This is a genomic window from Haloferula chungangensis (assembly GCF_042664875.1).
GTDB lineage: Bacteria > Verrucomicrobiota > Verrucomicrobiia > Verrucomicrobiales > Akkermansiaceae > Haloferula > Haloferula chungangensis.
The window spans coordinates 115,343-173,013 of sequence record NZ_JBHTBS010000005.1; the positions used below are offsets into that span (position 1 = coordinate 115,343).

The 57,671-nt window shown below is 58.5% G+C and carries 29 protein-coding genes (2 of these 29 running past the window's edge); 11 read left to right on the plus strand and 18 right to left on the minus strand.

Going from position 1 to position 57,671, the window contains the following annotated elements; all coding sequences use genetic code 11:
- Together ACFQY0_RS11400 and ACFQY0_RS11405 are read left to right on the plus strand one after the other, a co-directional pair.
- A protein-coding gene (locus ACFQY0_RS11400) for a sulfatase-like hydrolase/transferase (RefSeq protein WP_379712414.1) crosses the window boundary here: on the plus strand, positions 1 to 2,245 show its 3' portion. It extends 176 nt beyond the left edge of the window; 2,245 of the gene's 2,421 nt are visible here — the last part of the coding sequence; the start codon falls outside the window, past its left edge; its stop codon occupies positions 2,243 to 2,245.
- Between the two features lie 3 nt (positions 2,246 to 2,248).
- On the plus strand, positions 2,249 to 5,881 hold the full coding sequence (locus ACFQY0_RS11405; protein ID WP_379712416.1) for a hypothetical protein: 3,633 nt from the start codon (positions 2,249 to 2,251) through the stop codon (positions 5,879 to 5,881).
- 71 nt (positions 5,882 to 5,952) lie between these two features.
- Here ACFQY0_RS11405 and ACFQY0_RS11410 read toward each other — a convergent pair whose 3' ends face one another.
- The 4 genes from ACFQY0_RS11410 to ACFQY0_RS11425 all read right to left on the minus strand — a co-directional run bounded on the left by ACFQY0_RS11410 (position 5,953) and on the right by ACFQY0_RS11425 (position 15,187).
- Positions 5,953 to 8,628 carry a LamG-like jellyroll fold domain-containing protein gene (locus tag ACFQY0_RS11410; RefSeq protein WP_379712418.1) on the minus strand — a complete coding sequence of 892 codons (2,676 nt, stop codon included), beginning with the start codon at positions 8,626 to 8,628 and terminating at the stop codon, positions 5,953 to 5,955.
- Between the two features lie 613 nt (positions 8,629 to 9,241).
- Complete coding sequence (locus tag ACFQY0_RS11415; protein ID WP_379712420.1) at positions 9,242 to 10,801, minus strand: tetratricopeptide repeat protein; 1,560 nt, start codon at positions 10,799 to 10,801, stop codon at positions 9,242 to 9,244.
- 67 nt (positions 10,802 to 10,868) lie between these two features.
- Complete coding sequence (locus tag ACFQY0_RS11420; RefSeq protein ID WP_379712422.1) at positions 10,869 to 13,268, minus strand: right-handed parallel beta-helix repeat-containing protein; 2,400 nt, start codon at positions 13,266 to 13,268, stop codon at positions 10,869 to 10,871.
- Positions 13,269 to 13,330: 62 nt separating this feature from the next.
- A complete protein-coding gene (locus ACFQY0_RS11425) occupies positions 13,331 to 15,187 on the minus strand; it encodes a glycoside hydrolase family 97 protein (RefSeq protein WP_379712424.1) in 1,857 nt (618 codons plus the stop codon).
- 160 nt (positions 15,188 to 15,347) lie between these two features.
- Between ACFQY0_RS11425 and ACFQY0_RS11430 the strand changes: the two genes are divergently transcribed.
- Positions 15,348 to 19,082: a carbohydrate-binding protein gene (locus tag ACFQY0_RS11430; protein WP_379712426.1), complete on the plus strand. Its 3,735-nt coding sequence runs from the start codon at positions 15,348 to 15,350 to the stop codon at positions 19,080 to 19,082.
- Positions 19,083 to 19,247: 165 nt separating this feature from the next.
- Here ACFQY0_RS11430 and ACFQY0_RS11435 read toward each other — a convergent pair whose 3' ends face one another.
- Positions 19,248 to 21,122, minus strand: a complete 1,875-nt coding sequence (locus ACFQY0_RS11435; protein WP_379712428.1) for a glycoside hydrolase family 97 protein — start codon at positions 21,120 to 21,122, stop codon at positions 19,248 to 19,250.
- A gap of 415 nt (positions 21,123 to 21,537) precedes the next feature.
- On the opposite strand from ACFQY0_RS11435, the gene ACFQY0_RS11440 reads away from it, so the two are divergent.
- Positions 21,538 to 22,338 (plus strand): PEP-CTERM sorting domain-containing protein, encoded by an 801-nt coding sequence (locus ACFQY0_RS11440; protein ID WP_379712430.1) that lies wholly within the window; start codon positions 21,538 to 21,540, stop codon positions 22,336 to 22,338.
- A 278-nt stretch (positions 22,339 to 22,616) separates the two neighbouring features.
- On the opposite strand, the gene ACFQY0_RS11445 is transcribed toward ACFQY0_RS11440, so the two are convergent.
- On the minus strand, positions 22,617 to 24,371 hold the full coding sequence (locus tag ACFQY0_RS11445) for an alpha-L-fucosidase (protein ID WP_379712432.1): 1,755 nt from the start codon (positions 24,369 to 24,371) through the stop codon (positions 22,617 to 22,619).
- Positions 24,372 to 24,963: 592 nt separating this feature from the next.
- On the opposite strand from ACFQY0_RS11445, the gene ACFQY0_RS11450 reads away from it, so the two are divergent.
- Positions 24,964 to 27,144 carry a LamG domain-containing protein gene (locus ACFQY0_RS11450; RefSeq protein WP_379712434.1) on the plus strand — a complete coding sequence of 727 codons (2,181 nt, stop codon included), beginning with the start codon at positions 24,964 to 24,966 and terminating at the stop codon, positions 27,142 to 27,144.
- 198 nt (positions 27,145 to 27,342) lie between these two features.
- Entirely contained in the window at positions 27,343 to 32,850 is a 5,508-nt protein-coding gene (locus ACFQY0_RS11455) for a lamin tail domain-containing protein (protein ID WP_379712436.1), read from the plus strand.
- A 19-nt stretch (positions 32,851 to 32,869) separates the two neighbouring features.
- Here the strand turns inward: ACFQY0_RS11455 and ACFQY0_RS11460 are convergent, their stop codons facing one another.
- On the minus strand, positions 32,870 to 34,171 hold the full coding sequence (locus tag ACFQY0_RS11460; RefSeq protein ID WP_379712438.1) for a DUF6607 family protein: 1,302 nt from the start codon (positions 34,169 to 34,171) through the stop codon (positions 32,870 to 32,872).
- 197 nt (positions 34,172 to 34,368) lie between these two features.
- Between ACFQY0_RS11460 and ACFQY0_RS11465 the strand changes: the two genes are divergently transcribed.
- Together ACFQY0_RS11465 and ACFQY0_RS11470 are read left to right on the plus strand one after the other, a co-directional pair.
- Positions 34,369 to 35,160: a protein-disulfide reductase DsbD domain-containing protein gene (locus ACFQY0_RS11465; RefSeq protein ID WP_379712440.1), complete on the plus strand. Its 792-nt coding sequence runs from the start codon at positions 34,369 to 34,371 to the stop codon at positions 35,158 to 35,160.
- Positions 35,161 to 35,227: 67 nt separating this feature from the next.
- Positions 35,228 to 35,821, plus strand: coding sequence for a thioredoxin family protein (locus ACFQY0_RS11470; protein WP_379712442.1), 594 nt, complete (start codon positions 35,228 to 35,230; stop codon positions 35,819 to 35,821).
- Positions 35,822 to 35,946: 125 nt separating this feature from the next.
- Here the strand turns inward: ACFQY0_RS11470 and ACFQY0_RS11475 are convergent, their stop codons facing one another.
- The 4 genes from ACFQY0_RS11475 to ACFQY0_RS11490 form a co-directional block, all read right to left on the minus strand.
- A complete protein-coding gene (locus ACFQY0_RS11475) occupies positions 35,947 to 36,447 on the minus strand; it encodes a hypothetical protein (RefSeq protein WP_379712444.1) in 501 nt (166 codons plus the stop codon).
- Positions 36,448 to 36,594: 147 nt separating this feature from the next.
- Complete coding sequence (locus ACFQY0_RS11480; RefSeq protein WP_379712446.1) at positions 36,595 to 39,879, minus strand: sulfatase-like hydrolase/transferase; 3,285 nt, start codon at positions 39,877 to 39,879, stop codon at positions 36,595 to 36,597.
- A gap of 154 nt (positions 39,880 to 40,033) precedes the next feature.
- Positions 40,034 to 40,909: a DUF4437 domain-containing protein gene (locus ACFQY0_RS11485; RefSeq protein WP_379712448.1), complete on the minus strand. Its 876-nt coding sequence runs from the start codon at positions 40,907 to 40,909 to the stop codon at positions 40,034 to 40,036.
- A 19-nt stretch (positions 40,910 to 40,928) separates the two neighbouring features.
- Positions 40,929 to 41,915 (minus strand): zinc-dependent alcohol dehydrogenase family protein, encoded by a 987-nt coding sequence (locus tag ACFQY0_RS11490; RefSeq protein ID WP_379712450.1) that lies wholly within the window; start codon positions 41,913 to 41,915, stop codon positions 40,929 to 40,931.
- Between the two features lie 117 nt (positions 41,916 to 42,032).
- Here ACFQY0_RS11490 and ACFQY0_RS11495 point away from each other — a divergent pair, with 117 nt between their 5' ends.
- A complete protein-coding gene (locus tag ACFQY0_RS11495) occupies positions 42,033 to 42,986 on the plus strand; it encodes a LysR family transcriptional regulator (RefSeq protein WP_379712452.1) in 954 nt (317 codons plus the stop codon).
- 19 nt (positions 42,987 to 43,005) lie between these two features.
- On the opposite strand, the gene ACFQY0_RS11500 is transcribed toward ACFQY0_RS11495, so the two are convergent.
- Positions 43,006 to 44,376, minus strand: a complete 1,371-nt coding sequence (locus tag ACFQY0_RS11500) for an alkyl sulfatase dimerization domain-containing protein (RefSeq protein WP_379712454.1) — start codon at positions 44,374 to 44,376, stop codon at positions 43,006 to 43,008.
- A gap of 131 nt (positions 44,377 to 44,507) precedes the next feature.
- Between ACFQY0_RS11500 and ACFQY0_RS11505 the strand changes: the two genes are divergently transcribed.
- Positions 44,508 to 45,110, plus strand: coding sequence for a TetR/AcrR family transcriptional regulator (locus ACFQY0_RS11505; RefSeq protein WP_379712456.1), 603 nt, complete (start codon positions 44,508 to 44,510; stop codon positions 45,108 to 45,110).
- Between the two features lie 324 nt (positions 45,111 to 45,434).
- Positions 45,435 to 47,543, plus strand: a complete 2,109-nt coding sequence (locus tag ACFQY0_RS11510) for a glycoside hydrolase family 172 protein (RefSeq protein ID WP_417398464.1) — start codon at positions 45,435 to 45,437, stop codon at positions 47,541 to 47,543.
- 15 nt (positions 47,544 to 47,558) lie between these two features.
- Here the strand turns inward: ACFQY0_RS11510 and ACFQY0_RS11515 are convergent, their stop codons facing one another.
- The 6 genes from ACFQY0_RS11515 to ACFQY0_RS11540 form a co-directional block, all read right to left on the minus strand.
- Positions 47,559 to 48,212, minus strand: a complete 654-nt coding sequence (locus tag ACFQY0_RS11515) for a response regulator (RefSeq protein WP_379712458.1) — start codon at positions 48,210 to 48,212, stop codon at positions 47,559 to 47,561.
- Complete coding sequence (locus ACFQY0_RS11520; RefSeq protein ID WP_379712460.1) at positions 48,205 to 50,217, minus strand: sensor histidine kinase; 2,013 nt, start codon at positions 50,215 to 50,217, stop codon at positions 48,205 to 48,207. The genes ACFQY0_RS11515 and ACFQY0_RS11520 overlap by 8 nt, the downstream gene beginning before the upstream one ends.
- 124 nt (positions 50,218 to 50,341) lie before the next feature.
- The gene (locus ACFQY0_RS11525) at positions 50,342 to 51,673 is read right to left on the minus strand and encodes an NTP/NDP exchange transporter (RefSeq protein ID WP_379712462.1); all 1,332 of its coding nucleotides are present in this window, start codon (positions 51,671 to 51,673) and stop codon (positions 50,342 to 50,344) included.
- A gap of 30 nt (positions 51,674 to 51,703) precedes the next feature.
- Positions 51,704 to 52,462, minus strand: a complete 759-nt coding sequence (locus ACFQY0_RS11530; RefSeq protein ID WP_379712464.1) for an SDR family oxidoreductase — start codon at positions 52,460 to 52,462, stop codon at positions 51,704 to 51,706.
- 110 nt (positions 52,463 to 52,572) lie between these two features.
- Positions 52,573 to 57,183 carry a PQQ-dependent sugar dehydrogenase gene (locus tag ACFQY0_RS11535; RefSeq protein ID WP_379712466.1) on the minus strand — a complete coding sequence of 1,537 codons (4,611 nt, stop codon included), beginning with the start codon at positions 57,181 to 57,183 and terminating at the stop codon, positions 52,573 to 52,575.
- Between the two features lie 129 nt (positions 57,184 to 57,312).
- Positions 57,313 to 57,671 carry the 3' portion of a PEP-CTERM sorting domain-containing protein gene (locus ACFQY0_RS11540; protein ID WP_379712468.1) on the minus strand. 304 nt of this gene lie beyond the right edge of the window, so the window shows 359 of its 663 coding nt (coding positions 305-663); its start codon lies off the right edge, out of view; it ends in the stop codon at positions 57,313 to 57,315.

The following is a 57,671-nucleotide window of genomic DNA, read 5'->3' on the forward strand; positions in this document are numbered from 1 at the left end:
TGGGAGCAAGCTGCCAGCTGTGGTAATCATCCATGGCGGCGGATGGGTCAATGGTGACAAAGGGCGTGTGCGGGAGTATGTGACCGGCACAAGCTTGGCGAAGGCCGGCTACCTGTGCATCAGCATCAATTATGAACTGAAGGCGGGAAAGCGCTGGCCGAACAATCTGCATGATTGCAAGAATGCCGTGCGCTGGTTGCGGGTGAATGCAGACAAGCTGGGAGTGGACCCCGAACGAATTGGTGTGATCGGTGGATCGGCAGGTGGGCATCTGGCACTGATGGTGGCCTACACGGGTGATGATGAGCGCTTGTCTCCGAAGCAACCCTACCCGGGTGTCTCCGACAAGGTCGGCGCCTGCGTGGATATGTATGGCATCACGAATCTTCTGACCCGCAGGGAAACGGAGAAGGACGGAACGCCGAACGAGGTGCTCAAGGGTCACCGGCTGTTTCCAGAGTCCCGCGAAGAGATGCCCGAAAAGTGGCGGCTTGCTTCACCCGTCAATCACGTCGACAAGAATTCCCCGCCGACCCTGATCTATCACGGCACGGCGGATGAGGTGGTTGATCGCGATCAATCGAAGGAGCTTCATGACGTCCTGCAAGCGGCAGGAGTGGATAGCACACTGCGGATGATCAAGGGGGCCGGACACGCATGGCCTCTGAGGACGAAGGACTTCGATCTAACCGGAGAAGTCATTGAGTTCTTCAACAAGAGCCTGAACAAGCCGGTGAGGGAAGTGGGAAAGGTCAAAACGGATCGGCCGAACGTGTTGTTCATTTCAGTCGATGATTTGAATGATTGGGAGGGGGCGCTGGGTGGAAACTGCCAGGCGAAAACCCCGCATATGGATCGACTTTTTGCACAAGGGACGCTTTTCACCAATGCCCATTGTTCCCAGGCGGTTTGCAATGCCTCCCGCAACTCGCTGCTCAGTGGCATTCATCCGAGCTCGTCGGGCTGGTATGGATCCACAACGGCGATGAGGAAGAGTTATGACCGGGTGATGGGTGATCACAAGATGCTGCCGCAGCACTTCAAGGACGATGGCTACCGGACCATGGCGGTTGGCAAGGTGTTCCATCAGGGCGTGTCCGATTATGGCGACAAGACAGCTGATTTCTGGGATGAGACCGGTCCGAAGTACAAGGTGAAGGGTGAGCTTCTGAAGCGGGGTGGCGGTTATGGGGGAAAGCACTTCTATCCCTTTCCGAAAGAGGGGAGCCAGATCAGCAATCACTATGGAAAGTCACATTCGGACGGGAACTCACTCTGTGCGGGACCGCTCGATCGCGAGGACATGCCGGATGGAAAGATGTTCGATGAAATCATTTCCGAGTGGGCGATTGAGAAGCTGAATGAAGAGCATGAGAAGCCGTTTTTCCTCGCGGTGGGATTTGTCCGTCCCCATGTGCCCTTCACGGCACCCCGTGAGTTCTTCGATCTCTATGATCCCGCCAAGATTGAGGTTCCCAAGGTTCCCGAGAAGGAAATGTCGGACATTCCCTTGATGGGAAAATCCATCGCTTATGGAACGATCAAGGGCGGAGATCATTTTGCGGTGGTCAATTTGAGCGACCGCTACTGGAAGGAGTTGGTTCATGGCTATCTTGCCTGCGTTTCCTTCGTCGATGCCGAGATCGGGAAGGTGATCTCGGCATTGGAGAAAAGCCCTTACGCGGACAATACCATCGTCGTCCTCTGGTCGGACCATGGCCAGCATCTGGGAGAAAAGAATCACTGGAGAAAGCAGTCGCTCTGGGAAGAGGCGACGCGAGTGCCGCTGTTTTTCAAGGCACCGGGCTCACGGGCTGCGAAGTGTGATGAGGTTGTTAGCCTGCTCGATGTCTACCCGACCCTCGTTGACTTGTGCGACCTGCCAAAGGCACCGAAGCTGGAAGGTGAAAGTCTGCTTCCCTTGATCAAGGACCCCGCATCGAAGCGCAGTAGGCCTGTGCTGAATACGTGGTACTACGGGAATCACGCGATTCGTAGCAATGATTGGCGCTACATCAGGTATCGTGATGGTAGCGAGGAACTCTACGATCACCGCAATGATCCCGGTGAGCATGTCAATCTCGCGGCGAATCCCGAGTTCGCTTCAGTAATCGAGGAACACAAGAAGTGGCTTCCAAAGAAGGAAGTGCTTCCCGCCGGTACCAAGGAGTGGAAACCCGACAAACTGGATCGGAGAGTAGACGACTGGAAAGCCAGCGGCTCGATCCCTGGCTGGCTCAAATAGTCTATGAAAATCTCCATCATATCCGCGAGCGCGCTGCTTGCGGTGACTTTGCAGTGCGCTGCATTGGAAGTCGGCGACGTCGCTGTCGTGGGTTACAATTCGAGTGGCACGGATGCGGTGGCATTCGTTGCGTGGGTCGAGATTCCCGAGGGTGAGGAAATTACGGTCACCGACCGACGGTATGAACGAGGAGGCGACGGGAGTGGGGAAGGAAGTGGTGGTGGCACCTATGCTTCGAAGAATTCGTGGCTCATCTGGGAGAATGATACCGGGTCGCCGATTGCTGCTGGCACGGTCATTGTGGTCAGCACGGATGCCGCATCCCTCGGCTCGGCGTCGGGAAATCTCCAACTTACCAATGCGGGAGAGCACATTTTCCTCATCCAAGGCACCTTCAATGGGAATGACCACCTGATAGGCTCTGTGCTCTTTGGTCTCGATTACGATGCGTCGAGCGGCTCTGGATGGGATGGAGGAAGCGAGTCAGATCTGCCGGGTGCCATCAGTGGTCCGTTTGGCAACCTGTTCTTTGATGGGGATCTATCGAAGGAATTCACCGGCTCTAGATCTGGTAAGGCCATCCCGGCTTACCGCGAGGACGTGATGAACACCGGAAGTTGGGGGAGCCCTGCGGGCTCGTCGCTGAATGACGAAGCGTTTGTCGATGGAGCACAGGCTGTCTATGCGCCGGGTGACTTGATGATTCTCGGCTGGAATGCGAACGAACCAGATTCCGTGAGCTTTGTCTCGTGGGTTGATATTCCGAATGGTGAATCATTCCTGCTGCTTGATGCGGACTATGATGGTGCGGGTGACGGGACAGGGAGCGGAATCGAAGGGGGGCATTATGCCAACCTGGAAATGATGACCTGGACGAACAACGAAGGCATCGATCTGCCTGCGGGAACCGTGGTTGTCATCAGTGATATGGCCGATTCCAGTCCCCAAGCCAATGTAGGGAGTGTCAGTGGTGGCTTTGACCTCGATGACGAAGGGGAGCAGTTGTTCATCGCCTACGGTTCGGTCCTTGAGGATGGAGGGAACAACTACTTTGAAGGTGACTTGATCTTCGGTCTGGACTTCGAAGGTGGCCCGACGTGGGGGGAACCTGGGGAATCAAGCCTTCCCGGGAACCTCAATGGGATGGGTGGGAACCTTTCCTTCGGGAGTCAGATGGCACTCGAATATTCCGCCGCGCGGACGGGGTCACCTGTGGCGAACTTTTCGAAGTTGGTTCTCGATTCCGCAAATTGGAGTGCGGTTTCGTCTAACGCCGGACTCGATCCTCAAGCGTTTGCGGAAACGGGGGTTCCCCCGGTGGAGGTCCCCGACAAATTGGGTCAGGTCAACGGTGGTCTGCAATTCCATGCACGACGGATGAATCACAAGCTGCCGATCCTCGACGAGTCCTGGAGTTTGGCTCAGGGGGCTGGCTCGAGCAATTCGGACAATCTGAATGGAGCGTGCTGTGTCAGGCTGCCTTCGTGGCTGCCTTCAAGCCAGCGGGTCGATCCTGCGGCGGAATATTATCTCTACTTTGCCGACCATAGTGGAAATTACATCCGAATGGCCTGGGCTGCGGATCTGGAGGGCCCTTGGACCGGCTACCGGATGGATGAACGCTTGTATTCCTCGATCGGGAACCGGGGCGTCCTGAGCCTCGGGGCCGATGATGAAATCGATACGGGAAGAGGCCTGACCGTGGATGGCCACATCGCTTCTCCCCAGGTTTTCATTGAGGGCGACCATGTGGATAATCTGCGCTTCGTGATGTACTATCACGGCCGGGTCAATGGCAGTAGCGGTCCTCAACGAACGGTGGCCGCAACCTCTGCTGATGGGCTCAACTTCAACATGCCTTCCGGTGGGGACAGCCGCCCCGGGCAATCAGGTCATGGGACTTTGCCTGTGAACCTCGGAGAGAGCTATTTCCGGGTCTTCAAACAGGCGGATCGGTATTACGCATTCAGCAACACCGGTGATATCTATCAGGCGCCTGCCGGAGACCCTCTGGCGGGTTCCTGGGATCGAGGTCCCCAACCCTTTACGGACGAGAATGAAAGCCGGGGATTTGTGGATTGGGGTGATGGATACGGTCCGCTGCGTCCCCGCCACTTCGGCGTCCTGACGCGGGAAGGAAACACTTACGCTTTCTATACGAACAAGGCCGCTTCACCGGAGCGCATCCTTGTCTCGACCTTCGATTTCGATGAGCTCCCCGCAGACTATCAGTCGTGGAAGGGCGACTTCCCAAGTCAGGAGTTGATTCGGCCCGAAGAAGATTGGGAAGGTGGATCGCTGCCGCTCGATATTTCCGAACTGGGAGGCGAAACCACTCCGACCCATCAGTTGCGGGATCCCGGAGTTTTGGAGGATACGGATGGAAGGACTTACGTGTTCTACTCTGGCAGCGGCGAGAAGGCCATTGGACTTGCGCAAATCGTGAGTCTCCCGCTCGTCACAGGATCGACGCAGCTCACCACAGGCGAGAACGCCACTTTTACCATCCTAACGGACCATGACGTCAGCCCTGCGATGCTGAGAATTTCCAAAGCGATTCCCGCAGAAGTTCGATTCGGCGCGGAGGACGATGAAACTCAGGAGCTGGTCCATGCCGGCAATGACCTTGCCCACGAACAGACCTCGACGGTGAATGATGGGGTCAGCTCGTATCGGCTCGCTCATGACGCCAGAGAGCAAAGCGTCACGCTCACCTTGCCAGAGCGCTACTACGCTCGTCCAGGGGCAGACTTCGAGTTCAACAGCAAGATGGGGGTTTCGACGACCGGGCAGTTTGCGGAGTTGCAGATCTCGTTTGATGGATCGATCTGGCAAACCATGTGGATCCAGCAAGGAGGGACAGCGGAGGCCAATTTCAACAAGGTGAAGGTGAATATCGACGGTCTTGTCGGCAGAGTCTTTGAATTGCGTTTTCGCTATGCTCACGAAGCCCTGCGAAATGCCAACTACTCATCAGGCATCGAATCGGGAAAGGGTTGGTTCATTGATCAGGTCGTTGCGACGGGTCTCGAAGCCGTTACGGATATCTCCGATTCGGCATTCACGGCAGAAAGTTTTACGCTAAGTGACATTGCTCCGGTCATTGGTCCCCATCTCCGTGTGGGTGGTGATCTGGAAGACCGGTTCCTTCTGAGTGTCGATGGACTTCACTCGGGACCTGGGTTCAGTGAATTGACGGGGTATGGAAAGCCTTTCGTCATTCGCGTTCGCGATAGCTACGAGGACTTTCTCGACAAGTATTTCACGTCAGCCGAGCAGGACGATCCACTGGTGGTCGGAAAGGGAGTCGACTTCGATGGAGACGGCATGACCAATTTGTTAGAGCATGGCTTTGCTTCGGATCCGACCAAGCCCGACGCCGGGGGAGTGGTTTTCTCCAGTGGTTCGGGCGGGGCGCCTGATCCGGAGATCGCCTTCACATGGGATCCGCAGGCTGGCTATGCCTATGAACTTCAGATGAGCACAAGCCTGGATGCGGGGGGCTTCAAATCGATCCCCTACGTGGAGCTGAGGACACCGAACGGAAGTCTGCTGGACGTCGTGCTGAAACCGGATCCTTCGCTCTACCCTCTTGGACCTCGGGCCTTTTTCCGCCTGAAGGTTGCGGGCGATTGATAGGCTTGTGAAAAGGAAACCCCCAACCCGAGTGACCGGGTGGGGGCTGGATGAAAGCGGAGGCTGAAAGCTCAGTCAGCGACCGTCGGAGTTACCTTGAGGCGAACGAAGGGATCCTCAGGGTTTGCAGAGGTCATGTACTCAATGGCTGATCCATTGACTGTCGAATCCCGGTCCGTCCAAAATTCCAGATCATAGGAAGTTTGAACGGTGTAGGTTCCGATGAAGCTGGGATAGTACGGCCATGAGATCACGCCATCGATGATCTGGGGATTCGGCGTGAAGACCGGGTCATTGGTCTGACCCATGAAGTATTCCACCCCGTTCTGAACTCCGTCGCCGTCGAAGTCCTCGTCCGGGCCCTGACTTCCGGCATAGAGGGTGCTCCAATCCGTGAAAGGAACCGGAACGACAATCGTGTCAGCCCCGGCCGCGTAGTTGGATACCACTTCGGATGGAGTCATGATTCCGGAGTAGATGCGGAATTCGTCGAAGGATCCCTGCAGTCGGCTGTCGGCAGCATTGGAGCGGCCCAACCAGTTGTTCACGTCATCCACGGCCGCGATCGAGTTGTTTCCGTAGGCGATGGTATCGCTGCCGATGTTCTCTCCGTCCAGATAGAGGTTCCGGATTCCGGTCTGAGGATCGAGAGTCAGCACGAGATGGGCCAGAGCACCGGTGACCAAAGTGCTGCTGCCTTGAAGAGCCTGTGTCCCAAAGGAAGCCCGGCTTGTGGTAAACTCGGTGAAGACTTGCCCGGCGGCGCCACCCCGTCGTGGAATCAGGTCAATGGTGGAGGTCTGCTGCTTGCTGGCGTTGCCTTCTCCTGCGGTGTTGTTCCCGAAGTCGAAGGCACGCATCCATGCCGTGGTCGCATCGATCGTCATCCAGACTTCAAAGGTGATGCCTGTGGTATCAACGTCTTCAATCGTGGATACGATTCCATTGGGAAGATTGACGTAGGCACCGCCATTGGCGTCGGCTCCTCCAGGAAGTGCGAGCCTGCTGCCCGTCGCATCGTAAACGGCGCCAGTTCCCAGCACTTCTCCATCAGCACTTCCTACCGAGTCCGTGATGACGGTGGTTTCTGGTGCCGTCGCTGATCCGCTTCCATTGAAGCTGTAGCGGTGCAGCAGGGTGGTTGGCTTCGCCGGAATTTCACTGACATTGAACTCGAGCTCAACGGTATCGATGCCGGGAAACTCAACGTAGATGATGTTCGGTTCTGCGTAAATTCCAGGAGTGGCTACGCCGGTGATCGAGTCGATATCCATGACACTGAAGTCGTCAGAATCAAAGTAGACGCTCGGAAGGCCGTTCAGGGTGATCGGGGTGGTGATGTTCGCGCTTGTTGCCTGTGCCGTCACCGTGACCCCGGCTCCATTGACAAATAGGTTGGTGCTGGGGCTGGAAGCGGTCAGCGAATCCGGAACTTCGACGATGAGTTCGGTCGTGACGGTAAAGGCCTCCGAATCGGGAATCGCCAGGGCCGCAGTGATGATCGACGAGCCGGCATTCAATGGGGTGACAACTCCCGTGGAGGGATCGATATCCGCGACACTGGTGTCACTGCTGCTATAGGAAAATCCGGTATACCCCTCGATCGCAACATCGGTCAGGCTGCTGCTTGATGCGGTAATGTTGATGTCCTTGGTCGGTCCGTGATTGAGATAGTAATCCGGGTTGGGTGTCGAGAGCGTCAGGGAAGTCGGTGCTTCCACCTCGATGCTGATGGCATTGGTCGTTGCCTGAGTGCTGTTGTCTCCAAGCACTGTGGCAGTCACACTGGCGGTTCCCGGTTTGAGGGGAGTTACGAGGCCTGTTTCAGAAACCGTGGCAACATTGGTGTCTGACGATTGGTAGCTGATGACTGATGAGCCAAGCGCCGTGACGTTCTCAACGCCTGCCTCAGAGAAGGTAGCCGTCGCGGTGAGTTGGGTGCTTGGAGCGCCCACGAGGAAGGTGGTATCTCCCGGAGCGGTCAGAGTGGCCTCCGTGACCTCGCCGAAAACCGCAGGTGCTATCGAAAGCGAGAACCCGTTGAAAGCCCCGGTTCCCCCGTTGTCAGACTGCTGCCAGTCGAAGGAAATGGTATTGGTGCCGTCAGATACGAATACAAACTGCACCCATGGAATGGATCCAACCGAGCTGTTGCGTGCTTCACCGGCACCATTGTACAGAGTTTCGGCGGTTTGGTCCGGCATCGTGCTGTACTTGGCAGTGAATCGGGCATCCTGTGAGGTGTTGTCTCCGACTCCCCAGCATGTCAGCGTGATCAGGTCTCCGGCATCGGTGTTGAATTCGCTGATGGTAAGCGTATTGATGTCGGTCGCATTTCCTTCAAAGCAGTAGGTTTCGGAAATCGCCGCATTGTCATTCCAGGACGTGTTGCCCGCGGAATAGCCACTCACCGATCCGGATGTCTGGACGGTGAAGGAATTGCCCTCGGGGCCATAGACTTTGGCGGTGGCGAGATTGTTCCAAGTGGTTCCATTGTTCCCACTGTTCCCCGCGTTGATCGGGGCATCGCCGACATTGACGACGACGGTGGTCGATGTATCGAGTTTAGAGTCTGCGGTGGTGAATGCTGCGAGGACATCCTCAGTACTGGCTGGGCCGGTCGGATTCGCAGAGGCCCGACCTTCGCGAAAGTCGACGGCCAGAGAGTCAGCCTGACTGACGGTCGCCATGCTGGGGATGATCATTGATGCCAGCCACAAGCGGACTAACAGATCTGAGTTTTTCATGGAGTGTTGGTTTTTTGGGTTATTATCGTTGTTGGGTTCTATGTTTTTTCCTGGAGAGGCATGCTTGCTTCGAGTGCCCTGGGACGGGCATCCCAAAACTCGGTGATTGAAAGAGGATGAGGGGCGGCCGTCGGAGCGCCGGAGGTTTTGTCCCGAACCGGGTTGATCCAGCACTGGCAATGCAATTCGTGACCGCTTGAAGAGGCAGGCCGTGGGGAGCAAGACGGATGGCCATACGGGGTCTCAGCAATGGGAATCGGGTTTTTCATGAGTAGGAGGTGTGCTTGGATCACAGACATTCCCTCATCATTGGAATTCTCCGAAAATAAGTTTCCGGAACGAATTAATCCCTACCATGTCATGGAAGCCATGGGACCGCAAGGTGTCAGGTCGTAATAATTGCTCACCTTGTTAAAATAGGCCGTCTTCGACGCGCGTCGGTATCAAAGAAGCTTAGAGAAGTCGCATAATGAAGTATATCATGGCGCGATTCAAGAGTGCCTGGGGTCACGTCGACCACCTGGCGGTTTTAGGCTTTGATCTAACAGAGCGACGGTTTGGTCGTGCCTGTCGTTGGTGGCGCCCGTTCCGCTTCTCGGATGGGGATTCCGTTCTATTCGGACGAAGGCTGCTTTTTCTCCTCTGATAACTCGGCGAGGATCTTCCGGCCTGCGGCGAGTTGCTCGTCGGTGAGCATTGAGGTGAGTTCTCCGAGCTGAGCTTTGGCATTCTCGTCACCGCGTTTCACGGCCAGGGAAAACAGCGCCCAGGCACGGGATTGATCCTGCTTGGTTCCGAGCCCTGCGGCGTAGAGCCGCCCCAGCCTGGTAGACGCCTCGGCATGGCCGGCATTGGCTGCCTGAGTGTAGAGACGGCCTGCATGGTCGAAGTTCTTGGGGACGCCAAGGCCCTGTTCATAGAGGACGCCGAGGTTGTGAGCTCCCTGGGGGTAGCCGCCCGAAGCGGAGCGGCTGAACCACGAGGCTGCAGCCGTGGCGTCGCGGACACCCAGGCGACCCGAAAGATAGAAAAGGCCCACTTCGTTCTGAACGTCCACCAAGCCGGATTCGGCGGCGGCAACGAGGTGGGCGTAGCCTTCCACAATTTCAAGGCCTTCGCCTTTGAGAAGGATTTCGGCTGACTTGAAATGGCCGACTGAGCTTCCTGCGCGGGCGGCCTTCCTGAGCCACTCAAGCGCCTCCTTGGGATCCTTTTTCTGGCCGCCACGTGCATCTGTTAGAAAGGAAGCCACCTTGATCATGCATTCCGCCTGGCCGGCTTCAGCACCCTTTCTGTAGTTTGAATAAGCAGCTTCATCATTCTTCTCGACCAGTTCTTCAAAGTCGCCGAGAGCGAGGTAAGCGGAGACTTGTCCGTCAGCAATGGCCTTGGCGAGCCACTCGCGGCCTTGCGATTCATCGCGGATGGATTCCTCGCCATTCAGGAGCCGTGAGCCTACCGCAACCATGCCGACACCGTTTCCAAGGTTCGCGGCCTTCTGGTAGAGTTTGAAGGCGGCGTTGGGATCGCGCTTTTCAGGAAAACCGAACTCGCCATCCAGCAAGCGGGCCCGAGCCAGAGTGGCGACGTCACTACCTTTGTCGCTGGCCTGAGTCCACCAGTGGTTGGCTTTGTCGAAGTCGGGCTCTCCTTCGAGCCACCCCTGCAGCGCTCCCTCGCCGAGAAGGAGAGCGGCTTCCCCTTGGTCGTCTTTCGAGAGAGTTTCGAGGATCGATCTTGCTTCTTGGCGGTCCTCCTCACCCCCGGCGATCAGGATTCGAGCGAGACGGTAGGGGGCCTCCTTGTTGCCAGCCTTGCTTGATTCGCGGAGGCTCTTGATGGCCAATTCCCGCGACGCCGTGATGCCGCTTCCCGTGGAGTAGGCGACACCCATGAGGAACAGGGCATCGGCATTCCCTTCCGCAGCCAGTGCTTGGGCAAGCTTCACGGCGGCCTGATGCTCACCCTTGTTGTAGGCTTCGATCGCTTCAGCCATGGGCTGGTCGTCTGCAGCGTCGACCTCGATGCTGTTGACGTTCTTTTCAGAAATGACTGACGCGTTCTCCGCCGGCTTTTTGGTCGTTGGATTCTGTTCGGCGATCTCATCAATCGCCGCAGAAAGGGGGCTGGCGAGGAGAAGGGCGATGACGAATAGCGGCGGCTGCGGTCTCATTCCCCCAAGCTATCTCCTGTGAAAACCGAGACAAGCGGAAGCGCGTGGCATCCGCCGATGACGGGAATTAAGGCGCTTTCTCAATGGTGAGTTGGATAGCTTCCTGACCACGCCACACGCCCAATTCGACTTTACCCTTGGCGATGTGCCACTGGCCTTGAAGTTCGGCGAAGGTGTCGGTGGGCTTGCCGTTGCATTCGATGATAACGTCGGACTTCTGCAGTCCCGCATTGGCGGCGACGCTATCCTTTGGCACTTCAAGCAGACGCACGCCGGTCTCTTCCGGAAGGCCGGTGGCGGAGACTTCGCCCATGCCGACGATGTTCTTCACCTTGGCACCGAGCCACTGCTGTTCGCGGCGGTCACGCTTGGATTTCTTTTCCGCCGGGTCGCCGGGGATCGGGAGTTTGGGCGAGCGGGCGAGCTTCTTCAGTTCCGGGCTGGTCACGCCGAACTGGTCCATCGGGAAGTTCTTGAAGCCGAGCTTGAGGGCGGGGGAGTCGTCGGCGACACGGTAGTCGCCCTTCTCAGGATCGAGGAATTTCGGATCGCCGAAAATCGAGTGCTCGTCGCGCTTGCTCTGGCCGGCCAGCGGAAGCGCGGGGCCGGTCTTGGTTTTCGAGACATAGAGATTGTGATCAAACTCCTTGCCCCACGGCGAGGTGGGCATGATCGCCGGACGGTAGCTTTCGAAGACGATGTTGTTGCGGAAAATGTCGCCGCTGTGCGGATACCAGACGTGCGGGTGGAGGCTGTTGTTGACCATGATGTTGTTCTCCACAGTGCGCTTGAAGCCTTCACGATTCTTGATCCCGCCATTGAGACAGAGGTTGTTGAAGATGTGATAGTTTGAGGAACCGTCATCGAGATCGATGTCCCAACCGTGGTCGCAGCGCCAGCGGCTGTTGGAAATCGTGATCGGGTGGATGACGTCGAGAAATGGCGTGTCCTTGTAGTCGCCAGCCCCCATGTCCTTTTCAGGCACATCCTTGAGCTTCCAGAAGCGGTCGCGGCCCCAGGAGTTGAAGGAGCCGTGGTCGCCGGTTTCCATCACGGTGTCGAAGACATCGCAGAAGTCGATCACGTGGCCGCCGAAGTTGCCGGCGCCGATGTTGATGCCGGCGCGGGGGACGTCGTGAACGGTGACGTGGCGCACGGTGATGTGCATGGCGATGTCGATCTCGACGCCGGCGGTCTGCTTTTCAACGCGGCCGATGTCGTGGATCAGGCAGTCTTCGACGAGCACCTCGGCGGGGAAGTTGTTGCTCTTCGGGCCGGGAGTCTTGTCGATCTTCTCAAAAGTCGTGCGTGAGCCGTAGCCGACGAGTCCGTCGCGCACCGCCTTCTGGTCGCCGATGATCGCCACGCCGTTGCCGCCGGCCTGCTCGATGTGGCAACCCTTGATGGTGATACGGCGGTTGTAGTCGTTGACGAAGATTGCGTTGCCGCCGACCTCCCGGACGTGGCAGTTCTCGATGGAGACGTCTTCCGCGCCGTCGAGGAAGACCGCGCCGCTGCGGTTGACGGTCCAGTCGGTGCGCAGCAGTCGCTCCTTGTTTTTCATGAAGGTGCGGGCGGCGTGGCTGAAGGTCAGACCGGATAGCTCAATGAACTTCGCCGGGCTTTCCTCGCTGCCGCTGAACTCCACAAGGTTTTCGAGACGCGCGGTCTGGAAGCGCGCCTTGTCGAGGTCGAGATCCTTCGGCGGGTAGAAGTAGAGCGTGCTGGTCTCGGCATTGAGGAACCACTCGCGCGGCGCGTCGAGTTCCTCGAAGATGTTTTCGACAAAGCGGATGTCGGGATGCGGGGGCGAGGGCCGGTTGTTCTGCCAGCCGCCTTCGTGAGTCAACTCGCCCTTGTCGTTCTTTCCGGTGATGCGGTAATGCATGCCGCCCCACTTGGCCTTGTGCATGGCGTGCATGAAGCCGCCTGCCGGGTTCTGCCATTCCGCGGCCTTCTCCTTACTGAAGGCATCGGCGGCGGTGCCGTTGAAATACTGCGCCTTGGGGTCGAAGTTCGGGTAGCGAGCCATCGGCATCGTCTCGTCGTTAACGTAGAGGATGTCGATCGCGGTGCCGTTAGGGACCTTGGCCATTAGAATACCGTCCTGATAGAGTTGCCAGTCCAGCTTGCCGAGATCGGCGCCGCCGCTGATGACAGCGGTCTTTCCCTCGGTGGCCCGGAAGGTGACCGGCGCGTCCTTGGTGCCGGAGTCGGCGGCTTCGAGGACCAGTGGCTTGCCGAGGTAGTGGATGCCTTCGCCAAGGATGATGTCGACGGCTTCCTTGCCACGTTCATCGGAGGCTCGGAGGAGTTCCTGCGCCTTGTGGAGAGTGGCGACCGGCTTGTCGGCCGAGCCGGGGTTGCTGTCATTCCCGGATGGGCTGACGTGAAGGTCCAACGCGATGGCAGAAGAGCTGAAATTCGCGATGCCAATGAGGCAAGTGAGGGCGTGAAGGGGTTTCATGTATGGATTACTAGGTGTGCGGTAGTTCTCTTACTTGGAAAGCGGAATCTTCCAATGGCGGACTAATGGTCGCTGCCAATTGGTGTTAGGATGATCGCCTGGCCGCCGTTGTCGGCCATGTCGGCGGTGATGGTGGACTCGGAGGTGACCTCTTCGCTCGTGTTGGCGACTTTGGTGGGGTCCGAGCCATCGGGGAATTCGTCGGACTTGATCCGGGCAGTGTACTTCACGCCGGGTTCCAGGAAATCGAGTTTGATCTCCAGCTTGCGGGGTTCGCCGGCGTTCATGGTGCCGACGAACCACTTGTCGCCGCTGCGACGGGCGATCGAGACGTATTTTTCCATTTCGCCGTGGAGCACTTTGCTGTCGTCCCAGGCGGTGGGGACTTCCCTGAAGACCTCGAGGTCGGGGGCGTCGGCGTTCTTGAAATGCCGCGGGCGGTCATACCAGAAGAGCAGCTGGATCGGGCTGTAGTAAACGATCGAGGCCGCGAGCTGGTGGGCGCGGGTGGTGTGAATACGGGAACTATAGTAGCAGACGGTGTAGTCGGCGGCGCCGCAGAGGAAGCGGGTGAAGGGAAGCAGCACGTTGTCCTTTGGTTGCGGCATCTCCTCGTTGCCGTGGATGCCTTCCTGAGTCAGCAGGTTCGGGTAGGTGCGGCTCCAGCCGGTCGGGCGGTAGTCGTCGTGGATGTCGACGACCATCTGGTAGTCGGCGCACTTCTTGACCGCCTCGTGCACCCACTTGGTCCACTTCTGCGAGCCGACCTTGACGAAGCCGAACTTGAGGCCGGCGACGCCCCACTTCTGATAGAGTGGCAGGAGTTCGTCGAGTTGTTGCTCCAGGGCGATGTGGTTGACGTAGAGGATCGTGCCGATGTCGTGCTGCTTGCCGTAGTCGATCACCGCTTGCAGGTCGAGGTCGCCACTGGAGCGCTTGGGGTCGATGGTGACGGTGGTGGCGTCGGACTTCGGATTCCCCTGTGGGCCGTACCAGCCGGCGTCGAGGAGGATGTAGCGGGCCCCCATTTTCTTCGCCCAGTCGATGGTCTGCTTGGCGGTCTCGGTATTCAGCTCGCTGCGGATCGCCTTGCCGGGGCGGATCCACGAGGTGTCCTCGATGGCGCAGGGCTCGTTGAGGTTGGGAAGCAGGTCGTTGTTCTCTAACAGCTCGCCGGGAGTCTCGCCGATCAGGAGATAGCGCCAAGGCGTGGAGAAGGGGCCCTTGGCGACGACTTCGCTGTCGAGCTCGATACCGAAGGTGTTGTCTGCCGGGGTGGTGAAGCGCAGGCGGGCGTAGTCGACAAGGCGTGCTTCACCCAGCGCGACGAAGGGGCTGGCTTCGACGACCAGCGGGCGTTCGATGTTGTCGCCGGCTTTGGAAATGGGAACGCGGCGATAGACGGCTTGCGGATCTTTGGTGTCCCAGCAGAAATGATCGTCGGCGAAGCGGAACTGGCTGAGTTCCTTGGTGATGGTGAAGCTGCCGGCTTGCTCGGGAAGCGTGTAGCAGAAGGCGACCCCTTCGTCGTAGGCGCGAAAGGTGATCTGCAGGGCGGACTTGTTCTTCTGACTGAGGTCGATGACCAGCTGGTTGTAATGGTCACGGATCGTGCTGCGCTCACCAACGAAGGGTTTCCAGGTTTCGTTGTGGCTGCTGGTGGAGGTGTTGGCGATGGCAAAGCTGTTAGAGAGATCGGCGTCGCCTTTCAGCTCGAGACCGAGTGCTGAGTCCAGAATGAGCGGTTTGCCCTCGTAGTCGACCGAGTAGCGAGGTGCCCCCTGATCGCTCAGGCTGAAACGAAGCGAGATTTGGCCGTTGGGAGAGGAAAGGGACAAAGGGGTGGCATCGTCCCCGGCAGCATGCAGGAGTTCGAGGCCGGAAATGGTGGACAAAATGAGAAGGTGGGCGAGTTTCATAGGGCGTTCGCGTGAAGTCTGGCCAGGCATCGTCAATTTGCAAGGTAAGGAGCTGTTGACGGAGATGAGAACTTTCTTTTCAGCTGGACAGCACCCACGAGTTACCCCATCCGCAGCACCACATTCCGGCGGAATGACAATGCCTTTTTTGACCTGCTTCATGAGAAAATCCTGCCTGACTCTTCTTGCCGTTTTCCTGGCCTCCGTCATTCATGTCGGGACTGCCGCGACGATTCAGTGGGGGAGCCCGCAAACGATTTCTTCGGCGGCTTTCGACATCGAGACCGACGGTTCGCTGGTTTACGCGATCGATGCGGGTAGCAGTGGCGATGGAAGTTCATCCGTCACGCTCACCGGCAAGAACGGCATCGAGGTCGAGTTCGCCTCCTACAATGCGGTGAATGCGGAATCCATCCCCGGCTTCAGCAGCAAGTTCCGCGATGGTGCCAACTTCGGAACGGGGAGCTCGGACTACGGCGCCATTGTGAACGATGGTTTTTATCACGGTGACAACGCATTGGATGCCCATTCGGCGGAGTTTACGACGGATACCGTGGTGCTGAGCGGCCTGACGATCGGAGCGGCGTATCAGATTCAGTATTGGGCCCAGGATGCGGACCGGAGCCCGGCCTTTCAAACGATGGTGGATGGAGCTGTCGTGCTCGAGCTGGACAGCAGCGCGGACAATGCCATCGACTACGGCCAGTTTGTGGTGGGCACCTTTACGGCCGATGCCACCCGCCAGTCCTTCGGGGTCTCGGGATGGCTCAATGGTGCGACCAACTACGGCCGTGCGCAGCTCAATGCCTTCCAGCTGCGGGCCATCGACAATCCATTCGGCAGTTGGCGCATCGAAGCCGAGGACCGCGACAGTCAGTCCGGAACCCGGTTGGAAAGTACCGGCGATGTCGGCGGCGGGCAGAATGTTGCCTACATTTCCAACGGCGATTGGCTTCGATTCGATGAGGTCGTTTTCGGGGAGAACGCCCTGCTGAACTTCCGAGTCGCTCGGAACAGCGGTGCGGACGATGGTCATATCGAGGTCCGCCTGGGGTCACCGAGCGGAACCTTGATCGCGCAGATCGATGTTCCTGAGACCGGTGGCTGGCAAACTTGGGAAACCTTGTCCATTCCCGTCGCCCCACTTTCCGGAGAGCAGGATGTCTTTCTCGTTTTCGTCGAAACCCATACCGCCAACAATGGCACGCTCTTCAATCTGAACTGGTGGTCCAAGACGGCGATGGTGGAAGCGGAGGACTACGACAACGGCCAGGATTATCGGTTTGAGGATACCCAGGATATTGGCGGCGGCCAGAACCTCGGCTGGATCAGTGACGGCGAGTGGATGGAATACACCATAGCCCCTGAAACCACCGGCTGGCATCGCCTGGATTTCCGGGTCGCGGGCGACAATTCGGACGGATCGATTGATATCGTTTCAAACGGGCAGACGCTGGGTTCGGTGGTGATCGGTGATACCGGGGGCTGGCAGTCATGGAAAACCGTCAGCACCTGGGTGAATTTCCCGACGTCCGGCACGCAGACGCTGCGGCTGGAGTTCGTGGTTCCCTCGGCATCCTTCAATCTGAACTGGCTTTCCTACGAGTCGACGAGTGCGCCGCGACCTTTGGTGGTGGGCAGCACTCCGCAGCAGCAAATGCGCTACGGCATGGATTACGAGCGCCTGTGGTACTGGACCGGCGGCCTCAGTGGTTCCGAGCGGGATGACATCGCGCGCTGGACGGCAGTCGATGCCGACGTCGACTTCATCCGTGTGGCGGTGAATTCGGAATACGAACTCGACGAGGGAACCTACGATCTCTCGGCCTACACGAGCAAGATCATCCCGCTGATGCAGGAAATGAAGCAGGCGAATCCGAAGATCAAGTTCTTCGCCTCGCCGCGTCCGCTCAACGAAGCGGTTAGCAACGCCTCCTGGCAACCCTATCCGATCTGGATTACTGGAGCGCCGAGCTATTCCAGCTCATCCTTCGATTTCAAGTGGCAGAAGTGCGCGGAATATCTCGTGCGCTATCTCCTGCTGATGAAGTCCTACGATTTCAAGATCAGCTTTCTGGACGTCACCAACGAGTGGCAGAGCAATGGCTTCGGGGGGCGGATCACCCAGGATGATATGGACAACATTCATGAGTATTTGAATGTAACCTATCTGGCGGCGCCGTGGGAGCACCCGGCCTATCCGGGCCTGACGCTCACTGCGGATGACATCCCCAAGATCGTAGCGCCCTCGTCCTGGAACTATGCCCAGGGAACCCAATGGATTGAGAACCTCGACAGTGGTGACAGGGAGGCCCTCGCGATCGCCGCCTGCCACAACACCGACCGAACTGGTGACGCGCAGTCGTTTGCCGATGCGGTGACGGAGCGATTCGACCAGCCTGGCGATACCGTTCCGGAAATCTGGAATACCGAAGTCCATGGCTGGAAGAGCACCTCCAACGAAAATGAAACCACCTCCTTTTACTTCTACCTCGAGGCCATCCGCGCTGGCTTCGGTGGAATCAACGGCTGGCTGGCCATCGGCACGACCAGCCAAGGCCATTCCTACATCCTCAATCCCGGCGGGACTCCGACCCGCAACGTCAAATACTACATCTATCGTAAACTCAGCTCGACCTCGAACTACGGCCACGCACTCGACATCCTCGAGGAGCCGGGTGCCGATGTCCTCAACGCTCCGCTTGGTTCCAACGACGACGATATCCCCCGAAATGTAGCGGCTTTCATCAAGGGCAAGCTGATGACCGTCTGGGTCGTGAATGAGAACCCTGACCCGGTGCCGCTGGAGATCACCCCATCGGGAAACACCATCGCATCCAAGACGGTCAGGCGAACCCGCTGGACGGACCCGAATGATGTGGAGGGCTTCGAGACGCTCATTCCGGTTCTCACCGAGAACTCATTCTCGACGACCATTCCCGGCGAGTCCGTGTGCTGCTTCGAGATCACGCTCGCTCCCGAGACCTTCCCCATGCAACGCGTCGAGGCCGAAGAATATTCCCATCAATGGGGAACCAACACGGAAGATCATGGAAGCTACATGAATCTCGGCAGCATCGAGAACGGCGACTGGGTTCGCTACGGCTCCGTCGCGCTGGCAGAGGATTCGGCACTCGCATTCCGGGTGGCGCGCCCCAACGGTCGGCCGGAGGGCACGATCAGAGTCCGCGAAGGCAGTGCTGACGGCGCGATTCTGGGTGAAGTCGACGTGCCGCTCACCGGTGGCTGGCAGACCTATCAGAACGTTGTTGCGAAGCTCGATGTCGAAGCCGGCATCTACAACCTTTATCTGGAGTTCGTGGAGAACGGGACGACCGGAGCGGCATTCGTCAACTTCGACTGGTTTGAGATTCAAATTCAGGAATCTCCCGAGAATTTCGTCGGTTCTGCGGTCAGCGGATCGGAAGTCATGCTCAGCTGGGATGCCGTTCCCGAGGCGATCGGTTATACCGTGAAGCGTTCCATGACTCCGGGAGGTCCCTACAATTCGGTGAATGACAGCGTGGCGGGTACCAGCTTCAGCGACACCGGTGTGGCTGCTGGAACTCGCTACTACTACATCGTTGCCGCGCGCTTCGATGGCTTCGAAGGCGATCCGTCGGTGGAGATCTCGGTGGTGCCTTCGAATCCCATTGTCATCGAAGAGCTCCGCATGAGCCCGCCGGCGATCGCCGGATTGAATTTCGAGTTTTCGATCCTCAACTCGCAGCTGGGTCACCATTACCAGCTCCAGGAAAATGAAGATCTGGAAGCGGCCGACTGGCAGGACATCGGCGAGATTCGGCCCGGAAATGGAGGTGTTCTGGATTTCAGCGCACCCATCGACGGACAAGACTCGAAGCATTTCTTCCGGGTGGAAGTCGAGAGGCAGTAGGCCATCAGGAGAGCCATCCTCCCAGATGTTTGCCTTGTCTGGCGTTGAAGGTGCTCGTCGCTTCTCGCCGGTGGAAAGTGGGTGAAGGACTTCTCCCTTGGAGGAGCGGACTTCCGCCTTCGCCAGAGCTGCGGCGAGAGGAGCGAAAGTCCGCGGTTCTTTTAGTTACTCAGCCGGCGTCAAAATGATCGCCTGACCGCCGTTGTGGGCCATGTCAGCGGTGATGGTGGACTCGGAAGTGACTTCTTGGGTTGTGTTGGAGACCTTTTTTGAATCGCTGCCGTCAGGGAACTCGTCGGACTTGATGTTGGCGCTGTATTTCACGCCCGGCTTGAGGAAATCGAGTTTGATCTCAAGCTTGCGCGGCTCTCCGGCGTTCATCGTACCAACGAACCATTTGTCGCCGCTGCGGCGGGCGATGGAGACGAATTTTTCCATCTCACCGTGGAGTACCTTGGTGTCGTCCCAGGTCGTCGGGACCTGCTTGAAGACGTCGAGTTCCGGCTCATTCTTGAACTGCGAGGGCTTGTCATACCAGAAGATCAGCTGGATCGGGCTGTAGTAAACGATCGAGGCGGCGAGCTGGTGGGCGCGGGTGCTGTGAATACGAGGGCTGTAGTAGCAAACCGTGTAGTCGGCAGCGCCGCAGAGGAAGCGGGTGAATGGCAGCAGGACGTTGTCCTTCGGGGTGGGCATTTCCTCGTTGCCGTGGATGCCTTCCTGGGTGAGCAGGTTCGGGTAGGTGCGGCTCCAGCCGGTCGGGCGGTAGTCGTCGTGGATGTCGACGATCATCTTGTAGTCGGCGCACTTTTTGACGGAGTCATGAACCCACTTCGTCCACTCCTGAGTGCCGATCTGGACAAAGCCGAACTTGATCCCTGCGACGCCCCATTTCTGGAACAGCGGGAGGAGTTCATCGAGTTGTTGCTCCAAGGCGCGGCGGTTGACGTAGAGGATGGTGCCGATGCCGTGCTCTTTGCCGTAGTCGATGACCGCCTGCATATCGAGTTCACCGCTGTAGCGGGCGGGATCGATGGTGACGGTGGTGGCGTCGGACTTGCTGTCGTTCTCCGGGCCGTACCAGCCAGCGTCGATGAGGATGTGGGCGGCGCCCATCTTCTTCGCCCAGTCGACGGTTTTCTTGGCGGTCTCGGTATTGAGTTCGGTGCGAATCACTTTGCCGGGACGGATCCACGAGGTGTCCTCGATGGCGCAGGGGTCGTTGAGGTTGACGAGGAGGTCGTTATGTTCGAGCAGTTCGCCTGGGGTCTCGCCGATCATCGCGTAGCGCCACGGGGTGCTGTAGGGGCCTTTCGCCACGACCTCGCTGCCGAGCCGGATGCCGAAGGTGTTGTCGCCCGTGGTGTCGAAACGCAGACGGGCGTAGTCGACGAGGCGGGCTTCGCCGAGGGCGACGAAGGGGCTGGCTTCGACGACCAGTGGGCGTTCGATGTTGTCGCCGGCCTTGGAAATGGGAACGCGGCGATAGACGGCCTGCGGATCTTTGGTGTCCCAGCAGAAATGATCGCCGGCGAAGCGGAACTGGCTGAGTTCCTTGGTGATGGTGAAGCTGCCGGCTTGCTCGGGAAGCGTGTAGCAGAAGGCGACCCCTTCGTCGTAGGCGCGGAAGGTGATCTGTAGGGCGGATTTGTCGCCCTGGCTGAGGTCGATGACCAGCTGGTTGTAGTGATCCTGGATTTCGCTGCGTTCGCCAACGAAGGGTTTCCAGGTTTCGTTGTGGCTGCTGGTGGAGGTGTTGGCGATGGCAAAGCTGTTAGAGAGATCGGCGTCGCCTTTCAGCTCGAGACCGAGTGCGGAGTCGAGAATGAGTGGTTTGCCGTCGTAGCTGACTGAATAGCGTGGAGCACCCTGGTCGGATAGCGAGAAGGATGCGGCGATCTTTCCGTTTGGCGAGGAAAGGGTCGAGGGGGCGGCACTGGCCTCGTCGGCCTGAAGGAGGCCGATGCTTGAAGTGGAGATCGAGAAGACGAGTAGCTTGTGGACGGGTGTCATAAATGGCTTAAGTGAAATGGAATGCATGTTGGTGTGGAGAGCTGGGATCGGAAAGGGACTCAATAGGTCACCATGGTTTGCAGCAGGGCTTTCCCATGGTCAGAAATGACGCGGGATCCGTCAACGGCCGTCCAGCCGACGCCGTGCGGCTCAACTGGAGGCACGCACATCCGAGCCCAACCCGCCTTCGCTATCCACAAGGTCCATCGGCTGCGAGTTGAGCAGCTGCGAATGCTCCAGGCAGCGTGTCGCCGGGAGCCAACGAGGGAGCCGGGCTGAAACGCTCCCCGTCAGAGCGACCCCAAAAAAATGTGGATGTCCTGTCCCAATTTCATCATGGGCCGCGAACAGGTGGGCAGGATCGGTCTGTTTTCAGATTTTTCCTGCGTGGGGAGTGCCAAGTCGCCTCCCTCAGCGTCCTCAAATCCATCAATATTAACCTATGAAAAAGCTCCACCTATCGATTGCTTCCGCCTTGTGCCTCCCTGCGTTTCACGCAAATGCCATGGTGCTGTATACCCACACATTTGACGAAGTCGCCAATGACAGCACGCCCGCGCTTCAAGGGTTTTCCAATAATGTCAATGGAGTATTTGATCTCACAACCGGTGTGGTTGGCGGGTCCGGTACGATTGCGACAGGATTCAATACGGTGTCTTCTCTGGATCTCAGTGCTCACTCCGAGTTCACCGTCGCATTCTATGTGGAAAACAACGCCAGTGGAGTTGCCACTTCCGGGACTAACGGAGCCTTCTTCGGGATCACGAGTTCCCCAAACTCTAACAACATCGATGGATCCGCACTCTACAACAATGCCGGGAACACTGATGGACCGGCCATAGGTCTCCAGGTGGGAACCGGGCGATCTGCGCCAGGTGGTAGTCTCAGCGCAGACTACTCTTTTGATATGGCGAATGGCAACGGAAGCTTCACCGATCTCAGCAATGCGTTCATTGATGACACGACCGATGGTTATTCCATCTTCGTCAAATACGCAGATGCGGGCCTTGACACTACCGCGGTGACGATCACTTCAGTCGGTTTGGAGACTGAATTGAACTTCAGTACTACTCAGGCCATTGCTTATTCCACCTTCTCAAGTGCGGTGACCCCAAACGTTTCGGCCCAAGGGGGAGCGATCGACTTGAGCAGGATCGAGATCACCACCATCCCTGAGCCGTCGATCATGGCGCTTGGAAGCATCGGCCTGCTTGGCCTGCTGAGACGCCGCCGCGTCTCCTGAACGGCTTGAGAGGATGACGTTTTCAGACCGCTCCAGAGGCTCCCTGCCCGGGCATCCAAACCGATCGGGCTGATCTCGGTTCCAGAGTTCTCTGAATGGCGACCATCCCCCGCGAGGAGTTCTTCTCCTTGCCGACCTTTAGGCCAGGATTCTTCTTCTGAGGGATTCTGGCCTTAATTTTTTCCATTTCAGGCGTCCCACGCTCTAGGGCACAAAAAAGCGTGGGCCTGGGACGCTCATGAAAGCGCCGCAAGCCCACGCGGTATGGAATGCGGGTCTTACTTCTTCTTCAGCTCAACTCCGCGCAGGTTGATTGGATTCCAGTTCTTGCCGTCGGGCTTGAAGCGGATGTTGAGGTTGCCGGTGCTGTTGACCGAGAAGGAGCCGAGTGACTGCTTTTCGTAGTTGCCATAGCCACCTGTGGCCTTGGCGGAAGCTTTGATGGTTTCGCCATTCACGGTGAAGCTCAGCTTGCTGTCCTTCTCGAGAGCAATCTCGGCGATGACTTCAAAGGTCGCGGGCTCGGCGAGCTTGAAGTCCCACTCGACGGTGGCCTCCTTGTCGGTCCAGAGGCCGATGTTCCATGGGTCGTCCCCGCGGTCTTGGAGGGCGGCATTCTGGCTGCCTTCGTTGTTGTGGATGTAGGCGTCCTCGGCGAGCAGGGTGACGCTGCCGTCCTTGTTCTGCTTGATGCCGGTGTCTTCGATCTCAATTTGGCCGCCGACTTCGACGGTGATCACGCTGTTGATCGCGTTGGGGGCCTTTTCCGGGACGGAAATGATGGTGCCGGAATCATCCTGAGTGACCTTGAGCTGCTTCCAGTCGGACATCAGGTAGGCCTGTTTGATCTCGTTCTTCAGGCCGGGGATGACGAGCTTGCCATCGCTTGGCCAGTCGAAGACGTGGAAGTAGAGCGTGGTGCCCTTGGCAAACTCCTTTTTGGTGCAGCGACCGAAGTCGAGCTTCTTGAAGGGGCTGGCGGTGGTGCCGTAGATCGAGTCGCTGTAGGTTCTCATCCATTCGCCGATCTCCTTGAGGCGCTCCTGAGCCTGCGGCAGGATCACGCCTTCGCCGGTTGGCGAGACGTTGAGCAGGTAGTTGCCGCCCTTGTGGGCGATGTCGGCGAGGTTGCGGATCAGTTCTTTGGTCGATTTGAAGGCATTGTCGCCTTTTTTATAGCCCCAGCTGCCGCTGATGGGCATGCAGACCTCCCATGCCTGATCGACCGGTCCGCGGTCGGGGATGTGGCGCTCGAAGGTTTTGTGGTCGCCAGGGTAGTCCTTGCCGAGACGGTCGTTGGTGATGATGCCGGGCTGAAGCGAGGAGAGGGAGTAGATGTTCTCGAATGCCTCCGGGCTCATGTCGCGTGGGGTGTCCCACCACAGAATTGAGATCGGGCCGTATTCGGTGAGCAGTTGTTTCACTTCGGGAATGACCTTTTCATTCACGTAAACGTCGGAGCTGACCTTCTTCATGCTCTTGTCCCAGTTGTTGCCGAAGCCACCGGGGTGATGCCAGTCCTGGGCCTGGGAGTAGTAGAATCCGAAGCGCAGGCCCTGCTCGTTGCAGGCGCGTGAGAGTTCCTTCATGATGTCGCGATTGAAGGGAGTGGCGTCGAAGACGTCATACTCGCCCCACACCGAGTCAAACATCGAAAACCCGTCGTGGTGCTTGGCGGTGATGACCATATACTTCATGCCGGCGTCCTTGGCCATTTTGACGAAGTTGTCGGCGTCGAATTTGGTCGGGTTGAACTGCTCGGCATACTTGCTGTATTCGGCGATTGGCACCTTGCCGCGGCACATCATCCACTCAGCGCTGTTCGGGAGGTCCTGGCCCTTGTACTGGCCGCCAACGACCGAATAGATGCCCCAGTGGATGAACATGCCGAATTTGGCTTCATGCCACCAGTCCATGTGGTGGTCCTCCTGGGCTGGGTTTGGCTGCGGCGATGCCTTGGCCGATTCATCGGCCGGAGCGAGGGTCGGTGCCAGCAGTGCGGCTGCGGTCGCGAAGGTTGCGAGGTTTTTCATGTGTTTAAGGGAGTGTCGGTTTAAGAGCTAGGGTCGGATGACGATAGTGATGCTGTCGGGTGCCATCCGTCAGGGAATCGTAACGCCCTTGGCGGTTGGTTCGAGCTTGGTGCCCTAGCCGGAATTGGCGAGGGAACTCGCAGCACCAACCATTTCTTTCACGGTTGAGATCGTAAACGGACCCTTTGTCAGGTTGATCTGGTGAACAACCGCTGGGGGGAGGTCGCTCGGAGCGGAGCAAGGGTGCTTTGACGACCATCGGCAGGTCGGATCGACCAATTCCGTCCTCAGGAGGGCGGCGGGCAGATCCTTCCGTGAATGCCGGCACGATTCGAAAGTCAACAGGGTGAATTGCCGGACTCTTGTGCCCGTTATTTCGACAAAATAGTTTTCTGCGAGGATTGGTATGAGGTGGGAAACAGTGGAGGGGTTCGTTGAGTGATTTTCGGGCACCTGTCAGCTGCTGCTTCGCCGCTGAGTGCCTGATTCTCAAACCAAAAACCAAAGTCCAGTTGTCGGGCCGACTGCGGCCGGGCTGGATCTGCGACCGCTCGTGGGACGAGTTGGGAGCAAAAAAACCACGTAATTATTAATGAAAACCACCAAACCCTTAATCCTGACACTGGCAACTTTCCTGCCGGTGATCACCGCAAGCGGACAAATAGAAACCGACCTCATTGGCTACTGGGAGTTTGAGGACGATCTTACAGAGACCTCGGGCGCCCATGAAGCAGGGCTGCATGATGGTGAATGGAATGTGGAGGCCGGGACCTTCTCGGCAGGTCCCAGTGTCAATTTCGGGCAAGCCCTTGACCTTTCCGGTGGAGACTTCGGAGTTCGGGTGAAAAACTCCGCGAACAGCGAGACAGGCTACGTCGGAACCTTTGATGCGGATATCAACACCGCGAATGCGATGTCGGTTTCCTTCTGGGTGAATGGGGGATTGGGACGATGGAGCCCGGTCGTCAGCAAGTTTGGCGAGAATGACGCCACCAACGGTCACGGTGGCTGGCAGGTCCGAAGGCAGAACAACAACGCGGCGATGACTTACACGCTGCGGAATACCACCGGAACCGAAGATCCTCTCGGCAGCAACACGGCGGCCACTGCCAGTGGGTGGAGGCACGTTGTCGCCGTCTGGGATGGCAGTGGTACTGGAACCAGAAGAATCTTCATTGATGGCGTGGAAGACACGGCCTTTGCGAACGCAGCAGGCGCCACCGACACCTCCTCGGGTGGCCCGGGGGATGCCGTCGATAAATTCCTGACCTTTGGAATGCGTGACAATGGTGTGGGAGGATTGACGAGCTTCCTGAATGGCCAGATCGACGATGTGGCCATTTGGAGCCGAGCCTTGACTCAATCCGAAGTGGTTTTGCTCGCCAGCAATCCTCTATCGGAAATCATCGGTCAGGCGGATACGGACGGGGACGGATTGCTCGATAACGATGAGATCAATATCCATGGTACCAATCCCAATGAGCCCGACACGGATTTTGATGGAGTCAATGACTTCGAGGAGATTGTAAATGGTAGTGATGCCCTCAATGATAACGACTTCGATGGTGACGGATTAACCAACCTGCAAGAGACCTCAGGATCGGCAAACCCTTGGACAGGCTCGAGCCTCGGAACTCCGAATGGCGACCCTACGGACTGGGCTTCCGCGGATAGTGACCTCGACGGGATCCCCGATGGTGAGGAAGTCGTTGTTGGGGCCGACACATTTTTGACGAATCCCAACGACCCGGATACCGACGCCGATGGATTTGCTGATGGCACGGAAGCTCTCACCACGCCGGGTACGGACCCCACCAACGATTCGGATTATCCGACCGAATGGCTGCGAGGCCTCTATGGCTACTGGCAATTTGATGGTGATTTGACGGATTCCGCGTTCCTGGGACTTGATGGAGTGATGCTCGGTGACAGTGACATCGAGTACTACGCTGAGGGACAGTTCGGCGAAGCGATTGATCTGGAAAAGGTAAGCAATCAGCGCGTCGAGGTTTCCGGAGACGAGAACTACTTCGATATTGTTGGTGGTGACATCACGGTTTCTGCCTGGGTTCAGGTGGAAGCCTTCAATGACCAATGGCAGGCGATCGTGGCGAAAGGCGAGAGCACTTGGCGCTTGGCACGGCGTCACACCACCAATGGAGCCGCATTTGCTGCAGGCACCAGCGGTGACGCTCCTGCATCAAATGACACCGCCAACGCCAATTCGATCAATGACGGCGGTTGGCACCACCTGGTGGGTGTGGCTGAAGCGGGGGTTGGCATTAGCCTTTACCTTGATGGCTACCTTGTGGAATTCCGGAGCAACGCGATTCCCAATCCTCGCGATACGGTGGGGTCGGTCCTCATTGGAGCAAATCCGGACACGCTTCGTTCCTGGAATGGCAACATCGATGACGTGGCCATCTGGAAGCGCAAGCTGACTCCAGAGGAAATCTATGAGGTCTATGGCAATGGAGAAAATGTCGAATACCTCATCGCCAACGATGTAACACCGGGACCCATCCCGGACCGGGAAGTCGTCATCGAATCCGTCGGTTTCGATGAATACGGCAACTTCAATCTGGAAGTTTCGGGTCTGACGGCAACGAAGTCCTACGAGATGAGAATGACCGAGCTTCTCGACGGGACTGATTGGTACACCGTGGACGGGCCTTATACCGGGGAAACAACGCGGGTCTTCACGGACTACGATCCAACCGCCTATTCTCCGAAAGCGTTCTATCAGATCTTCGAGGTCGTCGAAGAACCCTGAGATCCTCTCAGAATTGCAGACATACCATTCCAAAGGGCCTCCGGATTAGGAGGCCCTTTTTCCCGTGCCAGCGGACAAGGGGATGAGGCAGATGCCACCCGGTCCCGCTGGCTGTCAATTTGATGCCAAGTAATTGGGCTCTTCCAGCGTTCTTTGGAAAGCCCGCCAAACCCATCGCCGCCAAGGCGCACCCCTCCTATGAACCCACTTGCAAGATGCCTTCTCCTCGCGTCATCCCTGACGTCATCCGTATTAGCCGACTCGCTGGTCGGCTACTGGAAAATGGAGTCCGCTAACGGATCGGTCGTCCAGGATTCCGCGACCGCCGGATCGAGCAACGACGCGGCCACATGGGTTGGTGCGGCGAACTACTCGCCCGGAGTATTTGGCCAGGGCCTGCGGCTTACCGGTTCGAACTTTCTCGATATTGCCGATAGTGACGACACCCGCAGGCGGCAGCAGGATCTCACCGTTTCCGTGTGGATTCAGGTCGATTCGTGGGATACCGCATGGCAGGCGGTGCTCGCCAAAGGCGACAGTGACGAATACCGTATCGCCCGCCGCAGTTCCCATTCATCGGATATTTCCTACTACGGGGGAGGGGGGGATATCTACGGTGGCAGTGTCAACGACGGCCAGTGGCACCACATTCTTGCGGTCACCGACAACGATTCGGAAGCCCGGCTTTACGTCGACGGTGCGCTGGTCGCCACCGATTCCAACGATCCAGAACTCGACGAAGAACGTCGAGGGCGCGATCGGTTATCCTTACTCATCGGCGCCAATCCAGGCGTTGACAGTCTGCGGCAGTGGAAGGGAGGGATCGATGATGTCGGCATTTTCGATGAACCTTTCAACGATGCCGAAGCCGCCAGCCTCTACTCTCTCGCCACCGATTCCCGCTTTCGCTACGATCTCGGCACCTTCAATCAATTGCGCAATCATCACGCTGCCGGGGCCGGTGGAGGGGCCTTGGACATTGGCGACGCATCGTGGACCTATGCCGCATCCGATCCAGGAAATGGCGCATCCTTCTTCGCCTTTTCCGAAGCGGGTAGCGGTCTCGTTTCATCTCCGTTGGAGATCGATGCGTTCAGCGCCACTCCCTCGTATATATCCAGCGGTCAGAGCAGCGTGCTCCAGTGGAACGCCGTCGGTTTCCATGGCCTGACGATTTCGGGAGGCGCGAACCCGGTCGATGTCACCGGTCAGAATTCCCTGACGGTTTCGCCCACCACGACCACCACCTACACGCTCACTGGAGCCACTGCTTCAGGAAGCGCCACGGCAACTACGACAGTCTACGTCGATGTGCCTCCTACGATCGATCTGAGCTCAAACTCGGAATTTACTCCCAGCGGTTCCTCGGCGACCCTTCAGTGGATTAGCGCCGGAGCCACCACCATCTCGATTGACAAGGGTATCGGCGATGTCCTTCCGAATACCGATGACTCCGGCAATGGCAGTCTTGTGGTGGAATCGATCAACGCCACCACCACCTATACCATTACCGCGAGCAATTCGGCTGGCACGGCCAGCGACTCGGTGACGATCACTACGGGTGAGTTGCCCGTTGTGGATTCCTTTGCCATCGACAATGCCAGCCCGGTGCCTGAGTCCAGCGTGGGACTTTCCTGGTCTGTTCGGGGCGCGGATTCCGTGGCGATCAGCCCCGAGGTCGGTTCGGTCGATCCGGTTTCCGGAACGGTCAGCACCACTCCCGCACGCACCACCACCTACACGCTCACTGCCACCAACGCCTTCGGTTCGAGCAGCGCGAATGTTACCGCCACGCTGCTCATGGGTATCGGCATCGATGCCGACATGTGGACCGTCGTGCACCGGACTTCCACCGGGACAATTACGAATCTGGCTGCTGCCGACGCACTGCTTGCCGGCTCGAATGTGGCGGCGGAGACCTCCGTCAGCATGGTCCGGGAAATCAACTACGGACCGGGCAACTCAGGGGAATTTCCGGGCGACGTCCTTCCGCCACTCGGCGGCGATCTCGATCATTATGTTTTGCGGGCCACTGCCAATCTCATCGTCAATATTCCAGGCGAGTATACTTTCGGGATCAACAATGACGACGGCGGCCGACTTCGAATTAATGGCGAGAATGTCATCGTCGACGACAACACCCACGGCCCGTTCACGAGCAACGGCACCATGCTTCTGCCGGTCGGAATCCATACCATCGAATACGTCTATTTCGAGGCCACGGGCGGGGATGCCGGCGAGGTGTTTTTCCTGGATGGCGGCAACATCAATTCCCAGTTCGGGGTAACGGGCGAGCAGGCGCCCCTCGAGACCGAAACGGTCATCATCAACGAGTTCATGGCGGACAACGACAACACCCTGGATGATGCCGAGGGTGATGCCTCGGACTGGATCGAGCTTTATAATGGGACAGGCAGCACCGTGGATCTCGCGGGTTACTATCTCACTGATAACGAGTCCAAGCCCGACAAGTATGCCCTTCCGTCCTTCCTCCTGGAGCACGGGCACTATCTGGTGATTTTCGCATCCTCCAAGGACACCGTCTTTGGCGATGACGAATTTCACGCCAACTTCAGTCTCTCCTCCAGCGGTGAATATCTGGGCCTCTACAAGGACGACGGGTCAGGAGGCTTCGACCTTGTCCATGATTTCCGCCCAGCCTATCCGCCTCAGGAAGAAGATGCCTCCTACGGTAGTTGGGGTGAGGCGCAGGAGGTCGGCTACATGCCGACGCCCACTCCCGGCAGCTCGAATTTCGGAGGCGTTCAAGGCTTCCTGGGCGACACTCACTTCGATGTCGATCGCGGCCTGTTTTATGCACCATTTGATCTCGTCATCAGCAAGGATCACCCCGATGCGGTGATCCGCTTTACCACCGATGGTTCCGAGCCCACGAGAAATCACGGCGAGATCTATTCCTCACCGATTCAGATATCGAAGACCACGGTCGTCCGAGCCGCTGCGTTCCTCGATGGCTTCGCGCCCACCAATGTTGACACCCAGACCTATATCTTCCCGAACGACGTTGCGACCCAGGACCAGAGCTACGCCGAAGCCCTTGGCTTCCCGGGCGACTCGGTCAACGGTCAGGTTTACGAATACGGAATGAACGGCGGTAGCGTCACCCATCAGGACATCGTCGCGGGTCTCACCGATATCCCGACGATTTCCCTGGTCATGGAGCAGGATGATTTTTCATCCGCCGCCCAGGGGATCAATTCCAATGCGTCCAAGCGTGGCACCGGCTGGGAGCGTCCCTGCTCGGTGGAGTTACTCAATGAAAGTGGTCAGGGGGTCGGTCAGTTCCAGATGGAGTGTGGCGTCCGAATTCGCGGCGGAGCCAGCCGTAGTAGCAGCAATCCCAAGCATGCTTTCCGATTGTATTTCAGGAACGAATACGAAGGGGATCTGAGATACCCGATTTTCCAGGACGAGGGGGCGTCCCGTTTCGAAAGGCTCGATCTGCGCACGGCCCAGAACTATTCGTGGTCGAAGGATAACTCGGATCAGAACACCTTCCTGCGCGAGGTTCACGGACGTGACGCCCAACGCGACATGGGCCAGCCCTACACCCGGAGTCGATACTACCAACTCTACATCAACGGTGTCTACTGGGGCCTCTTCATGAGTCAGGAACGTGCCGAAGCCTTCTTTGGAGAGACCTATCTCGGGGGGGATGAGGACGATTACGATGTCATCAAGTCTGCCGCCAGTGAAGCCAACTACACCACGGAAGCGACGGATGGAGATCTCAACGGTGCCTGGTATGACCTCTGGACAAAAGTCCGTGCCTTGCGGGCCAGTCCGACTGACAACAGCGCCTATTTCGCCATGCAGGGCCTCGCCCCCGATGGGGTCTCGCCCCATCCGGATCTCGCCAATAATCCGGACCTGCTGGAGGTCGACAACCTGATCGACTACCTCATCGCCATCTTCTACACCGGCAACTACGACGCACCGCTTTCGACATTCGTCAGATCATCTAACAACTGGTTTGCGATGCGAGACCGCAAAGGCTCCGACGGATTCCGTTTCTTCGTCCACGACGGCGAGCATTCGATGGGTGCGGGAAATGGCGCGCGCGTCGATGACAGTGATGATCGACTCGGACCTTGGGGCGACAGCTACACTGACCGTCCGCCTTCGGACTTTACCCGCAGCAATCCCCAGTATCTCCACGAAGATCTTGCGTGGAACGAGGAGTACCGCCTGGCCTTCGCGGACCGAGTGCATAAACACCTCTTCAACAATGGTGCATTTGCCGATGCCTCCGCGCTTGATCGCGTCGACGAGCGCTACCAAAGCATCACCGAGGCCATCAATTCGGAGCTCGCCCGATGGGGTGGCGATTTCACCTACAACACCTGGCTCAATGCCCATCAGAAGGTCCTGGATTTCATCAATGCCGGCGTGAGCGGTCAAACCAGCGGCATCGGCCGAAACGCCACGCTCATCGCGCAACTTAGGGCCTACGATCATGATGGAGCCAAACCTCTTTATCCGGCCATCGACGCCCCGGTGTATTCGAAGAATGGCGGCTCAGTTCCTGCCGGATTCTCCCTCGGCATCACCAATCCGAATGCTTCCGGTGGCACGGTTTACTACACCACGGATGGCTCCGATCCCCGGCTTGTCGGCGGTTCCATTCATCCGAATGCGGAGGTTTCTACCGGCTCGCTGACGCTGACGCAAAGTGGCAGTGTCAAAGCCCGCGTCTATGATGCCTCCAGCTCGACATGGAGCGCCCTCAACGATTTTGAGTTCATCGTCGGAGTCGCTGGGTCCGCCGGGAATCTTGTCGTGTCCGAACTTCACTATCATCCCCGCGGCACAGCGCAGGACACCTCGACGAACAAGGACGACTACGAGTTTATCGAACTGCTCAACCTCTCCGAGAGCCACACCATCGAGCTCACCGGAACGCGCTTTTCCGACGGTATCATTTTCGACTTCACCGGAAGCAATGTCATCCAACTCGGACCAGGCGAGCGCCTGGTGGTCGTAAGTAACCTGGAGGCATTCACTAATCGTTATCCCGGGGTTTCCGCTTCGCTCATCGCAGGGGAGTATACCGGCAATCTCGACAACTCGGGAGAACGCATCACTCTGCTGGATTCCACCGACTCCGTCATCAAGGACTTCAGCTACGGCGACGACTTGCCCTGGCCGAGCGATGCGGACGGGGCGGGGTATAGCCTGGTGCTCAATACCGGGGCGACGAATCCGGACCACGACATCGCCACCCATTGGCGCTCCCACTCCGATATTCATGGCAATCCCGGTGGTCCGGACGGCATCACTTGGGACGATTGGTTTGCGGCTCAGGGTCTCGACGGAGATCCTGATTCCGATGCCGACGGTGATACGGTGAGCGACCTCTTCGAATATGCGGGTGGCACTGATCCGAACAATCCTGCCAATGGGAAACCACTCAGTTTCCGGTATGCCAGCTTCTATGTGGACGGCCAGTTCCAGGATTTCCTGACGGTCACCATCCGCCGGAACCTGATGGCCGGCGACATCCTGTTCTACCCGGAAATTTCAGCCGATCTCCACAGCTGGTCATCTTCCGAGACCGACCTGGTCATGATGGAGGCCGTCAATCAGAACGACGGCACCGAGCTCGTCACCTGGCGGGCTGCGGAGCCGATCGATAAAGTGGGGCAGGAACAGCGCTTCATCCGTCTGCGCATCGACAATCAGTGAGAGCGCATCGTAGGTGAGCCTATTCCTCGGGTCGCTCGATGAAGCGGTCGATGATCGTCAGGGCTTCTTTGATGAGCTTCTGTTCCTGCTTTTTATCGATCTCACCGTCTTCCAATTGGCCGGCGAGCGCGAAGAGGTGGGCAAACATCGGCTTGTCATCGACATCTTTGCGTAGCCGCACCGGAGCCTTGTCTTCGAGTACCGCATCCCACTTCCTTCTAACAGCTGACCAGAATGCTGAGGTGGCTTTCCAGTATTCGTGAGCCGGGGCGAGCGATGGGCTGCTGATGCGCTCATAGCGGTCGGCACCGAGTTCGTGGGCGATCACCTTCTCAATCTTGCCATTGTGGGCAACGATTTTGCGGTTGATCTGGGTGTGAAGCCAGCCGCTTGGAGTGACCGTGATTTCATGGTGCCCACCGAGCACGTTATAGTCGTCGCGCAGCGAAAATTCCCGTCGTGGCAGGGGACGCCAGAACGATCCGCTGCGAAACACGGAGATTCCGCCGCGGTGATCCCAACGACCCGTGGTCTCGTAGCGGGGCGAGTCGTCGACCTGATAGACAGCCTGACTCCATTGGCCTGACGAATTCTCTCGGATTTGGCTCTGCCAGGTGCGATCGCCCAGATAGCGGAAGGTTCGGCGGTCCTGATAGGTCCAGTCCTGTCGCCAGTGTTTCATCGTGAAGGGTCCCTGGATTTCGCCGGATTCATCGACGAACTCCATGACGAGAATGTGCTGGATCGAAATGAAATCAGGCTGGTCTTCGATCACAAAGGCACACTCGGTGGCCCATGAAAAATACGGGCGCGGTGGTGTGTAGGGAAAAGCAGAGGAGGCGGTTTCGATGAAATCGAAGCTGACTCGAAAGTCACCGGCAAGGGCGAGAATGGCACGGCGATCGCGCTCTTTCGGAGTGATGCCACGTTCCTGAATGCGGTAGAACGCCGGGTTGGCTTCGCTGGCGAGCGTCGTCTGGCTGCCCTGGGTCGTGCCCCCGCGGGGCTTCATCTTTTCCCAGCCGATGAATGGCCAGGAAAACGGATGGCCGATGGTCTCGGGACGGGGTTCTTCAGCAGCCTCATCCGACCCGGCAGGTTTGAGGGGGCGCTTCTTGGAAACTGCTTTTTCGGAAGGCTGCTTTTCTCCTTTCTTCCTCGGCTTCTTTGAATCGGATGCGACCTTCGGATCCTTTTCGATGGCGGCCGGCTTCGGCGGATTCTCCTGGGAGGTGCTGTTATGGGGAGGGTCGACGCTAGCCAGGAGAGAGCTGGTCAGAACCGCGAGATAGATGAGTGGGATGATGGATTTCTGAATCATGATTGTCGTGGGCTGGGCTAAATTGAGAAGCTTCATTAATGAGTGGGACGATGGCGATTCGTTCGTCCTTAGGAAAGTGGCATTCTGGTGATACGCAAGTTGGCGGTCGATCATTCGCGCCTTCGCGCGGGGGAAATGAGGACGCCCGATTTCAAGAAAGCAGTGGCATCGTCGGTCCTTCTGCGTACGATTTGCCTATGCTGAAGACGATGATCATTTCCGCCGCTCTATCCGGGATCGCATTCTCCGGGGTGAAGTCGGGGCATGCGGAGGCCGAACTTCTGGCCGCCACCGAGGACTACGCAGCCGGCCAGCCACTGCAGCTCGGCATTCGTTTGAAGATGGATGAAGGCTGGCATAGCTACTGGGTCAATCCCGGCGACGGCGGCATGGAAATGTCGGTCGATTGGACCTTGCCGGAAGGATGGAAGGCGGGTCCGCTGCAATACCCCGTGCCCATCCGCTTCATGACGGGTGATCTTCCAGGCTTTGGCTATGAGGATGAGGTTGTTCTGCCTGTTAGGCTGACTCCTGCGGTGGGGGCTTCCGGGCCGGCGACGATCCGCGTGGCCCTCTCATGGCTCACCTGCAGCGATTCGGCTTGTGTTCCAGGCAGCGCCGATCTCGAGCTCGTGCTGGCCCATGGAGCTGGCAAAGCGACAGGCAACCCGGCGATTTCAGCTGCCCTTGATCAGCTGCCAGAGAAACTTGAGGGCGCGGCGCTAGAGGTCACGACGCAGGAAAAAATGGCGATTTTAAAGGTGAGTCTGCCGGGATCTCTCGATGCGACCGGCTGCACGGTCTATCCCGCGACTCCTGAGGTGCTCGACATTGGAAAGGTGATCAAGCTGCGAAAGTCCGATGGTGGCTGGGAGGCCGAGGTGCCCCTCCACGAGTATGCGACGGGTGCTCCCTCGAAGCTTGATCTCGTTCTGACAGGTGGAAATCTGAGCCGCCCGCTGCTCCTTCAATGGTCGTCCGAACCGTGACACATTTGTCATTGGACAAGCGGCGAATGCCGCCCAAGTTGCTTCCTTGAACCTCTGAAATCCTATCATGAGAAAATACTGCATTGGTCTTCTCGGCGCCCTGACCATCGCCACCGCCAGCGCTGTTGAGCCCGGAGATAAGGCTCCCGGCTTTACACTCCAAAACACCAAAGGGGAGCAGGTCTCCCTGTCGGACTTCAAAGGCAAGCTCGTGGTGCTCGAATGGCTCAACTACGATTGCCCATTCGTCAAAAAGCATTACCAAAGTGGCAACATGCCGGCCCTTCAGGAAAAGTACACCGGCAAGGATGTCGTCTGGCTAGCCGTCAATTCGAACGCCGAGGGCAAGCAGGGTTACCTCCCTGCCGCAGAGCTCGGTGAGCGCTCGAAAAAGGAAGGCAGCAAGGCGACGGCAGTACTGCTTGATACCAGTGGCACGGTCGGCAAGTCCTACGGCGCAAAAACCACGCCCCACATGTTCGTGATCAGCAAGGACGGGGAAATCGCCTATGCTGGCGGCATCGATGATAAGAAAAGCACCCAGTCAGCGAGCCTTGAAGGCGCGACCAATTATGTGGCGAACGCTCTGGATGCTTTGATCGCCGGTAAGGAAGTGGAGACTCCGAAAGCTGCGCCTTACGGCTGTGGTGTGAAGTACTAGAACTCCGAAACCTCAATCGACCGGGTCGGTCCGCCACGGGGATCGGCCCTATTTTTTCGAATCACCGACGGCAGCGACTCAAGCAGGTCCGGCCTGCGGTGCCGGCCGCGGTTCCCGTCAGCCGATCAGCGGAGGCAGCCGAGGTAAATTTTGGTTTTCTTCACGTAGGCTGTCGGCGCCCACTTCTTGAACTTTGCAATCTGCTTGAGTGCCGATTCACGGCTTTCCTGAATTCCGGCAACAACGATGTAGTAGCCGGGTGTGAATCCATCGTAGGCATCGGATTTTTCCACGGATAGGAAGGCGGTTTGCGTATCGCCATCAGCCACATGAGTCATGTCGTAGCGTCTGGCGACATACCCGCCGGCGTAAACTTCATCATCGAAATCATCCGGGTAAATGAGTCCACGTTTCTCGTCGTAGACCCGGTCTTCCATGGAAAAGGGAACCTCGGAAGCCTTGGCAATCTTCTCGGCATCCTTGCGCGCGTCCGCGAAGATCTTATAAGCGGATAGAATCGCCACATGCCGCTCCTTCGTCATTGGCTCCTCCTCCTGCGCTTTCATCAGGGAAGGAAACAACAGGAAGGCGGTGAGCAGCATGGAAAGTTTGAAGGGGACATTCATGACCGCATTCCTGAGCCACTGCCCCCGCACCGTCAAACGAATCCGACTTCAGGGACTGGATATCAACGCTGAGCTTGTTCGAAGTCTCGGCCTGCGAGCTTCGGAATCCACGGGAGCCGTCGCCGATCTTCGAGGTGGTTCGTCGGGTTACTCTTCGCGAAGGGTGCGTAGCGAGTCAATCACCCGCGGCTCGCCGGTAGGCATCCGGGGGTTGTCAGGAAATGTTACGACCGCCTTCAGCGGTGCAGGCATGGCGGGAGCAGTGCACTTGATCCAATTCTGGTCGTCCTCACCATTGGGCTTGGACCGGGAGATGAAAGTGGCGACCTGGCCATTGATCGTGATTCGCTCGGGCCCCATCCGCATGTTGCGAGGCGCAGCTCTCGGGCCTCGGGTTCCGGAGAGTTCGATGAAGTAGGTGCTAAGGTCCCCTTTCGCGGGAGCGGAATCAGGATTTTTCAGGGATGCATCAATGGCAATGAGGGCTTCGTAGGCGGCGAAGTGGTCGTCACCTTCCGCCGGTGGCAGGCCGAGGGGCTCCTTCTCGTTCGGGTCAGACGAAATACGATACATCTCGTACTTCGAATGCTCGGAAGATGTTCTGGGATCGCCAAAGACGATCAGCTTGTAGTCCGGATGGAGTGACGAAATGATCGCGCGTCCATCTCTCTGGGACGAGGGGCTGCTGAAACGTTCGGAAACCACGGTCCGGGCCCCTGTATCGCGCCCTTGCAGGATCGGGACAAGACTCTGCGAGTCGATCTTCTCTCCCGGGCGGTTTGCTTCCGTCACATTGATCTGGGCCAGTTCGAGGATCGTGGAGAAGAGGTCGACACAGTGCACCGGGGCGTCGCTGGTTCCGGCTTCGGGAACATCGGGACCGGCGATCACCAATGGGACATGAATGCCGCCTTGATAGAGCGTGTCTTTGGCGTGTGCTCGTTCGAATGGAGCCTGGATGACCTGGGCTGGCGTTCCGTTGTCACCAATCAGGATCACGTTGGTTTTCTCAAGATCCACCGCTTTCAGCAGGCGGCCGATTTCGTGGTCGAGTGCTTCCAGGGAGGCTTCGTAGGCGTCGCGACGGTGGGCACGGACCACCTGTCCATCGTCGTCGGTCGGATATTCTTCATGACGCTGGAGCTCCTGAGGTGGGTTGTGGAAGGGGGAATGGGGCGCGTTGAAGCCGACCCATGCGAACCACGGTTTGTCCTGCTGTCGGGTGATGAAGTCGATCGTGTCGTTGACTTGGTCGGTCGTGGTGTAGGTGGCGATCGTGCCGAGGGAGCTGCCGTTCTTCGTTTTACTCCATTTGTAGTAATTCGAAACGCCGCCCCGCAGGAAGCCCGAGAACTCGGGCCAGCCACCAAGTTCGGCGGGGCCCTTGTCGCCACCTCCCAGATGCCATTTCCCGAATGATGCGAGCTGGTAGGGTGAGTTTGCTTTGGCAAAGACCTCAGGCAAGCTGAGTTCCTCGGCGGAAAGGGTGGCACGCATGGGGTTGCCGACACCGTGCCGGAATGGGTGCCGTCCGGTGAGAATGCTCGCGCGGGTGGGCGAGCAAACCGGTTGGGCGTAGGCATTGGTAAATTGAATGCCGCGCTCCGCCAGCGCTTCCAGATTTGGCATGGCCGGGAAACTGGCGCCAGGGCTCAGCTGCGGGGTGTTGTCGATCGGGCTGGAGTCGATACCCCAGTCATCAAGGATCAGCAGCAGGATGTTCCTCGGCGGAGCGATGACGAGCGCGTTCGTCGAGTGAATCTCCCGCGGGCTCGATCCGGGCTCGGAATGCCGGATCGTCGCCGGGTACTCGCCCGGCGGGAGCTGACTTTTGTCGAAGCTCAGACTGATCGTATCACCGCTGATAGATGTGATTTCAGCCTTAAGCCCGCCAACTCCAATGCTCGCGACTTCGTCAAGCGGCGGCAGTTCATCGAAAAGCGCCGTGAAGGTCGGAGCGGCTGACGACGATGGTGAAAAACCGCGATCGTCGAATGCATCGAGAGAAGTTCTAACACTTCTGAAGTGCGTGTCGGCCGGCTTCTTCAGCACGAGTTCGGCTTGCTTTCCGTCCGCAAGCTTCGTGGCGTCTTCAACGACCTTCCAGCTGTCCAGATTCCTGCTGCTTTCGATCTGATACTCTCCCCCTTCAGCACCGGTCCATGTGAGTGTGATGCTTTCGTCGTCCGTCTTGCTGACAGTGATCTCGGAGGTGATGTTCGGTCCTCCTTTGAAGAGAACCGTGCGATTTTCCGGAACGGATCGGACGTTTCCGCCGGTGACCTTGCCGAAAAAGTAGCGACCGATGTTGTAGGGAAAGACCGGTGTCCCGTGGGGATCGATGCAGCAGAAGTAAGCCCAGGTTCCTTCGGGGAAATCGGGCGTCACGCAGAAGCGGACGTTGTACTCGTTGAGATCGAAATCCTTGCCCTGAACCTTTCCAAGATCTCCGAGATAATCGTAGTCCTCAAGGTACTGGCCGAGCGGGTAGAGTGCCGGGTCAAGGTCCGGGCCGTACTGCGATTCGCGAAGGGGCCGGGCCCGTTCGGGCTCGTTGCGGATGATCCATGCAGGGAGCGACTTGCGGCCGGTGGCGGCGAGATTGGTGGAGCCGTTGGATCCATCACGCTTCTGATAGCCTGAAATCATGCGTCGAACCGGGCTGTCAGGATCCATCGGATCGGAATAGCCGTAGGGTCCGTAAAGCGGGATACCATCGAAGGCCCATCCGAGAATCGGCGAGTGATCGCCATTAGGGTTCTCGCGGTAGGTGTTGCTTGTGGCATCGTAGTCGACGGAGTCACCGAGCAGATGACGAAGTCCCGGAGGGTTCGCGTGGTAGTGATGGGTTCCTCCGGCTTGATGCGCGTTGGATGAGTCAAAGGTCGGGGACTCATTGACATAGGCGTCGCGATTCCAGATGCCGTCACCCCGGTTCCGCCGATCGCGGGGTCGGGCGTCGCGCTTCTCCGAGGCGATATAGGAAAAGGCGTCGCGAGAATCGAACATGGCGACGCCATCGACAAAGTATCCGATCGCCCCGAGGCCGGTTGGCGTCTTCGTGGATTCCTCCATTGTCGGACTGAGGGGAAAGCGGGCGGTCTGGGCGATGTTGACCGGGTAGTTGGGAAAGGGGCGACCGTTCTCGCCCTGCCATGGACCCATCACATGAAAGGCGAGACCTGAAGTTCGAATGTAAAGGTCATCGGCCGTAACGGCGATTTCACTCACTCCAGCATAGGTCGGGACCTCCTGACTAGTACCACTCGCGTGCTTCCAACTCGTAACGGAAGTACCCGATGATTCCTGAGAGGCTGTGGTGTAGACTCTTGCATACTGACCTGAGGGAGAAGTAAGCCACGAACTACGGATGGCTTGGGCGCACAGGACGGGGGAGGCCAGCAGGGCGAGGGTGATTGCGTAGGGTATCATGCTTTCGGGGGGAACCCGATTGATCCGGGAAAGTTGCTCGGTGCTTGCTGAGTCTGTTAGATGGTTGCATTGAAAACCATCGAGGCGCTTGATAGGAGTGACTCAGGTTTGCGCAGCCGGTCGTCAGACGGTTTCTCATCGAAGTCTCATGGGCCTACATCGCGCGCGGCGACGGGATCAGGTGATATTTTCCATTCGTCCGGACATACAGAATGCTTTCCTCCTCAGGGCTCGAATCAAGCTGGTGGAGCGTTTTTCCCTCGGCGCTGAAATGGCTTCCGGGGTCGAGGGTCTTGGGTTCCTGGACGCTGGGATGGCGGTAGTCGAGTTGTCCTTGAATCACGACCGCACGGAAGCTTTCGCCGTCGCTCCTGATGCTGCCTTTAAAGCCTGCGGGCAATTTGATGAAAGTCCCGTTCAACTCGCCAGCCTCTGTCTTTCCCCAGAGGAAGGCGATTTTCGGGGCATCTGCGTCGCCCGGATTCTCCCCCGAATCGACCCAGGTGAGGTCGGACTTTCCGAGCCAGACGATGTTGGATTGGTCCACGTTGACCGGACGTTCTCCGCTATCGAATGCCTCATCTTCCGGAAGAACGTGGTAGGGGCCCTCTTCGATTTCGATGTAGGCGAGGGAGCCTTTTCCCGTGGCGGCGGTGATGTGCACATGGCCTTTGGGTTGGGTCCAGAAGGAGCCTGGCGGCATCCACATGTTGGCGGCGTCGGGATCATCGTTGTGAATGGCTCCGCGAATCACAATGCCGCGGTAGGAGACGTTGTGAATGTGCGGCGGGGATTCAAAGCCATCGCTGGGCTTGAGGAGGAATCCGGTGGCTCCGGCGGCGTTGCGGTCACCCCAAAGCGTTCCAGCCATAGGAGCCAGGGCACCGCGTTTGGGATTGAGAAAGGTCCAGTCGACTTCGGAGGCCAGCGTGACCTGGACGTTGCTATCCTTTCCTGCATGGGGCTGGGTTTCCGCGATGGCGGCGCTGAAGAAAAGGACCGCGCTAATCGCTGTTAGATAGTATTTCATGGCTGGTGTTTGGTGATGATTAGTTCTCAATCACAACTTTCCCCATGCCTTGTCCGCTTTCCAGACGGGCATGGGCTTCACTGGCCTGCTCAAGGGAATAGCGGTTCTCATCGAGCACGGGTTTCAGGGCACCGGCTTCGGCAATCTTCGTCAGCTCGGCCAGGATTTTCGCGTGTTGCTCTCGTTTGAAGTCGTGAAGCATGGGGATCAGCATGAAGACGACGTGCAGGGAGAGTCCCTTGAAGTGCGCGGGCGTCAGATCGAGCTCGCACATCGACACCGTGGTGGCGACCTGGCCATTGAGCGCTGCGGCCTCGAAGGAATTCGTGAGGTTCGCTCCGCCAACGGAGTCGAACACGAGCTCAAATCCCGCGCCGTCCGTGTGTTTGTCGACGTACTGCTCCACCGACTCCGTCTTGTAGTTGATCGGAGTGGCTCCCAGTTCGCGGATCAGTTCCAGTTGTTTCCCGCCGCCGCCAGTCGAGTAGACGTCGGCACCGAAGTGCTTGGCCAGCTGGATCGCGACATGACCGACGCCGCCGGATCCGCCGTGAACGAGCACCTGTTGGCCGGCCTCGATGTTCGCACGGATGAGACCTTCGTAGGCGGTGATCGCGACCAAAGGCAGCGCCGCCGCTTCGCGCATCGACAGGTTCTTGGCCTTATGAGCGATCAGCTTCGAGTCGGCGACGATGTACTCGGCGAGCGTGCCGGGGAGATCCGCGAGACCACCGGCGCAGCCGTAAACTTCATCACCCACGGCATAGCCCTCGACGCCCTCGCCGATGGCTTCGACCGTGCCGGCAAAGTCCATGCCGAGAAGAGCTGGGGTTGCGGGAGATAGGGGCAGTTCTTCGCCCATGTTGCGGATCATGGTGTCGACCGTGTTGACGCTCGAGGCGGCGATCTTGACCAGGACGTGTCCGGCTTTGACGGCTGGCTTTTCGATTTCGGTGGCTTCGAACTTCGAGTCCGGGCCGTAGCTGTTGAGGATCATTGCTTTCATGGTGGTATTCTCGTTGGGAGTTGCTGGGTGAAAGTCTCGCCCTTGGACGGGCTGCGTTTCATGGATCAGACTATTCGGTCTGGACAATTTGTGAAACGAGTTGTTGAAATCGAATTAATGAGCAAAGCGAATAGATCACCCTTCAAGCTGGATACCGATCTTCTCAGCCTTCGGACGCTGGTCGCGGTGGTGGAAGAGGGGGGATTTTCCGCAGCGGCGAATCGGGTGCATCGCACGCAGTCGGCCATCAGCCTGCAGATCGCGAAGCTTGAGGAGCGTCTCAATACGAAGTTGCTGGAACGGACGAGCCGGTCGCTGAGTCTGACGCCAGCGGGCGAGACCTTCCTCAGCTACGCCCGGCGGATTCTGGAGTTGGCGGATGAGTCGATGCTCGCGCTCAGCGCGCCGGAAGAGGGATCTTTGTTGCGGGTCGGGTTCGCCGAGTACCTCGCGCCGCAGCATTTGCACTCGGTGCTCGCCCGCTTTCGCCGGGCGCATCCGAATTGTGAGCTGCGTCTAGTACTCGGTCTGGGCGGCGAGATGTTAGATGCCCTCGATCGGGGTGAACTCGATGTGGTGTTTTCCGGCCCGGACCGCGATGGCGGACAAGTGCTTTGGCAAGAGCCTCTCGTCTGGACCGGCCACGACAAATTCGGTGACGACGACGAGATCGAGCTCCTGCTTTTTCCCGCTCCCTGCATCTATCGGAAGATCGCCTTCGACGCTCTAACAAAAGCAGGCAGAACCTGGAAAGTCGCACTCAATGCCAACTCGACCCAGGCGATCCAGTCGGCGGTGCGGGCTGGAATGGGGATCGGAATCCTGCCGGCTTCGTCGGTGCTGGATGACATGCCGGTGATTGAAGCCGGCATGCCGAAGTTATCGAATACTTACTTGGTGAGCTACACCGCTCCGGACCTTTCCAACCCCTACGCCAGCCGCTTCACCGATTTCCTTCTCGCCTGCATCGAGGACAGTTTGGGGAAATCCATCATCTTTCTGGACCGTGGAAAGGCCGAGGTTTCCGGAAAGCCGGGCAGGCGGAAGACACGGAGTCAGGAGAAGGCGTGAAGCCCGTTAGCGACGGCGACTACTTTTGAGTTTCGACTTCCTTCCGCAGCTCTTGAGCTACGGTAAAATAGTAGTTCCGTCCGGTGGCTGTGAGGAGTTCTTCCGCGAGGGCGCTGAGGGCGTCAGCCTTGATGAGTTTCGGTTCGTCGGCTTCCGGATCGAGGGCGATCAATTGGTCGCTGAGCTGCGCGGCCCATTGGGCGTCGTTGTTCTTGAGGGCCAGACGGGCCTGGACCAGCAGAGCTTCTTTGCCGCCGGCCAGTTTGGCCATGCGTTCGGCTTCATCCTTCGGTGAGAGCGGGAAGAGGTTGGTGGGGTTGCCATCGAACCACCCGAGATACCCTTGGAAGATAGCGCGCACGGCCCATTCGACATTGCCGTAGTATTCCCCCAGGTAGTCCTTCTCGGCGAGCTTGGCGGGAAGTTTCACGTAGTCGACCAGTTCGTCGGGAGTCATTCCCTGGTTCATCCCTTCGATGGTCTTGTCGAAGACAAAGCGGATGGCGTCGCGGTAGTCGGTAAGCGCCTGCTTCACGTTCTCCGCTCCCACAATCGGACGGGTATGACCGGGGACGAGGGCTTCCGCGCCTTCCTGAAGCATGGCGTCGTTGGCATCGGCCCAACTGCGGATATCGCGATAGGCGGTTCCGCGGATGGCGTAGGCATTCGGCCAGGATTTGTAGAAGTTGTCTCCGCTGAAGAGCACCTTCTTCTCCGGCAGCCAGACATAGAGGGCGTCATCGGTCTCTCCGCTGACGGCGACGAGTTCGACCTTAACTCCCGCAATGGTGAGTTTCTCGCGACCGCTTTCGAAAGTGCGGGTAGGCATGACTTCGGAAGTTTTCCCGAAGCGGACTTGATGGTTGTCCGGCACGGCGGGGGCGACGCCATTGTTGATCTTCTTGTCGGCCGGCAGCAGGGCTCCGGCCTGGCGCGAACCGCGTGGTCGATGGATGGTCAGGCCCGCTCCGCTGAAGGTGCCGCTTTCCGAGCCGAAGTTCTCGCGGGCCCAAACATCCACATCCTCACCCTCGGCCGCAAAAATGCTGGCTCCGCCGATGTGGTCCCCGTGGCTGTGGGTGAAAATGATCGCCTTCACTGGCTTGTCGGTGAGCTTTCGGAATTCCGCGAGTGCCTCTTTTGCCGCGCCGGGTGTCTGGCCGGTGTCGACGATGATGATGCCGTCGTCGCCTTCGATCATATTGATGGTCGAGGCGCGATAACCAACCGCGCTGTAAACGCCATCGGCGACTTTCACCGCTTCCTTGCGGAACTCGGCATTGCGTTCGATGAGACGCCGGGTGGCCTCGGATTCCGCGGAGCTGATCGAGGAAAAGGCGAGGGGCGCGAGAAGCAGAAACGACAAACGGAAGAGAGAATGTGTCTTCATGGCGATTACCCTGCGCCCCGATCAGAAGCTTGGCAAGAAGAAATTCAAATGCCATTTGAAAAACGGTTTGAATTGCGATTTGACGAAGGTGCGTCGGTGCTCAATGATGGGTCAACGACCGCCTGCAAACCATGAGTCACCCCACCAAAGCCCGCCTCTTGGAAGCCGCGAAGGAAGTGTTCATCGAGCACGGTTACGAAGGTGCCACCGTGCAAATGATCGCAGCAGCCGCCGGCGCGAACATTGCCGCGATCAACTATCATTATGGAAGCAAGGCGGATCTCTACGCCAAATATGTCGTCGAACATCTTGAGGCCATCATGGGGCGCATGCCTCGGCTGAGTGACGATCCCTCGGATCCGGAGGGCCAGCTGCGCAAGTTTGTCGTCTGGTTTTTCGAGCGCTATCATCCCGAGTCCCCGCTGCGGCGTATCAATCAGGACATGGTCGCGATGAAGAGTGGATTCATCGATTCGATTCTGGAAAAGGTCATCAAACCCGAGTTCCAGAACAGCCGCGAGCTGGTCACCGCCCTGCTCCCACCGGACACTGCTGAGCTCACGATTCGGTGCTGGATCAAGTGCATCATTTCACTCTGCACCGGCCCGATTCACGGCGCGCACCTCTATCCGACAGTCTTCCCGGGGACGGTTTTCGATGAGGATGAAATCAGGGCCCAGGCCGAGCATGTCGCGCAGTTCCTCCTCGATGGACTGGCAGCGGCCTGGTCTTGAGCCGGGGCATGTGGCGACGAGAGAGTTTGAGTGGTGCGGGGACATGGAGAAGGACTTATTATGTCGTTTGCTCGCGGTCTGGAGGCGCTTGTTGGGTGGTGGGGGTGATTTGGCGGGGAGAGAGGCGCTTGCTGGGGGACACAGGCGGGACGCCTGTGCTCCTTGGGTCAATTGCCGTTCCAGGTCAGGATATCGCTCTTGGAGAGCTCCGATTGGACGGCGGTGATCAGGTCTTTGATGGAGGCGTCGGATGCCTTTGTCCTCCTAAAAGAGGACTGATTTCTCGCTGGGCGAGCCCCCACACGGAAGGTGATGATTCGCAGCATGAAGTTGACAAGAATTGTGATCGCCTTGGGTGCTGGAGTCCTCGGGGCTCTGCCCATCGTCGGGTCGGCTGCGGAAGAGGTTTCGATCTCCTCCTTGCTGCGGGAAATGCTCGACCGGGATCAGGTCGCGCGATTCCCCACGCAGGATTTCCGCCTGAAGCAGGACAGCAGCTACAACCGTGTCTCGGTCGCGCCGGAGCCGCCGAAGAACGAGCCGACCGGTTGGTTCGCCAACAACGACTACAACACCAAACCCGAACACGGGAGGTTCATCCGCATCGAGAAAAATCAGGGGCGCGAGGAATTCGTCCTGATGGAGGACGAGGGACCGGGGGCGATCGTCCGCACCTGGATGCCCTGGCGCAAGCAGACCAGTGGCACGACCAACGCGATTCTCCGCATCTACGTCGATGGTCATCCGGAGCCGGTGATCGAAGGCAATCAGTTCGAACTCTTCCAAGGCAAAGGCCTGGTTCCCTTTCCTCTCGCCCACGAATCCCTGCGCTCGGCGGTTTCCTTTTTTCCGATCCCTTATGCAAAAGGCTGCAAGGTCACGGTTTCCGAGTGTCCCTTCTTTTTCCAGTTCACCTATCGCGAGTACGACGACGAGGTCCCGGTGAAAAGTTTCACCATGGACGACTTCGAAGCCGCCAGGCCACTGATCGACGAGACTTGCAAAAGCCTCCTCAATCCTCAGGACGCGACTGAGGGAAAGACCTTCGAGCTCTTCGGTACTCTCGCCCCGAATGAGGAGCGGAAGGTCTCTATGGCGGAGGGCGTGGCGGCGGTGCGGGCACTCAGCGTCAAGCTCGCCGATTACTCCGACCCGGAGATCACCCGCAAGGTCGTCCTCAAGATGAGCTTCGACGGTAAGGAGACCGTGTGGTGCCCGATTGGTGACTTCTTCGGCTGCGGCATCGGCCTCAATCCGATGCAGGGCTGGTTCCGCACCGTCGCTGAGGACGGCACGATGCGCAGTCGCTGGGTGATGCCCTATCAGAAGAATGCTACGATGAGCATTCTGAACCTCAGTGAGAAACCCGTGGATGTGGAGGCGCGGGCCATCACCGGCGAATGGACCTGGAGTTCCGAATCCCTCTATTTCCACGCCCAGTGGCGTGGCCAGTATCCGGTTCCCACTCGACCCTTCTCCGACTGGAACTACGTCACCATCAAGGGCCGCGGCGTTTATGTCGGCGACACCCTGACCATCATGAATCCCGTCGAGAAATGGTGGGGCGAGGGTGACGAGCGGATCTACATCGATGGCGAGGACTTCCCCTCGATCTTCGGCACCGGCACCGAGGACTACTACGCTTACTCCTGGGGCGGCCGCAGCACCGACTTCTACGAACATCCCTTCCACGCCCAACCCTTCTGCCACAAATACAACAAGCTGAACCGCAAGACCGATTCGAACGAGCGGAACACCATGGGCTTCAGCGTGGAAACCCGCAGCCGCGCGCTCGACACGATGCCCTTTGGCAGCTCGCTGCAGTTGGACATGGAAGTCTGGTCCGGGTCGGACTGCGAGATGGGCTATCAGGTCGGTGTCTACTGGTATGGCGATGCCGAAACCACCTCGAACCGGAAGCCCGAACCGAGCGAGATCCCGAACGTTCCCGAGCTGCCCGCAGCGCTGACCCATCCCGAGACCGCGACAAAGGGCCAGGCCTTCGACGACGCGGTGGGTTTCGAAAAACTGAAAGTCCTTTCCAAGCCGGAGGGCTCGAAACCTGAGCTCATGAGCAAGGGGCCGGCCAACAAGCAGCTTCATGACCAGAACCTCCTCCTGATCCGCGGCGCCAAGGTGGGCGACGCCATCGAATTCGAGCTGCCCTCCCAGCTTCCCTCGGCCGAGCGCCTGACGCTGCAAGCCGTCCAAAGCTTTGACCTCGGCGTGGTCCAATTCTCCGTCAACGGCAAGCCATCAAAGAAGGTCGATCTCTTCTCCCCGAAGCCACGAGCAAGCGGGCCGATTATCTTGGGAGACTTCGAGGGGGTCGACGGCGTCCACACTATCCGCGTGGAAGTCGTCGGCAAGAACCCCAAGTCCAGGGACACCTTCATCGCCTTGGACTGCATTCTCAGCGGCTCGGCGGAGTGAGCGATTCGTCCCCCGCTATTCGAGGATGCCGCAGCGATAGCCCTTGCTGATTGCCGCCGGAGCGTTGGGGACGTCCAGCTTGCGGTAGATCCGGTTGATGTGGGTCACCACGGTCGAAACGCTCACGCCGAACTCGTGGGCGATCTGCTTTCTCGAAAGCCCTTCCGCCATCAGGGCCAAGGTCGCCAGCTCCCTATCCGATAGCCGGTGGTCGACCTTTTCATTCTTCGGCTGCTTCTTGAGTTTTTCGATGATGTACTTCGACACCCCGGTATCGAGGACGTTGCCTCCCGAGGCGATGTTGCGAACCGCCGCACGGATCTCCTCCGAGGTCGCCGATTTCAGGAGGTAGCCCATGGCACCCCGTGACAGGGCCTGAATCACGTCGTCCTCCTTGTCGGACTGGGTCAGCATCAAGATCGGAACCTCCTCGATGCCACCAATGAAGTGCGGAATCGCCTCCAGCCCGCTCATTCCGGGCAGGGAGATGTCGAGGATGATGGCATCGGGGACGAATCGATGCAGCTTGTTGAGGCTGCGCAGCGCGGCTTCGGCGGTGCCGAAGCTCATGACCTTGTCGATGGCGGGATCCTCGTTCAAAGCGAGTTCGACCACGCGGGTGAAGGCCCTGCTGTCCTCGACCAGCATGATTTTGAGTGTTCTATCCATGGATGAATCCGAATCTCCGGGTTTTCAATGTCAGTGATACGCTGGTCCCTCCGCCTGCCTCCGATCCCACATCCAGCTTGGCTCGCAACAACCTTGCCCGCCGCTTGAGCGAGGAGGAAATCCCGCCGTCGCTTCCCTCACCGTTGTCTCTGACGTGAAGGGAGGCCTGCCTGGCGTCTGCCATGACCTCAATTTCGACCCGCGTCGCATGGGAGTGGCGGATCACGTTGGTCAGGCATTCCTTGAAGAACAACAGCAGGTCAATCCGCCTCCGGGGAGCGAGCAACTTCAGGTTCTCGCCTCCATCCACCCTGAACACGTGCTCGAAGTCCCGCAACAGTCGTTCCGCGGAGCGCCTCAGCTCCGCTTCCAGATCTTCGCAAAGACCCTTGGCCTCGACCATGCTGGTGCAGTGCCGGGTGGCCTCAGAGGTCTCCTGCGAAATCACCCGAACCTCGTCTAACAAGTCCTCCGCGTCTTCCCCTGACTTCAGTCTTCCCCTAACGATGTCGCTCAGGATGGCTATGGCATGGAGATTCGCGCCGACCTCGTCGTGTAGGTCGGCGACGAAGCGCTTTTTGATCCGGGTGACCTGCCTCATTCTCGCGATCCGGCCCATCAAGACCGCGATCACCAGGCCGGCTGCCAACACACCCGCCAGCCACGCCACCAGAGTCAGCGTATTACTCTGCTTTCGGTAGCGGTCGAGCAGCGCGCGGGACACGGCCGGCCTGAGGAGCGACAGATCGTGTCGCCTTGCCAGCTGCTCCATCCACTCGCGCAACGGCAGGATGTTTCCGAAATGATTCCGGCCATCGGTCAGGTTTCCCAGATCACCATCCGTGAAATTCATCTCCCCGCGCAGCTCCGGAAGCACCCCTTCGGCAACATTTTCTCCGGCGGCAAGTATCTCGATTTCGGTGAAGCCGACACAGCGGTGTTGCTCCTTCGCTTCAGGAGCCTTGTAGCCATCCGTCACCGTGAACCTGACATAGCGACACGGCGAGCGGGGGAAACGCAACACGATGACCGGCCCCGACTCGTAGATGGTGTTCCTTTTGAAATCCACCAGCTCGACAGCATCCGAAAAGTCCGGACGGCTCGCGCCTTCAACCCGCATCGACCGTGGCAGGCCGTAATCCGCATGCCGGACCTGAGGCACGCTTTCACTGAAATCGGGCGCATGCAGATGGATCTGATCCACGGCGTGGCTCTCGCCGAGATCGAAGACGAGGGACGGCACCTCGCCAGTGTAATAGAAAATCACACAGGACTGGCTCGGTGCGCCGTCCGCCGAATCGATGACATAGGGAGTGGCACCGTCGACAAGGGCTTCCCTGGAGTAGGAGCCTCCAACACGACTGCCGAACAGCGAGGACGCGCTGACCCTTCCGCGCAGGGCCACATTCCGCTTTCCGGAGAAGGCCATGACTTCCGCCAGCTGGAAGGCGTATGCGCCATCCAGAGCCCGCGGCGACAAGACCTTCGCTCGAATCTCGATCCAGGAGCAGGAAACCGGAGCGAGGGGAAGAACCAGCGGTGCGATCCGGGGAAGCAATTCGTCTGCGGGACCGAAGGAGGACACCACCGATTCGGATTCTCCGTTTCCCACCACGACATCGAACTCGACTGGAAAGGCATCGCCCGCCAAGCCCGTGTCCGGGTCCCGCCAGACGACGGGAACCAGCACAATCCGGTCAATCTCCGCCTCCTCAACAAAGTCGACGCGTAGCCACTCGAGGTGGTCGGCCTGTTTCCTCGGCTTCGAGCCCCAGCCGATGTTCCCGACACCGGCCCGCACGGTTGGATGGGCGAGCGTCGCCAGCTCCTCGTCGATCTCCTCGAGCTGTGCCTCGACCTCCTTCAGAGACATGCCGTCGAAATCGCAAGCCGCGGCAACGCCACACCAGCATGTCAGCAGCAACAGCCACTTCAAGTGACCTCCTCTTCGCCACGTGACCCGCCCTTCTCGCTGTGGGAAATCGGGAGTCTTGTCGGGTTTCATGAGGAAGGAAATCTGAGGCGCGCCCGCAGGCTCATGCCTCCATACATCAAGGCCTCGCCAATCTCGATTGCAAGCCTCGCTTGTCCTCCAAAAGAAGGACAAGCTACCCCTGCCGAAAGGTTGATCAGCCCGGGACCGTGACTTCCTCCCCCGACTCCTCGGTCACGGACTCCCTCGCATGATTCCGACCAAGCACGAACCCGATGGTGGCTAGCAGGAGGCAGACGAAGGCGGTCGCCAGCAGCAGGCCTGTCACCCCGAATCCCAGCTTGTCCGAGCAGAAGGCAACAATCCAGATCCAGAAGACATCTCCTCCGCGATAGACGGCGACATCGATGATCGGCTTGGTTCTGAATCGGGCCTCCTTGTCGACCGCGGTAAACAGGATCTCACGGCTGGGCCGGGTAACCGCATAGTTGCCCGCACGCCTGATGACCTGGAAGGCGAAGAACAGGAAGATCGCCGGGTTGAAACTCAGCGCGATCAGCAGGATCGCGAGGACGAAGGGAACGATTCCCAACGACACGGGAAGGCCGAACCTCCTCACCAAGCGGTTGGTGAAAAAGAAACCGATGAGAATCGTGAGGCTGTTCGTGACGAGCTCCACCACACTGAGAATCCTAGTCCGCTGTTCCTCGCTGTAGTCGGCAAGCCAATCGAGCTGGATGCCGTACAGGAACGCACTGATGCCCGTGAACACGAAGATGAAGGCCGCGATTCCAAGCAAGCGCTTGTGCGTGATGAATTCCTTGAAGCCCTTGAACGGATTCGGACTGAGCTTGACCTGGGAAAGGTCCTGCTTGCCGGCTTTGGTGGCCTCCTTGTTGAGCAGGCGGATGAGCGGGAGCGTGGCAAGCAGCACCACCGAGGTGATCAGAAGGATGTACTCGACCTTGTTTCCGATCGGGAAAAGCAACAGCAACGAAGGACCGAAAATCGCCCCGGCGCTCGCACCCGTGTTGATGAAGCTGAAGATCCGCTTGCTCTCTTCCTTCTTGTAGATCTGCGAAAGGAAGCTCCAGAAGACCGAGACGTGGAACAGGCTGAAGACACTGCTCCAGACATAGAAAACCTTGCCGAGAAATCCGTTCGTGATCCCCCACTTCAGAAACATCCGGCCGAGCGATGTGTCCGAGACCCCGATCTTGTAGGCGCAGAAAATCAGGAAAAAGGTCGCGGCGAAAAAGGCGAAGACTGCCGGGACGATGGCCTGTGGTGAAAACCTCGCGGACAGGAAGTTGTAGATCGAGACAGCGACCGTGGAGACCAGGAAGGTGATCGTCCACTGCTGCGCAGTACTCACGCTTCCCCAGTCACTCGGAAGGGCATCCCTCACCGGCTTCATGATGAAGTAAGAAGCCATCAACATGAAGATGAAGAGGAAGGACACCAGTGCTGCCCTCACCTCCGAAGGCTCGATCTGGGTCAGGCGGGTGAATAAAGGTTTGTCGTTCATGGATCGAATCGGGGAATGGCGTCCAATGGCTTACCATTCAAGTTCGGTGCCATCGTAGTACCAGAATCCACCGGAATGGGTCTGATCGAGTGAGGCGATGAACTTGATGATCTGCGAAACGCTCTCCTCCGGTTTCAATGGCGCGCCTTTTCCTCCCATGGCGGTCTGGTTCCGACCGGGAGCCAGCGAGATCACGACGAAGCCCTTCTCGTTCAACTGGCTGTGGAGATTGCGCGTCACCATGTTCACCGCCGTTTTGCTGATCGCATAGCCGGTCATATTCCCAGTGCCATCGGTGAGTCTCCCGGCGCGGGAGGAAACATTGATGACTTTTGGAGCGTCCGAGAGTTGGAGGTTCGGAGTCAGGGCTCGGGAGACGAACAGGGGGCCGAGGGTGTTGACAGAAAAGCTGAGGGTCAGGGCCTCCCGAGTCTGATCCCGGCTCAGGTAGCCCGCATTGTTGATCAGCACGTCGATCCGGCGACCCTTGAGCCCCTTCGCAAGATTGGCAATGTCCTCATCGTCGGTGACATCCAGTTTGACGACCTCGGCACCCGTCGCCTTAAGTTCCACCGCCTCATCAGGCTTGCGGGCGGTTCCGATCACCTGATGACCACCTGCCCGATACTGCTTCGCATACTCGAGTCCGAGTCCGCGGTTCGCTCCGGTAACCAGTATGGTCAGCTTTTCAGCCTTGTCCTCAGCGAAGGTCGAAGTCGTTAGGGAAACCAGGCAGATGAGTAGCAGTCGCAGTGTGACCGCCAAGCTATGGGATGTCTTTGTTTTCATGAATGGATGATGTTGAGGAAAGCCGAGGGGAAAGTGAAAGCCGCCTGCCTCATGCCGATGCGTTTGGTCCGGTGGCGGATCGCTTCCGATGAAAGGGGAGTCGCTTTCTTTCATTCCGATTTGCTGGATAGGCGCAGGAAACACCGGGCACTTGTCGTCGGGACCTTGACCCGTAATCGGGAAAGTGCCGGCCCTGAGCCGTTGTCCACGGGATCGCTTGAGATAATGACGAAGTCCGATCCCTGATTGAGACTCGTGAAGTTGAGATCAACTGATCCCTGCACGAAGTAGTCGGTGCCGATGGCTAGGTCGCTTCGAATCGCCCACTCGAACAGGTAGCCCTCGCTCCCGGAAGTACGATCGACGTCGTAGGGAGCAATCACGAGTCCACGGCTCGTGGGATCATTCGGATCGCTGTCCGCCCAGAATTCCAGTAGTTCAGCACTGCCGTCCTTGTCAGTGTCGCCGTTGGGATCGATCTTCGAAGAACCGAGATGGGTCAGGGCCCACTCGTCCTCGATGCCATCGCCCTGGCTGTCGTCGCCAGCGATGTCAGTGATATCGACGACCACATCGCTCGTCACCTCGCCCGGGTTCGGTGCGAAGCCATCGCTCGCCAGCACCACCAACGTCCGGCTTGTCGTTTCCTCGTAGTCGAGTCCATCCCGCACCACGGTGATCTCACCGGTTGACGGATCGATGTCGAAGTAGCCGCCGTCATTTCCGCCGATGATCGAGAAGGTCAAGGTGCCGCGCGAGGGATCATCGGGATCGCTGACCTGCGGACCGGAACCCACCGGACTCACCGCGGGGGCGTTCTCCACCACGGTGAAAGGTCCGGCGGTCGCATCCAGCGCCGGTTTGGCGTTGGCGTAGTGGTTGATCCAATCGGTGAGGAGGGCGACGCCTTCCTGATCGACGATGTCGGTCGCAAGTGGTGGCATCCTGTTGTAGCCGTTGGTGTGGGAAGTCAGGCTCAGGATCATCGACTTTGCGGTGTTTCCCGGAATCACGAGACGATCGGTCGGTTCGACGACCGAGAAGCCGACGCCCTCGCCGTGCAACAGCTTGGTCTGCTCGATCGTGAGTTGGGGTTCACCGCTCCAGGAGTTGGGGACCACACTGCTGCCTTCGTAGTGACAGTAGGAGCAGTTCACCGCCAGGTAGGATCTGGCCCGTTCTTCGAGATTCGCGGAGATGTCGTCCGAAGCGTGGTACTTCGGAAGGTTCTCGAAATCGTCAGGCAGACCGGTCGGTGAAGACAGGTAGCCCGACTCCTTGAGCAGTTTGATAAAGTTGTCGGTGTTTCCCGAAAGCGTGCCGTCGAGGTTGAGCTGTCGCGTATTGAAGCCGAGCATCACCTTGTTGTCGTTGGTATGGCAGGTCCGGCAATCGCCGCGCGAGGGGATCCGCCAGGTCTGGCGGTGATTGCTGCCGCCCTCGGTGATGGTGAGGTCGAAGTCCTCGCCTTCGCTGGCCACGAGGTCGGCCTCGGTGCCCGCCTCGTTCCATCGGTAGGAGACCCCGTAAAAATCCTTCTCTGTCTTGACCAGAAAGCGCGTCTCGAGGCGCTTCACCTTCGTCCCCGGGTTGTCCCGATTGAGGTCCATGTCGAAGTGCTTGATCCAGACAGCGCCGGCGGGCGCTTCCCAGAGTCCGTCCTGCGAGTAAGCGATGGTGTCGAGCAGGTCATCGACGGCGAAGAAGCGCGTTTTGTCGGCATGATCCGACCAGAATCGCAGATTGAGGTCGTAAGGATGGACGCCTGCGTTTGGTGTTAGATTCGCCAGATTGCTGAAGGCTCCCGTTTCCGTCAGCGTCTGGGGAAGGGAGGCGTCGTCAATGTTGAACTCCAGTCGGCGGATGATGCCGTCGCTATAGTCGAGCATCAGGATGCTGCCATCGGATGGGTCGCCAATCATCGCCGTGATACCTCCTTCGGTACCGAGACGCACGATGCTACTAACTCCATAGGACTTCGCCTGGAAGGCGCTCGACTCGGAAATGACTTTGGTCACCATACCGCTTTCATCAAGCCCCCAGTCGTTGCCGACCGCGACCCGCTGCACCAGCTGATGCGCGCTGTTGTCAGGTCGCTTGAAGTACCAGATGTCGCCCTTAGTGTAATCCGCGAAAACGAAGGCACCTGTCAGTTCCGCGATCGCCGTGCCCTGATAGAAGGTGCCGCCGATGATGGACTTCACGCCGCTGCCCGAGGTGTTGCCGGGTTTCTTGTATTCCAGCACGGGTTGGACGAAATCCACTCCGGCCGGAGGCTCCGACAAGGGCCCGGGGTACTGGGTAGTCCCCATTTGAAGCACTCCCGGATCCGTGCCCTCGAAATAGCCCCAGCCCGCGTTTCCACCCCTGGGCATGATGCTGATCTTCTCATAGCCGTGGGCACCGTCATCGGCGACCCACAGTTCTCCTGAATCGGGAACGAAGCCGATCTTCCATGGATTGCGGAAGCCGACGGCATACATTTCGGTCCTCACTTGCCATGGGTCGCTGGTGGGCGTGGCCTGGCCGTTGAAGGTCGTCACCCCGCGACCATCGCTGAAGTTGGGGTCGACGAAAGGATTGTCCGCGGGAACCGAATAGTAGGCCTTTCCCATGCCGTCGAGATGAACTCCGTCGGTGTTGGCCGGCTCGTGATTGCCCGGCTTCTTATCGACGTCGATGCGTAGGACCGAGGACCAGAAGCCATCGTCGATCCGCTGGGTGTTGGCCGGGCCGGTGAAATTTCCGTCGTCACCAACGGCAATGTAAAGGTAGCCGTCCGGCCCGAATGCCAGACGATTGATGCGGTGGATGTTCTGATTGCTGGGGTTCTCAAAGAGGACCAACTCGGTGGCCGCGTTGACTTGCGACAGGTTGGAGGCGTTGGCGGTGAAGCGCGAAACCCGCACGGTGTCGTTGCTGCCGTTTTCCCGATCATAGCCGACATAGAAATAGCGGTTGTTGGCGAAGTCCGGATGGAAGGCGACTCCGCGCAATCCGCAGAAAGTCTGGGTCCGGGTTTCCCCTGAGATGTCCAGGAACAGGGACTTGCTCGGCGTCGCCGCCGTCACGTCCTGGATCAACTGAATCCTCCCGGCTCGTTCCGTGATGACCAGGGCTTGGGGGTTCCCGGGAATCGTTTCCAGGCAGGTGCCCTGGGAAAAGCTGAGACCGGGGAAGGCATTCGGAAACTGCCATCCGCCGCTTGGTGGTTGCTCCGAAAAATTCAGGCTGCTGTTGGCCACCTTGGTGCCGTTGTTTGCGAGAATGTCGACCCTTCCGGTGTAAGTCGTGTCGCCGTCGCTATGGTCCACCGCATACTCGAAGCTGTCGGCGCCCTCCGTTCCTCCGTGGATGTAGCGAAGGGTGCCATTGGGCTGCCGCTCAGCCGTTCCAAGCGAGGGAAGGCTGGTGATTCGCAGCGTGCTTGGGGCGAGCGCGTTTCCGCCAGTTCCGACGAGGTCATTCGCGAGCACGTCGAGATCGGTGGTCGAAGCGGTCAGTACATTGAAGAAATCATCCACCACTCCAGGCAGTGAGCCGTCCACCACGATGCTCGCCTGCAAGGCGGTCTCGTCGCCACCGTAGTTGCCGTTGTTTCCGACAACGAAGCTGATGGTGTCGCCCTCCGCCACGGTGATTCCCGAAATATCGAAGATGCCACTCGGACTGCTGCCGTCCGCATAGAGCCTGCCAGCCGATCCGGTCGCGGAAAACAGGCTGGTCGAGTTATGATAAACGCTGACGGCAACAGAGTCATTCGCGCCGCCCTGCAAATCCCGGAAGCTACCGGAAACCGTCGCACTGGAGCCGCCTGCGAAATCGGTCGCCGAGATCGTATATCGCGCGATGATGAAAGCGTCGTCGCTGTTGTTGCCGGGTTGGATAAGCAGGTCGCTTCCCGCCACGCCGCCATGTCCGGCGCCGGTGTAGAGTTGATAGGGACTTCCGCTTCCCAGAATCGAGGCCGAATCCAGAGCGCCGCCGCCTCCGAACCCGACGTTTCCGGAATTGCCAACCGGCTGGTTCGCCGCCAGTGCCACTTCGCTGCCTCCCGATGCCGCGGTCGATTTGAAATACTGCCAACCGGCAGGCAGCGAATTCGGCCCGGTGTAGTCCGCTGCGGCATCCGCTACGGTGACCGGTCCCACCGGTGGTCCGGAGAGCTTGCGTAGCTGGTAGCCGGTCAAGCGGACACCCTCTCGACTCGAGATGATGACCAGATCCTGATTGGTCGAATCCGCGGTGAAGGTTCCGATCGCGTAATCATTGCCATTCAGGACACGGTCACCGGTGCCGCTCAGGGTCATGGTCCGCTGGGGATTGCTTCCGAATCCTCCGTCATCCGCATACCAGACCTGAACCCGGTAACTGGCGCCTGTTTCGACACTGAGCGGGATCGTCACGAAGGTCTCGGCATTCGGTGTGAAATCGAGGTCACCCAGAAACTCGTCGTAAGCCGCATCGCCTGTGACGAAGGCAAAGAAATCCCCGCTGTGGTCGCTCGTCAGGCTGTTGTTTTCAGTGAAATCGATGCCGGCAAGCGTCACCACGGAAGGCGCGCCGGTTCCCGCAAAGTTCTGTGCCGTGACCAGCGTTCCGCTGGTGTCGACCTCGCTGACGCTCGAGATATCGGAGCTCGTCCAATCAATCGTCGCCGCGTTCAAGGGAACGGCGAGTATGCATAGGGCCGAGAGTTTCGGAGAGCGCAGGGGTTTCATTTCAAAGAGTCGGGTTTGTCCGGGGAGGCGCCGGGACAATTTGATCCGCCTATCCGAGGGCAAAACGCCGCGATACCCGTGGGCACCGCGGCGAAGACTCGAAGTGGAATTCGAATTGCTGGAACTCGCTCAATCCCGGCGACGCCGGATCAGGCCAAGAACTCCGAGTCCTGACAGCAGAGCGATCGACGGCTCGGGAATGGAGGTATTTCGCAGCTGGAGTGCAGACATTCGCACACCGTTGTGGGTTGAGGAAACGATGAGGTCGATGCTCGTTGCATCGGCAGTGAAGGTGCCAGTAGCAAACTCTCCGCCGTTAATCACATTGTCGCCACTCTGTGTGCCTGTTCCAAGACTGATCGTCAGTTCACGGTCCGGGTTGGGGGCCTGCCAGTTGTCATCCGCATACCAGTACTGGAATGTATAGTTGTCGCCAATTGCCAGACCAGAAAAGGTCGTAACCGTCAGATCTCCCGTGCCGTTAGACT

What these genes read in the sequence shown, in the direction of transcription:
- ACFQY0_RS11445 (WP_379712432.1), bottom strand. Translation starts at nt 24,371, where the DNA reads ATGAAAAACCTCGCAACCTTCGCGACCGCAGCCGCACTGCTGGCACCG.
- ACFQY0_RS11405 (WP_379712416.1), top strand. Translation starts at nt 2,249, where the DNA reads ATGAAAATCTCCATCATATCCGCGAGCGCGCTGCTTGCGGTGACTTTG.
- ACFQY0_RS11515 (WP_379712458.1), bottom strand. Translation starts at nt 48,212, where the DNA reads ATGGATAGAACACTCAAAATCATGCTGGTCGAGGACAGCAGGGCCTTC.
- ACFQY0_RS11500 (WP_379712454.1), bottom strand. Translation starts at nt 44,376, where the DNA reads ATGAAGACACATTCTCTCTTCCGTTTGTCGTTTCTGCTTCTCGCGCCC.
- ACFQY0_RS11450 (WP_379712434.1), top strand. Translation starts at nt 24,964, where the DNA reads ATGAAAACCACCAAACCCTTAATCCTGACACTGGCAACTTTCCTGCCG.
- ACFQY0_RS11535 (WP_379712466.1), bottom strand. Translation starts at nt 57,183, where the DNA reads ATGAAACCCCTGCGCTCTCCGAAACTCTCGGCCCTATGCATACTCGCC.
- ACFQY0_RS11460 (WP_379712438.1), bottom strand. Translation starts at nt 34,171, where the DNA reads ATGATTCAGAAATCCATCATCCCACTCATCTATCTCGCGGTTCTGACC.
- ACFQY0_RS11480 (WP_379712446.1), bottom strand. Translation starts at nt 39,879, where the DNA reads ATGATACCCTACGCAATCACCCTCGCCCTGCTGGCCTCCCCCGTCCTG.
- ACFQY0_RS11520 (WP_379712460.1), bottom strand. Translation starts at nt 50,217, where the DNA reads ATGAAACCCGACAAGACTCCCGATTTCCCACAGCGAGAAGGGCGGGTC.
- ACFQY0_RS11420 (WP_379712422.1), bottom strand. Translation starts at nt 13,268, where the DNA reads ATGAAACCCCTTCACGCCCTCACTTGCCTCATTGGCATCGCGAATTTC.
- ACFQY0_RS11510 (WP_417398464.1), top strand. Translation starts at nt 45,435, where the DNA reads ATGAAGTTGACAAGAATTGTGATCGCCTTGGGTGCTGGAGTCCTCGGG.
- ACFQY0_RS11410 (WP_379712418.1), bottom strand. Translation starts at nt 8,628, where the DNA reads ATGAAAAACTCAGATCTGTTAGTCCGCTTGTGGCTGGCATCAATGATC.
- ACFQY0_RS11485 (WP_379712448.1), bottom strand. Translation starts at nt 40,909, where the DNA reads ATGAAATACTATCTAACAGCGATTAGCGCGGTCCTTTTCTTCAGCGCC.
- ACFQY0_RS11455 (WP_379712436.1), top strand. Translation starts at nt 27,343, where the DNA reads ATGAACCCACTTGCAAGATGCCTTCTCCTCGCGTCATCCCTGACGTCA.
- ACFQY0_RS11490 (WP_379712450.1), bottom strand. Translation starts at nt 41,915, where the DNA reads ATGAAAGCAATGATCCTCAACAGCTACGGCCCGGACTCGAAGTTCGAA.
- ACFQY0_RS11525 (WP_379712462.1), bottom strand. Translation starts at nt 51,673, where the DNA reads ATGAACGACAAACCTTTATTCACCCGCCTGACCCAGATCGAGCCTTCG.
- ACFQY0_RS11440 (WP_379712430.1), top strand. Translation starts at nt 21,538, where the DNA reads ATGAAAAAGCTCCACCTATCGATTGCTTCCGCCTTGTGCCTCCCTGCG.
- ACFQY0_RS11505 (WP_379712456.1), top strand. Translation starts at nt 44,508, where the DNA reads ATGAGTCACCCCACCAAAGCCCGCCTCTTGGAAGCCGCGAAGGAAGTG.
- ACFQY0_RS11435 (WP_379712428.1), bottom strand. Translation starts at nt 21,122, where the DNA reads ATGCATTCCATTTCACTTAAGCCATTTATGACACCCGTCCACAAGCTA.
- ACFQY0_RS11415 (WP_379712420.1), bottom strand. Translation starts at nt 10,801, where the DNA reads ATGAGACCGCAGCCGCCGCTATTCGTCATCGCCCTTCTCCTCGCCAGC.
- ACFQY0_RS11530 (WP_379712464.1), bottom strand. Translation starts at nt 52,462, where the DNA reads ATGAAAACAAAGACATCCCATAGCTTGGCGGTCACACTGCGACTGCTA.
- ACFQY0_RS11470 (WP_379712442.1), top strand. Translation starts at nt 35,228, where the DNA reads ATGAGAAAATACTGCATTGGTCTTCTCGGCGCCCTGACCATCGCCACC.
- ACFQY0_RS11465 (WP_379712440.1), top strand. Translation starts at nt 34,369, where the DNA reads ATGCTGAAGACGATGATCATTTCCGCCGCTCTATCCGGGATCGCATTC.
- ACFQY0_RS11475 (WP_379712444.1), bottom strand. Translation starts at nt 36,447, where the DNA reads ATGAATGTCCCCTTCAAACTTTCCATGCTGCTCACCGCCTTCCTGTTG.
- ACFQY0_RS11425 (WP_379712424.1), bottom strand. Translation starts at nt 15,187, where the DNA reads ATGAAACTCGCCCACCTTCTCATTTTGTCCACCATTTCCGGCCTCGAA.
- ACFQY0_RS11495 (WP_379712452.1), top strand. Translation starts at nt 42,033, where the DNA reads ATGAGCAAAGCGAATAGATCACCCTTCAAGCTGGATACCGATCTTCTC.
- ACFQY0_RS11430 (WP_379712426.1), top strand. Translation starts at nt 15,348, where the DNA reads ATGAGAAAATCCTGCCTGACTCTTCTTGCCGTTTTCCTGGCCTCCGTC.